The 55,866-nt window shown below is 72.1% G+C and carries 57 protein-coding genes and 3 pseudogenes (1 of these 60 only partly in view); 39 read left to right on the top strand and 21 right to left on the bottom strand.

Annotated elements, in window-relative coordinates; translation table 11 throughout:
- Window positions 1–57: 57 nt before the first annotated feature.
- Entirely contained in the window at window positions 58–939 is an 882-nt protein-coding gene (locus WA762_RS26165; protein ID WP_335938860.1) for an IS5 family transposase, read from the top strand.
- Window positions 940–971: 32 nt separating this feature from the next.
- On the opposite strand, the gene WA762_RS26170 is transcribed toward WA762_RS26165, so the two are convergent.
- Window positions 972–1,697 (bottom strand): hypothetical protein, encoded by a 726-nt coding sequence (locus tag WA762_RS26170; protein ID WP_335938861.1) that lies wholly within the window; start codon window positions 1,695–1,697, stop codon window positions 972–974.
- Window positions 1,698–1,812: 115 nt separating this feature from the next.
- Between WA762_RS26170 and WA762_RS26175 the strand changes: the two genes are divergently transcribed.
- Window positions 1,813–3,045, top strand: coding sequence for an IS4 family transposase (locus WA762_RS26175; RefSeq protein ID WP_335938862.1), 1,233 nt, complete (start codon window positions 1,813–1,815; stop codon window positions 3,043–3,045).
- Between the two features lie 322 nt (window positions 3,046–3,367).
- On the opposite strand, the gene WA762_RS26180 is transcribed toward WA762_RS26175, so the two are convergent.
- Window positions 3,368–3,988 carry a TetR/AcrR family transcriptional regulator gene (locus WA762_RS26180; RefSeq protein WP_335938863.1) on the bottom strand — a complete coding sequence of 207 codons (621 nt, stop codon included), beginning with the start codon at window positions 3,986–3,988 and terminating at the stop codon, window positions 3,368–3,370.
- Between the two features lie 48 nt (window positions 3,989–4,036).
- On the opposite strand from WA762_RS26180, the gene WA762_RS26185 reads away from it, so the two are divergent.
- Window positions 4,037–4,588 carry a GNAT family N-acetyltransferase gene (locus WA762_RS26185; RefSeq protein ID WP_335938954.1) on the top strand — a complete coding sequence of 184 codons (552 nt, stop codon included), beginning with the start codon at window positions 4,037–4,039 and terminating at the stop codon, window positions 4,586–4,588.
- Between the two features lie 171 nt (window positions 4,589–4,759).
- A complete protein-coding gene (locus tag WA762_RS35765; protein ID WP_443080678.1) occupies window positions 4,760–5,029 on the top strand; it encodes an MFS transporter in 270 nt (89 codons plus the stop codon).
- On the opposite strand, the gene WA762_RS26190 is transcribed toward WA762_RS35765, so the two are convergent.
- From WA762_RS26190 to WA762_RS26195, 3 genes and pseudogenes are all read right to left on the bottom strand, one after another.
- Window positions 4,977–5,819, bottom strand: a complete 843-nt coding sequence (locus tag WA762_RS26190) for a LysR substrate-binding domain-containing protein (RefSeq protein ID WP_335938956.1) — start codon at window positions 5,817–5,819, stop codon at window positions 4,977–4,979. The two genes, WA762_RS35765 and WA762_RS26190, sit on opposite strands and share 53 nt — an antisense overlap.
- Window position 5,820: 1 nt before the next feature.
- A pseudogene (locus WA762_RS35770) lies at window positions 5,821–6,018 on the bottom strand (LysR family transcriptional regulator); the annotation flags it as partial.
- Complete coding sequence (locus WA762_RS26195; RefSeq protein ID WP_335938864.1) at window positions 6,015–6,587, bottom strand: TetR/AcrR family transcriptional regulator; 573 nt, start codon at window positions 6,585–6,587, stop codon at window positions 6,015–6,017. The pseudogene WA762_RS35770 and the gene WA762_RS26195, both read right to left, overlap by 4 nt.
- Before the next feature lie 145 nt (window positions 6,588–6,732).
- Between WA762_RS26195 and WA762_RS26200 the strand changes: the two genes are divergently transcribed.
- The 3 genes from WA762_RS26200 (at window position 6,733) to WA762_RS26210 (ending at window position 9,125) form a co-directional block, all read left to right on the top strand.
- Window positions 6,733–7,926: an MFS transporter gene (locus WA762_RS26200; protein ID WP_335938865.1), complete on the top strand. Its 1,194-nt coding sequence runs from the start codon at window positions 6,733–6,735 to the stop codon at window positions 7,924–7,926.
- 234 nt (window positions 7,927–8,160) lie between these two features.
- Window positions 8,161–8,550, top strand: a complete 390-nt coding sequence (locus WA762_RS26205; protein ID WP_335938866.1) for a DUF8051 family protein — start codon at window positions 8,161–8,163, stop codon at window positions 8,548–8,550.
- Entirely contained in the window at window positions 8,547–9,125 is a 579-nt protein-coding gene (locus WA762_RS26210; RefSeq protein ID WP_335938867.1) for a TetR/AcrR family transcriptional regulator, read from the top strand. The genes WA762_RS26205 and WA762_RS26210 overlap by 4 nt, the downstream gene beginning before the upstream one ends.
- Window positions 9,126–9,233: 108 nt before the next feature.
- On the opposite strand, the gene WA762_RS26215 is transcribed toward WA762_RS26210, so the two are convergent.
- Together WA762_RS26215 and WA762_RS26220 are read right to left on the bottom strand one after the other, a co-directional pair.
- Window positions 9,234–10,328 (bottom strand): winged helix DNA-binding domain-containing protein, encoded by a 1,095-nt coding sequence (locus tag WA762_RS26215; RefSeq protein WP_335938868.1) that lies wholly within the window; start codon window positions 10,326–10,328, stop codon window positions 9,234–9,236.
- A gap of 322 nt (window positions 10,329–10,650) precedes the next feature.
- A complete protein-coding gene (locus WA762_RS26220) occupies window positions 10,651–11,073 on the bottom strand; it encodes a VOC family protein (protein ID WP_335938869.1) in 423 nt (140 codons plus the stop codon).
- A gap of 140 nt (window positions 11,074–11,213) precedes the next feature.
- On the opposite strand from WA762_RS26220, the gene WA762_RS26225 reads away from it, so the two are divergent.
- From WA762_RS26225 to WA762_RS26235, 3 genes are all read left to right on the top strand, one after another.
- Window positions 11,214–12,203, top strand: coding sequence for a helix-turn-helix transcriptional regulator (locus WA762_RS26225; RefSeq protein WP_335938870.1), 990 nt, complete (start codon window positions 11,214–11,216; stop codon window positions 12,201–12,203).
- A gap of 549 nt (window positions 12,204–12,752) precedes the next feature.
- A complete protein-coding gene (locus tag WA762_RS26230) occupies window positions 12,753–13,415 on the top strand; it encodes a DUF4232 domain-containing protein (RefSeq protein ID WP_335938871.1) in 663 nt (220 codons plus the stop codon).
- Between the two features lie 106 nt (window positions 13,416–13,521).
- Complete coding sequence (locus WA762_RS26235; protein ID WP_335938872.1) at window positions 13,522–13,794, top strand: hypothetical protein; 273 nt, start codon at window positions 13,522–13,524, stop codon at window positions 13,792–13,794.
- Between the two features lie 77 nt (window positions 13,795–13,871).
- Here the strand turns inward: WA762_RS26235 and WA762_RS26240 are convergent, their stop codons facing one another.
- From WA762_RS26240 to WA762_RS26255, 4 genes are all read right to left on the bottom strand, one after another.
- Window positions 13,872–14,690, bottom strand: coding sequence for an endo alpha-1,4 polygalactosaminidase (locus tag WA762_RS26240; protein WP_335938873.1), 819 nt, complete (start codon window positions 14,688–14,690; stop codon window positions 13,872–13,874).
- Window positions 14,691–15,052: 362 nt separating this feature from the next.
- Entirely contained in the window at window positions 15,053–16,051 is a 999-nt protein-coding gene (gap, locus tag WA762_RS26245) for a type I glyceraldehyde-3-phosphate dehydrogenase (protein WP_335938874.1), read from the bottom strand.
- A 104-nt stretch (window positions 16,052–16,155) separates the two neighbouring features.
- Window positions 16,156–17,112: a GlxA family transcriptional regulator gene (locus WA762_RS26250; RefSeq protein WP_335938875.1), complete on the bottom strand. Its 957-nt coding sequence runs from the start codon at window positions 17,110–17,112 to the stop codon at window positions 16,156–16,158.
- A gap of 109 nt (window positions 17,113–17,221) precedes the next feature.
- Window positions 17,222–17,668: a TIGR03618 family F420-dependent PPOX class oxidoreductase gene (locus tag WA762_RS26255; protein ID WP_335938876.1), complete on the bottom strand. Its 447-nt coding sequence runs from the start codon at window positions 17,666–17,668 to the stop codon at window positions 17,222–17,224.
- Window positions 17,669–17,785: 117 nt separating this feature from the next.
- Here WA762_RS26255 and WA762_RS26260 point away from each other — a divergent pair, with 117 nt between their 5' ends.
- A complete protein-coding gene (locus WA762_RS26260; protein WP_335938877.1) occupies window positions 17,786–18,544 on the top strand; it encodes a hypothetical protein in 759 nt (252 codons plus the stop codon).
- A gap of 14 nt (window positions 18,545–18,558) precedes the next feature.
- Here the strand turns inward: WA762_RS26260 and WA762_RS26265 are convergent, their stop codons facing one another.
- Window positions 18,559–19,245 carry an NUDIX domain-containing protein gene (locus WA762_RS26265; protein WP_335938878.1) on the bottom strand — a complete coding sequence of 229 codons (687 nt, stop codon included), beginning with the start codon at window positions 19,243–19,245 and terminating at the stop codon, window positions 18,559–18,561.
- 30 nt (window positions 19,246–19,275) lie between these two features.
- Here WA762_RS26265 and WA762_RS35775 point away from each other — a divergent pair, with 30 nt between their 5' ends.
- On the top strand, window positions 19,276–19,479 hold the full coding sequence (locus WA762_RS35775; protein ID WP_443080679.1) for a hypothetical protein: 204 nt from the start codon (window positions 19,276–19,278) through the stop codon (window positions 19,477–19,479).
- Between the two features lie 22 nt (window positions 19,480–19,501).
- On the opposite strand, the gene WA762_RS26275 is transcribed toward WA762_RS35775, so the two are convergent.
- The 5 genes and pseudogenes from WA762_RS26275 to WA762_RS26295 form a co-directional block, all read right to left on the bottom strand.
- Window positions 19,502–20,368 (bottom strand): NmrA family NAD(P)-binding protein, encoded by an 867-nt coding sequence (locus WA762_RS26275; RefSeq protein WP_335938879.1) that lies wholly within the window; start codon window positions 20,366–20,368, stop codon window positions 19,502–19,504.
- Between the two features lie 52 nt (window positions 20,369–20,420).
- Complete coding sequence (locus tag WA762_RS26280; protein WP_335938880.1) at window positions 20,421–20,897, bottom strand: hypothetical protein; 477 nt, start codon at window positions 20,895–20,897, stop codon at window positions 20,421–20,423.
- Between the two features lie 94 nt (window positions 20,898–20,991).
- On the bottom strand, window positions 20,992–21,513 hold the full coding sequence (locus WA762_RS26285; protein WP_335938881.1) for a MarR family winged helix-turn-helix transcriptional regulator: 522 nt from the start codon (window positions 21,511–21,513) through the stop codon (window positions 20,992–20,994).
- A gap of 224 nt (window positions 21,514–21,737) precedes the next feature.
- A complete protein-coding gene (locus tag WA762_RS26290) occupies window positions 21,738–22,073 on the bottom strand; it encodes a hypothetical protein (protein WP_335938882.1) in 336 nt (111 codons plus the stop codon).
- A 41-nt stretch (window positions 22,074–22,114) separates the two neighbouring features.
- A pseudogene (locus tag WA762_RS26295) lies at window positions 22,115–22,714 on the bottom strand (cytochrome c oxidase subunit I); the annotation flags it as partial.
- Between the two features lie 18 nt (window positions 22,715–22,732).
- On the opposite strand from WA762_RS26295, the gene WA762_RS26300 reads away from it, so the two are divergent.
- From WA762_RS26300 to WA762_RS26315, 4 genes are all read left to right on the top strand, one after another.
- Window positions 22,733–23,371 carry a SpoIIE family protein phosphatase gene (locus tag WA762_RS26300; RefSeq protein ID WP_335938884.1) on the top strand — a complete coding sequence of 213 codons (639 nt, stop codon included), beginning with the start codon at window positions 22,733–22,735 and terminating at the stop codon, window positions 23,369–23,371.
- Entirely contained in the window at window positions 23,368–24,384 is a 1,017-nt protein-coding gene (locus WA762_RS26305; protein ID WP_335938957.1) for a proline racemase family protein, read from the top strand. Before WA762_RS26300 ends, WA762_RS26305 begins: the two co-directional genes overlap by 4 nt.
- A 243-nt stretch (window positions 24,385–24,627) precedes the next feature.
- Window positions 24,628–25,569: an ornithine cyclodeaminase family protein gene (locus tag WA762_RS26310; RefSeq protein WP_335938885.1), complete on the top strand. Its 942-nt coding sequence runs from the start codon at window positions 24,628–24,630 to the stop codon at window positions 25,567–25,569.
- A gap of 373 nt (window positions 25,570–25,942) precedes the next feature.
- The gene (locus WA762_RS26315) at window positions 25,943–27,121 is read left to right on the top strand and encodes a DUF418 domain-containing protein (RefSeq protein WP_335938887.1); all 1,179 of its coding nucleotides are present in this window, start codon (window positions 25,943–25,945) and stop codon (window positions 27,119–27,121) included.
- Between the two features lie 86 nt (window positions 27,122–27,207).
- Here the strand turns inward: WA762_RS26315 and WA762_RS35780 are convergent.
- A pseudogene (locus tag WA762_RS35780) lies at window positions 27,208–27,423 on the bottom strand (IS1380 family transposase); the annotation flags it as partial.
- A 701-nt stretch (window positions 27,424–28,124) separates the two neighbouring features.
- Between WA762_RS35780 and WA762_RS26325 the strand changes: the two are divergent.
- The 11 genes from WA762_RS26325 to WA762_RS26375 all read left to right on the top strand — a co-directional run bounded on the left by WA762_RS26325 (window position 28,125) and on the right by WA762_RS26375 (window position 37,692).
- Window positions 28,125–28,697 carry a TetR/AcrR family transcriptional regulator gene (locus tag WA762_RS26325; protein ID WP_335938888.1) on the top strand — a complete coding sequence of 191 codons (573 nt, stop codon included), beginning with the start codon at window positions 28,125–28,127 and terminating at the stop codon, window positions 28,695–28,697.
- A gap of 78 nt (window positions 28,698–28,775) precedes the next feature.
- Complete coding sequence (locus WA762_RS26330; protein WP_335938889.1) at window positions 28,776–29,921, top strand: FAD-dependent monooxygenase; 1,146 nt, start codon at window positions 28,776–28,778, stop codon at window positions 29,919–29,921.
- Window positions 29,922–29,970: 49 nt separating this feature from the next.
- Window positions 29,971–30,864: an NAD(P)-dependent oxidoreductase gene (locus WA762_RS26335; RefSeq protein WP_335938891.1), complete on the top strand. Its 894-nt coding sequence runs from the start codon at window positions 29,971–29,973 to the stop codon at window positions 30,862–30,864.
- Window positions 30,865–31,055: 191 nt separating this feature from the next.
- Window positions 31,056–31,955: a LysR substrate-binding domain-containing protein gene (locus WA762_RS26340; RefSeq protein WP_335938893.1), complete on the top strand. Its 900-nt coding sequence runs from the start codon at window positions 31,056–31,058 to the stop codon at window positions 31,953–31,955.
- Window positions 31,952–33,055 (top strand): mandelate racemase/muconate lactonizing enzyme family protein, encoded by a 1,104-nt coding sequence (locus WA762_RS26345; protein ID WP_335938894.1) that lies wholly within the window; start codon window positions 31,952–31,954, stop codon window positions 33,053–33,055. The genes WA762_RS26340 and WA762_RS26345 overlap by 4 nt, the downstream gene beginning before the upstream one ends.
- 25 nt (window positions 33,056–33,080) lie before the next feature.
- The gene (catA, locus tag WA762_RS26350; protein ID WP_335938895.1) at window positions 33,081–33,935 is read left to right on the top strand and encodes a catechol 1,2-dioxygenase; all 855 of its coding nucleotides are present in this window, start codon (window positions 33,081–33,083) and stop codon (window positions 33,933–33,935) included.
- Window positions 33,936–33,941: 6 nt separating this feature from the next.
- Entirely contained in the window at window positions 33,942–34,238 is a 297-nt protein-coding gene (gene catC, locus WA762_RS26355) for a muconolactone Delta-isomerase (RefSeq protein ID WP_335938896.1), read from the top strand.
- Window positions 34,238–34,993, top strand: a complete 756-nt coding sequence (locus tag WA762_RS26360; RefSeq protein ID WP_335938897.1) for a CoA transferase subunit A — start codon at window positions 34,238–34,240, stop codon at window positions 34,991–34,993. The genes catC and WA762_RS26360 overlap by 1 nt, the downstream gene beginning before the upstream one ends.
- Entirely contained in the window at window positions 34,993–35,640 is a 648-nt protein-coding gene (locus WA762_RS26365) for a CoA transferase subunit B (RefSeq protein ID WP_335938898.1), read from the top strand. The genes WA762_RS26360 and WA762_RS26365 overlap by 1 nt, the downstream gene beginning before the upstream one ends.
- Entirely contained in the window at window positions 35,637–36,839 is a 1,203-nt protein-coding gene (locus WA762_RS26370; RefSeq protein ID WP_335938899.1) for a thiolase family protein, read from the top strand. The genes WA762_RS26365 and WA762_RS26370 overlap by 4 nt, the downstream gene beginning before the upstream one ends.
- Before the next feature lie 19 nt (window positions 36,840–36,858).
- Entirely contained in the window at window positions 36,859–37,692 is an 834-nt protein-coding gene (locus WA762_RS26375) for an alpha/beta fold hydrolase (protein WP_335938900.1), read from the top strand.
- Between the two features lie 102 nt (window positions 37,693–37,794).
- On the opposite strand, the gene WA762_RS26380 is transcribed toward WA762_RS26375, so the two are convergent.
- Window positions 37,795–40,158, bottom strand: a complete 2,364-nt coding sequence (locus WA762_RS26380) for an ATP-binding protein (protein ID WP_335938901.1) — start codon at window positions 40,156–40,158, stop codon at window positions 37,795–37,797.
- A 554-nt stretch (window positions 40,159–40,712) separates the two neighbouring features.
- Here WA762_RS26380 and WA762_RS26385 point away from each other — a divergent pair.
- The 7 genes from WA762_RS26385 (at window position 40,713) to WA762_RS26415 (ending at window position 46,756) form a co-directional block, all read left to right on the top strand.
- Window positions 40,713–41,285 (top strand): flavin reductase family protein, encoded by a 573-nt coding sequence (locus WA762_RS26385; RefSeq protein ID WP_335938902.1) that lies wholly within the window; start codon window positions 40,713–40,715, stop codon window positions 41,283–41,285.
- Window positions 41,286–41,332: 47 nt separating this feature from the next.
- Window positions 41,333–42,907 (top strand): 4-hydroxyphenylacetate 3-hydroxylase family protein, encoded by a 1,575-nt coding sequence (locus WA762_RS26390; protein WP_335938903.1) that lies wholly within the window; start codon window positions 41,333–41,335, stop codon window positions 42,905–42,907.
- A gap of 53 nt (window positions 42,908–42,960) precedes the next feature.
- The gene (locus tag WA762_RS26395) at window positions 42,961–43,728 is read left to right on the top strand and encodes a hypothetical protein (RefSeq protein WP_335938905.1); all 768 of its coding nucleotides are present in this window, start codon (window positions 42,961–42,963) and stop codon (window positions 43,726–43,728) included.
- 256 nt (window positions 43,729–43,984) lie between these two features.
- On the top strand, window positions 43,985–44,230 hold the full coding sequence (locus WA762_RS26400) for a hypothetical protein (protein WP_335938907.1): 246 nt from the start codon (window positions 43,985–43,987) through the stop codon (window positions 44,228–44,230).
- A 184-nt stretch (window positions 44,231–44,414) separates the two neighbouring features.
- Window positions 44,415–44,924 carry a SigE family RNA polymerase sigma factor gene (locus tag WA762_RS26405; protein ID WP_335938908.1) on the top strand — a complete coding sequence of 170 codons (510 nt, stop codon included), beginning with the start codon at window positions 44,415–44,417 and terminating at the stop codon, window positions 44,922–44,924.
- 10 nt (window positions 44,925–44,934) lie between these two features.
- Window positions 44,935–45,852, top strand: a complete 918-nt coding sequence (locus tag WA762_RS26410) for a hypothetical protein (protein ID WP_335938909.1) — start codon at window positions 44,935–44,937, stop codon at window positions 45,850–45,852.
- The gene (locus tag WA762_RS26415; protein WP_335938910.1) at window positions 45,842–46,756 is read left to right on the top strand and encodes a DUF3152 domain-containing protein; all 915 of its coding nucleotides are present in this window, start codon (window positions 45,842–45,844) and stop codon (window positions 46,754–46,756) included. Before WA762_RS26410 ends, WA762_RS26415 begins: the two co-directional genes overlap by 11 nt.
- A gap of 273 nt (window positions 46,757–47,029) precedes the next feature.
- Here the strand turns inward: WA762_RS26415 and WA762_RS26420 are convergent, their stop codons facing one another.
- Window positions 47,030–47,620, bottom strand: a complete 591-nt coding sequence (locus tag WA762_RS26420; RefSeq protein WP_335938911.1) for a helix-turn-helix domain-containing protein — start codon at window positions 47,618–47,620, stop codon at window positions 47,030–47,032.
- A 133-nt stretch (window positions 47,621–47,753) separates the two neighbouring features.
- Here WA762_RS26420 and WA762_RS26425 point away from each other — a divergent pair, with 133 nt between their 5' ends.
- From WA762_RS26425 to WA762_RS26440, 4 genes are all read left to right on the top strand, one after another.
- Window positions 47,754–48,434 (top strand): SAM-dependent methyltransferase, encoded by a 681-nt coding sequence (locus WA762_RS26425; protein WP_335938912.1) that lies wholly within the window; start codon window positions 47,754–47,756, stop codon window positions 48,432–48,434.
- A 43-nt stretch (window positions 48,435–48,477) separates the two neighbouring features.
- Complete coding sequence (locus WA762_RS26430; RefSeq protein WP_335938915.1) at window positions 48,478–48,987, top strand: DinB family protein; 510 nt, start codon at window positions 48,478–48,480, stop codon at window positions 48,985–48,987.
- A gap of 58 nt (window positions 48,988–49,045) precedes the next feature.
- Window positions 49,046–51,832 carry a SpoIIE family protein phosphatase gene (locus WA762_RS26435; RefSeq protein WP_443080680.1) on the top strand — a complete coding sequence of 929 codons (2,787 nt, stop codon included), beginning with the start codon at window positions 49,046–49,048 and terminating at the stop codon, window positions 51,830–51,832.
- Between the two features lie 387 nt (window positions 51,833–52,219).
- Complete coding sequence (locus WA762_RS26440) at window positions 52,220–53,608, top strand: hypothetical protein (protein ID WP_335938918.1); 1,389 nt, start codon at window positions 52,220–52,222, stop codon at window positions 53,606–53,608.
- 277 nt (window positions 53,609–53,885) lie between these two features.
- Here WA762_RS26440 and WA762_RS26445 read toward each other — a convergent pair whose 3' ends face one another.
- On the bottom strand, window positions 53,886–55,064 hold the full coding sequence (locus WA762_RS26445) for an MFS transporter (RefSeq protein ID WP_335938919.1): 1,179 nt from the start codon (window positions 55,062–55,064) through the stop codon (window positions 53,886–53,888).
- A 100-nt stretch (window positions 55,065–55,164) separates the two neighbouring features.
- Here WA762_RS26445 and WA762_RS26450 point away from each other — a divergent pair, with 100 nt between their 5' ends.
- Window positions 55,165–55,866, top strand: partial view of a LysR family transcriptional regulator gene (locus WA762_RS26450; RefSeq protein WP_335938921.1) — the 5' portion only. 216 nt of this gene lie beyond the right edge of the window; the window shows 702 of its 918 coding nt (coding positions 1–702); the start codon lies at window positions 55,165–55,167; its stop codon lies off the right edge, out of view.

Consider the following 55,866-nt stretch of genomic DNA (forward strand, 5'->3'; position numbering starts at 1 on the left):
CTAGGGCCTGTCCAAGGGTTTGCGTGACAAGCTGACAGGTGAATCGTTCCATCCGTTGTGGGGCGGGGTGATCTGACAGATGCGGAGTGGGCCCGGCTGGAACCGCACTTGCCGAGGAGCACAGGCCGAGGCGGGCGGTGGAAGAGCCACCGGGTGGTGATCAACGGCATTCTCTTCCGGCAACGGACCGGCATCCCGTGGCGGGACCTGCCCATGCGGTTCGGCAAGTGGAAGACGGTGCATGACAGGCATCGCAGGTGGTCGGCGGACGGCACGTGGGACAGGATCTTGCAGGCCGTCCAGGCCGACGTTGATATCGAGGACCGTCTCGACCGGACGATGGCGGGGGTGGACTCGACGGTCTGCCGGGCGCATCAGCACGCGGCCGGTGCACGCAAGCAGCCTCCGTGCGTCCCTGGCCGACGAAGTCGGCCCGCTCATCATCGGGACGACGAAGGGCTGGGCCGTTCCCGAGGAGGGCTGACCACGAAGATTCATCTGGTGGGTGAAGGCGGGCGGCGTCCGCTGGCCGTGCTGATCACACCAGGGCAGGCAGGCGACGGACCGCAGGTGATCCCCGTATTGGAGCGCGTCCGTGTGCCGCGCCCGGCCGGCGGGCGTCCTCGCACTCGGCCGGAGCATCTCGGCGGAGACAAGGCGTACAGCTCCCGCCGCAACCGCCACTATCTGCGACGCTGGCAGATCTGGCACACCATCCCCGAGCGCCGCGACCAGCAAGCCCATCGGCAAAACCGCGGTAGCAAGGGCGGGCGGCCCGCTGGCTTCGACCGGGCCCGTTATGCCCGCAGGAACGAGGTTGAGTGCACGATCAACGCCCTCAAGGGCTTTCGTGCCGTGGCCACTCGATTCGACAAACGGGCTTACGTCTTTCACGGCACGGTGACCGTCACCGCGATCCGTCTCTGGCTCCGCTCCTGAGCCCTTCTCGCCTACTTCCGACCCACCCTGGCCTACTGCACGACGGGGCGGTTGGCGGATGTGTACTCGTCTGTGATGTTGAACACGCTGGCACAGTGTGGGCATTCGGCCTTGCCGAAAAGGTGGGCGATTCCGTCGGCGAGTGCCTCGTGCCCGTCCCGGACGGCAGTTTCGTACATCCACCGGCCGGTGCCGGAGAGTGCCTCGCAGGGCGCCGGCCGTAGGCCACGGCGATCCACGTCGCCCCGGTTCCAGTCCCGGATCGTTGAATAGCGCCCGTGGTCTCCGATGGCGATCGTCACTTCCACGGCGCAGTCGGGGCAGGCCAGGTGGTAGAAGTCGTCCGTGAAGTCCCCCAGGACGGCACTCCAGTGGTACTCCTCCATGGCCGCGAGCGAATCGAGGAAGGCCGCGAGGTAGTCGACCGGCCGCGATTGCAGGTGCCGGTCGAGCAGCTTGCGGAACTCTGAAGTCTCTTCAGCGCAGTTCGCCAGCAGATCATCGCAGCCGTGGTGTCCTGCCGCGCATCGCAGGATCGTTCCCGCCAGTCCACGCGCCCGTGCACTCCTGGAGGCAAGACACATCAGGCGCGGCAGGGCGGCAAAGCTGGCAGGGAAGACGAGGTCATGTTCGAGGACCAGCCGGTATCCCAGCTCCTTCCATGTTTCGGCGTTGTCCTCGAGCTCAACCTGTTCCAGAAGCGCGGGGACTCGATCGACATCCCCGTAGCAGTCGTGCATCTGCGTCCAGTTCACCACCTGGGCATTAAAGCGCCTCATGGCAGCCGGGGTGGGCGCCCCTGTTCCTGACTCATCGGACACCCCCTAAGGGCAATACCGGTGACTTTGAGCTGGGTTGGTCGTTGGATGTGTTGTGCCAAGGCCTGGGCAGGTGAAGTCGTCGGGTGAGCGGTTGTCGGACCGGATTGCTTTGGGGGTGTTGACGCGGGTGTTTCCACCTGGGGTGGTGGATGAGGTGATCGCGGAGTGCGGGCGCCGGGAACAGCGTTCCCGGCTGCTGCCGGCCCGGGTGGTGGTGTATTTCGTGCTCGCGATGTGCCTGTTCTCCGGGCAGGGCTATGAGGAAGTCGCCCGGCTGCTGACGCAGGGCCTGGAACGGGTGCGGCAGTGGGAGAAGCCATGGCACGTGCCGACGACGGGTGCGATCGGCAGAGCCCGCAGACGGCTGGGGCCGGAGCCGTTGAAGGCACTGTTCGCGCGGGTTTGCCGACCGGTGGCCGTCCAGGACACGGCCGGCGCCTGGTATCGCGGGTGGCGGCTGGTCGCCGTGGACGGCACCGTCTTCGACGTCCCGGACACCGAGGCGAACAGCACGTACTTCGGCCGTCCCGGTTCCGGCCGGGGACAGCAGCGCAGTGCCTACCCGCAGGTGAGGGTCGCAGCCCTGGTGGAGTGCGGGACGCATGCGGTGTTCGCCGCGGCAACCGGCCCGCTGTCGGTTCATGAACAGCAGTTGATTCCCGGCCTGCTGGGCCGGCTCGAGCCGGGAATGCTGCTGATGGCCGACCGCGGCATCACCGGATTCGAGCTGTGGCGGGCCGCTTCGGGCACGGGCGCGGACCTGTTGTGGCGCGTCCGCAAGAACATCGTGCTCCCGTTCCTCGAAGCCTTCGAGGACGGCTCCTACCTGTCCGAGATCGTCGCGGCAGGCGACCGCAAGCGCCAAGATCCGGTCCGGGTCCGCGTCATCGAGTACACCCTCGGCCGTGAGGACGACGGCACCGTATACCGGCTGATCACGACCGTCTGCAACCCGCAGGAGGCCTCTGCTGCCGACCTGGCGGGCCTCTACCATCAGCGCTGGGAGATCGAGAACACCCTGGACGAGATCAAGACCCACCAAGGTGGCCGACAGCTGGTCCTGAGATCGCAATACCCCGATGGCGCCGAGCAGGAAATCTACGGCTTCCTCCTCGTCCACCACGCACTTCGGGACGTCATGCACCACACCGCTCACCAGGCCGGCCTCGCCCCCGACCGGCTGTCCTTCACCCGCACTCTTCGCATCGCCCGCCGCCACGTCACCGGCCAGGCGGCACCTTCCCCCCTCACGACTCAGCCAAGCCCTGACCCACACCATCCGTGAGCTGCTGGAACGACTCCTGCCACCCCGCGGGCAACGCTCCAACCCCCGCGTCATCAAACGCAAGATGGCCAACTGGCACCTCAAACACACCCACCACCACAACCCGCCCCGACCACCCACCAGGGCAATCACACTCGTCCCGCCCACCAAACCAACCAGCAAGCACCAAAAAAACACCTAAATCACCGGTATTGCCCCTAGGCCGGGAACCCACCGCGCCGGACACCGTCCTGCTCGCCGAACGCCTCCGCGAGCGCGGGGCGCGTCAGGACCCGCGGGAACGGGACCACGGTGACGGCGAGGGCGCGATCCGGCCCGGACGTCAGGACGAGGAAGCGCGATCGTCGCCGGACGGAGGCGGGGAGGCCAGCGCGGCCAGGTAGTCGTCGAGGAGTTCGGTCTGGCGGCGGGGCGGGAACGCCTCGGGGCTGAACAGGGCCTGCACCACCAGGCCGAGCGCGAAGGACTGGGCGCCGGCCGCGATGCGGGCCGGGTCCCCGGCGGGCAGTTCGCCCAGCCGCTGGGCCGCGGCGACCAGGTCGCGCAGCTTGTCGCGGCTTCGGGCGTACTTGCGGGCGTAGTCGTCGCTCAGCTCGGGGTCGGCGAGCGCGGCGTCCCAGGAGGACACCCAGATCCGGTTGCTGACGGTGGCCTCGCCCGTCAGCGGCAGGATGTCCAGCAGGGCGGCCCGCACGGCGGACATCCCGTCCCCGGCGGCACGCCGGGGACGGGAGGCGGTGCGCAGGTCGAGCAGGTCGAGGGCGTGGGCGACCAGGTCGCGCTTGGCGGGGAAGTAGTGGGTGAGCAGGCCGGTGGTCGCGCCGAGTTCGGCGGCGACGGCGCGCATGGTCAGCCCGCCGAAGCCGTGCGCGGCCAGCACCCGCCAGACCGCCTCGGAGACGTCGCGCCGGCGGCCCTCGTGGTCCCCCTTGGTACGTGGCATGCTGCTACCGTACATAGCCATAACGTTTGTTTTGTGAATGGGGCCATCATGTTCTCCCTCCCGCTGCGGGACGACGCCTGTCTCCGTCCGCTCGAGATATGGCACGCCGAGGAGTTCGCCGCCCACATGGACCGGGCCCGCGAACACATCCGGCCGTGGGTCGGGCCGGCGTTCGTCACCGACGATCTCGACGGCGCGCGGGCCACCTTGCGCCGGTACGCCGACCGCCAGGCCGCGGACGGCGCCCGCCTCTACGGCATCTGGCTCGACGGCACGCTGGTCGGCGGCGTGATGTTCGTGGACTTCGACGCCGCCGCCGGCTCGTGCGAGATCGGTTGCTGGCTGGAGCCCTCCGCCGAGGGGAACGGCCTGATCACAGCGGCCTGCCGCACCCTGCTGGAGTGGGCGTTCACCTCCCGGGGCGTGCACCGTGCCGAGTGGCACTGCCGAGCCGACAACGAGCGCAGCTCCGCCGTGGCCGAGCGGCTCGGCATGACACGCGAGGGCGTGCGACGCGAGTACTGGCCGTACGGCGGCACCCGTCACGACAAGGAGCTCTGGGCGATCCTGGCCCCCGAATGGCGCGCCCGTCACCGCTGATCCACACCTTCGCCGTGCCGCCCCCGGGACCTCCGCCACGACGAGCCCGGGGGCGGCGGCGAGTCGGCAACTTCGTCATCGGGACTCTGGCCGGGAACGCCGCTCGGGCCGCCGTCATGACGGCGGTCGGCGGTGTCACCGCCGCGACATTCGCTCTGGCGTCCGGCGGCGGTGTCGGCGATCCTCCTGCTCGTCGTGTGGGGGTTCGGATACGGCGGTGTCTCCGTCTCGACGCAGACCTGGACGGCCGCCGCCGACCCGGGTCGTGTCGAAGCCTCCTCGGCGCTGTGGGCCGGGGTGTTCAACGCGAGCATTGCGGTCAGTGCGGTCATCGGGGGGTCAGCGATCGACGGAGCCGGAGGGGCGGCGGTCATGTGGGTTGCGACGCTCATCGCCTCGTGCGCGCTCGTCGTCGCGATCGTGACGCGCCCTCGCCGGTGAGCGCGTCGCCGCCGGGACCTCGTCGTCGGGATCTCGTCGTCGGGATCTCGTTGCCGGGACCTCGTTGTCGGGCGGCGCGGGTCCGGAGGGCCAGTTCCTCGGAGAATCGCGCGATCAGCGGGTGCTTCGTGTCATGGCGGGTCAGCGCGACCATCGAGGCGTCGGGCAGGGACGGAACGTGGACGAAGCGCACACCCGGGCGCGAGAAACAGGCGGCAGCGGCCCGGCACAGCAGCACCCCGTGCCAGTTGCTCGCGACGAGCGGCAGCGCCTCCTGAAGCGTGGTCGCGGTGGCGCTGTAGTGCAGTTCGTATCCGTCCTCCGTGTGGTGCGGAGCGTTCGCCTCGCGCCAGTACGCCGGTGCCCGCGGCGTGGGGGCCACCATGCCCACGCCCGCGAGATCGGCCGAGGTGACACGCTCTTTCGCGGCGAGCGGGCGAGCGGGCGAGCGGGTGAGCGCGGGAGACCGCGAGACACTGCGGCTGACGCGAGAACTCGACCAGGCGCGCCGGAAGCCGTCTTCCGTGCTGGGGGCGAGGACGACGGCCACATCGATGTCGCCGGCGTCCAGCCGGGTGAACGGATCGGCCCACGGCGGTTCGACCAGATGCGTGAGTTCCGCCGGGGAGCGTCGCGATCGCTCGGCCCGACGACTCGTACACCGCGCCCTGGAAACCGATCCGCAGCGGGCGCTCCGGAGACAGGGCCCCGGCCCGGGCGTCGGCGAACCCGCGCCGCAGACGGTCGATCGCGGGCGTCGTCCCGGCGGCCAGCGCCGCTCCCACGGCAGTCAACGCGACGCGTCTGCTCGTGCGCTCGAACAGCGCCCCGCCGACCCGTCCTGCCAGCCGTTTGATCATCTGCGAGACGCGCCCCTGGGACACCCCGAGCCGCTCGGCGGTGCGACCGAAATGAAGCTCCCCGGCCAGCACCGAAAAACACTCGAACTCCCGCAGGGGCAGGTCCGGCAGCGGCCCGGAGGCCGTCATCGGCTGCCGAGACGGGCGACGATCAGACGCGCCGCCGCGATCGCTTCCGCCTGCCGGGCCGCGTGATCCTCCGAGCGACCGGCCGCGACCCAGCGTGAGGCGTCGACCAACGCGCCGTTGAGCAGCACGGCCAGGGTCGAGGCGGCTACCTGCGTGGACAGACCCCCGGCGCGCTGTGCGCGGTCGATCGCGTCGGTGATCGACCGTATGCAGGACGCGGTGGACGACTCGACCGCATCGGGCAGCACGGCCGGGGCGTCGTGGAAGACGATCTGCTGCACGTCCGGCGCCTGGGTGAGCTCGATGTAGGCGACACAACGAGCCGTCAGCGCGCCCAGCGGATCAGGGGCTTCGGCCGCCGCGGCGTCCAGGCTCGCACTGAGTTCCGCGTCCACCGTCTCCACCACGGCCGCGAGCAGACCGCTCTTGCCACCGAAATGGTGATACAGCGCGCCTCTGGTCAACGAGGCCGACGCCGTCAGATCGTCCATCGACGTCGCCGCGTAACCGGCATCGCCGAAGTGGCGCCGGCCGGCGTCGATCAGGGCCTGCCTGGTCGCATCCAGCATCTCCGCCCGGGTCCTGCGCCCCACGGCTCCTCCGTCCCTCGGTGCCGCAAACGTAATTGACATACGAAACGTATGTCAATTAGCGTCATTCGCATACGCGGCGTATGTGAATGAGGCCGTGTGCGGTCCCGCAGGCAGGAGAATCGTGTTCACTCGTTACGCAACGCTGTTCCGGCACGCCGGTGCGGCCCCGATGACCTCCGCCGGGGTGCTCGCGCGCATGCCGTTGTCGATGGTCGGCATCGGCATCATCACGATGGCCTCCCGGACCCATGACGGCTATGCCCTGGCGGGTGCGCTGGCCGCCTGTCACACTCTGGTCGCCGCTGTCGCCTCGCCGCAGGTGGCCCGCCTGATCGACCGATACGGGCAACGCCGCGTCGTCGTTCCCGTCGCCGTCTCCAGCGCCGTCTGCATCTGGGCGATGGCCGCCGTTTCGGCGTCCGGCGGACCCGACGCGCTCCTGTTCGTATTCGCCCTGCTGGCCGGCGTGACGCCGAGCGCTCCGGCGTTGGTGCGGTCCCGCTGGAGCCACATCCTTCGCGAATCGGGCGATACGCACGCCGCGTACTCCTGGGAGACCGTGCTCGACGAGGTCTGTTTCATCCTCGGGCCTCCCCTCTCCATAGGTCTCGGCGTCGCCCTGTTCCCCGAGGCGGGCCCCGTCGCCGCGAGCGTCTTCCTGCTGGCGGGAACGTCGTGGCTGACCGCGCAACGCCGCACCGAGCCCCCGATCGCGGCGCCGTCGCACGGCGAGCGACCGGGCGGGCCGGGTTTCCTCCGCGTGCTCACGGGTCCGACCGTGACCGTCGTCGTGGTCGCCATGACGGCGATGGGAGTGATCATCGGCACCGTCGATGTCGTCTCCGTCGCGTTCGCCGAGGCCGCGGGTGACACCGCGCTGGCGAGTGTCGTTCTCTCCGTCTACGCGGCGGGATCATGCCTCTCGGGCTTCGTGTTCGGCGGCAGGACGATCACGCGCCCGATCGGCGGGCTCCTGCGGGTGGGACTCGTCGCCACCGCGCTGACCACCGTGCCCATGCTGCTCGCCGGATCGATCGGCGCTCTGTCCGTCACGGTCTTCGTCGCGGGCGCCTTCTTCGCCCCCACCATGATCCTCAGCTCTCGGCTCATCGAGAAGAACGTCCCGCAGGCTTCGCTCACCGAGGCTCTCACCTGGACGACCGCGGGCCTGAGCCTCGGCGCCGCGATCGGCCCCGCGGCCGCGGGGCCCGTGATCGACGGCTTCGGCGCGAGCAACGGGTTCTGGATCGCGGTCGTCGCGGGCACGGCGCTGCTGCTCCCCGCCGCGCTCCTGAGGCGCGCCTCCGCCGCCTGACGCCGAGTCCGGCCCCGGCCCGCGCCCGGGGCCACGTACGCACACGGCGCGCTCGGCCGGGCGTGCCCCGTCTCCCCGGGGCGGACGGACTCGCTGTCCGTCACGCCATGGCGGGGCGGCGTTCGCCGAGCGCGCGCCCCTGAGCGACGCCTTCCCCTTGAGTTGATTTGGACGACCGTCCAGGACTATCGTCCAAACAGATGGCCGATTCCGGCCCGTTTATCGGAGGGCGCAATGAACCAACCCCTGCTGGCAACGGTGACGGCGGCGCTCCTGGTCTGGGAAGCGCTCCTGCTGATTCCCATGGTCCCGGGGAAGCTGATCGACACGAGGGACTTCTCCCCGCTTCCCCGGTGGCAGTTCAACAGCTTCAACGTCTATCTGACCTCTCTGGGGCTCGCCAGCTTCGTGGTGGCCGGGTTCGCCATGGCGAACCATCACTGGGCGTTCGTGGCGGCACTGGTGCTGAGCCTCGGCTACATCGCGGTCTTCGCGGCCGACCTCGGTGCGGTCTTCCCCGTCGTGCCCGACCGCCTGCCGGTACAGTTGCTCGTCCTCGAAGCGATCGCACTGGCCTCGGCCGGCGTGAACGTGGTGGTCTCGATCCAGGGGATGCGACTGTGAACAGCGAGTCCACGAAACACTCACGCCGGACGGACACACGCGAGAAGATCATCGAGGCCGCTGCCTCGCTCATTCCCGAGTTGGGCTGGGGCGATGTGAGCAGCCGACGGGTCGCGGAGCGCGCGGGCGTGAACACCGGTGTGATCCACTACCACGTGGAGAGCATCGGCGAACTCCGGCGCATCGCCGCCGTGCGGAAGATCCGGGCGTTCTTCCTCGACCGGATCGGCGAAGCCCTGGCGCAGTCGGATCCGGCCGCAGCCGTCGAAACCATGCTCCGCAAGCTGTCGGCCAACGATCCGCGCGACCCGGAACTGCTGCTGTTGTACGAGTCCCTCGTCGCAGCGAGCCGCGACGACCGGCTGCGCGCCGAGATCGCCGCCTTGCTGGCCGAGTTCCGGCAGTGGCTGTGCGACTGGTTCGCCGCCCGGGGAGTCACGCGACCGCTCGCCGTCGCGGTCACCCTCACCGCGGCGATCGACGGCTACCTGCTCCAGCGTTCGCTCGACCCATCCGTCGACCCCGGCCCCCTCATCGACGGCCTGGTCGGCCTGGTCCGGCAGTACCTCGCGTAGATCGGGTGCGGACGCGCAGGCCACCGAAACGCGCGCCGCCGCGCACCGACCCGGATGGCGGCGTCGAAAGACGCGGCGCCGCCGCCTTCGCGTCATCGATGACGCGGTTCAGCCGGGGTCGGCGATATGTGTCGTGTCGATGTTCTGGTCCAGGAAGGCGGCCATCATCCGGCCCTCCGCCTTGAGGTCCCGCCGTTCGAGCCGGGTGAGGATGCGCAGGGGAGTGATCGTGAGGCGGCGGTCGCCGGTGGTCCATGTGGCGGCGACACGGCCGTCGACGAGGACGGCGCGCTGTCCGGCGACGGAGAGACCGAGGTGCCTGTCGTCGACGATGCGGCTGCGGTCCTGGTAGCCGAGGATCGCGTTGTCGAAGGCGGGCAGGAAGCGGACCGGGGCGGGGGTGTCGGGGTGCGGGCGGGGCGCGTCGGGCAGGTCGAGGAGTCGGCGGCCGCGTTCGTCGCGGAAGGCGACGAGGCTGCCGCGGAGGGCTCTGACGGCGGCGGGCAGGCCGGCCAGGCCGCTCCAGGCGCGGATGTCCGCGGTGGTGGCAGGGCCGTAGGCGGCGAGGTAGCGCAGGACGAGTTGCTGTCCGACCGGATCGTCGGGATCAGCGGGCGCGGGTGTGACGGGGCGTCGAAGCCAGGTGGTCAGGGGGAGATTGTGGACGCCCGCGGTGTTCTTCCACAGTCCTCTGGGCGGCAGTTGGGCCATGGGGATGAGCGCGGCCACGAGGAGCTCGCCCAGTACCCGGCGGGGCGGGCCGGGCCATCGGTCGCGGAGGGCGTCGACGAGTTCGGCCATGGTGCGAGGTCGTCCGTCGGACATCACGGCCCGGCCCGCCGCGGTCAGTTCGGCCAGGTCGACGTCGGCGAGTTCGCTGCGGTACGTGGACAGGGCCCGCTGCCGCAGCATGGCGTCGTGGCGGGCGCGCCAGGCGAGTGCGTCGTCGGCGGTGACGAGGTGGACGGTGCGGCGCATGAGGTGGGTACGCACGACGCGGCGGCCGGTGACCAGGCCGTCCAGGTCGGCGGGGGCGAACGCCCTGACGCGGGACCACAGGCCGATGAACGGCTCCTGCGGGGCCTGCGCCTGGAGTCCGGCCAGGTGGGACACGGCATCAAGAGGGGTGCAGTCCTCACGGTCCAGCAGGTACTGGCGGGCGAGGGTGGCCCGGTTGAGGTCGCGCAGGGTCAGGACATCCATGGTTTCCTCGGGCTGTGGCGCGCTCCGCGGTGGGGCGACGCGGTCGGTCGGGAACGGTGAGCGGGCGGGACTGGCAGAAGGCGTCGAGCGGGCCGGCGTCGGCGCCCGGCGGGACGACTTCTTCGAACCCGTCCAGGACGCCGTCGTCGTCGACGACGACGGTCGGGGCGCCTGCCGGAAGGCCGTCGAACTGGTCTATGGGCAGGCCGAATCGACGCATCCGCGGGACGGCGTTCTCTCCGCACGCGCCGATTGCCGCCGGCCGGCCGGTTCCGGGAAACGAGCGGGGCGGACGCCCGCAGCCGCGTCCGCCCCGGGCGGGTCAGCCGTTGTGGGGAGCAGTGACGTCCAGGACCCAGGTCACACCGAAGCGGTCGGTGAGCATGCCGTACAGCGGCGCCCACGCCGCGGGCTCCAGCGGGCGCAGCACGTTCGAGCCGTCGGCCAGACGCCGCCACAGGGCGCTGATCTCATCGGCGTCCTCGCCGCGCACGGACACGAAGAACGGGTTGGCGCCCTGCTCGTAGGGCATCGCCGAGGGCACGTCGTAGGCCATGACGCGGAAGCCGTTGCCGGCGACCACCTCGCCCCACATCACCCAGTCCGCCTCGCTCTCGTCCCGGACGTTGCCGGCGTCCCCGTAGGTCACCGCGACAGCGCGCCCGCCGAAGACGGACAGGTAGAAGTCCAGCGCCTCGCGGGCCGAGCCGCGGAAGTTCAGATGCGTGGTGGTGGTGACGGACATGGTCTGCTCCTGGCCTGGTGAGTGCCGACTGAGGCGATCGCGGCGATGACGGGGCGAAACAGCCCTGATCAGCGAGCCGGGGGCTACCGTGCCACCAGTAGAGGACAGGTTGTGTCCTCTGCTCCGGTCATCATGAGGACATGCGGAAAACCTCGTCGCGGCTCCTCACACTGCTCTCCCTGCTCCAGACCCGCCGGGAATGGCGCGGAGAGGACCTGGCCGAGCGGCTGGAGGTGACCGTGCGCACCGTGCGCCGCGACGCCGACCGGCTGCGCGCGCTGGGCTACCCGGTCGCCGCGGTCAAGGGACCCGCCGGCGGATACCGCCTGCAGCCCGGGGCGCATCTGCCCCCGCTGCTCTTCGACGACGAACAGGTCATCGCTCTGGCCGTCGCCCTGCAGAGCACCGCCCACCCCGCGATCGCCGAGGACGCCGAGCGCGCGCTCGCAACGATCCGGCAGGTCCTTCCCTCGCGCCTGCGACAGCGCATCGACGCACTCCACGTCACCACCGTCCGCCCACCCGAACCGGACGCATCGACGACGCGCGTCCTCGATCTGCTCAACACCTTGAGCACCGCGATCCGGCGCCGCGAAGAACTGCGCCTGGACTACACCCCACGTCTCGACGCCGCGCCGCGGCGACGCCGGGTGCAGCCGCACCACCTCGTGGCCTGGCGCACCCACTGGTACCTGCTGGCCTGGGACCTCGATCGCGACGACTGGCGGACCTTCCGCACCGACCGCATGACCCCACGCACTCCGACCGGCCCGCGCTTCACCCCGCGCCAGGTGCCGGGCGGAGACATCTCCACGTTCGTCACCAGCCGGTTCCGCGGCTCCGACGGCACTGACACCGCCTGGCCCTGCCGAGGCGAGGTGACCCTGGACCTCCCCGCCACAGAGGTCGCCCCCTACACCACCGACGGCATGGTCGAACCTCTCGGCCCCGCACGATGCCGCCTCATCACCGGATCCTGGTCCTGGACCGCCCTCGCCGCCGGCCTCGGCCGCTTCGACGCGAACATGCGCGTCATCGGCCCGCCGGCCCTCCGCGAAGCCTGCACCGCGCTCGCCCGGCGCTACGCCGACGCCGCAGCCCCGTACCCGGAGCGAGCCCAAGGCGTCTGATCTGTGCCCGCGAGAACCCTTCACCCGGAGGACCAGCCACTTCCCTTCGTGCCGGACGAACGGCCGTTGAGCGGCCGGGGCTGCGGCCACGATCGGAGCGGATCAGCGGTCGGGCCTCTGCTCCCCCGGTTCTGCTCAGAGTCTCTCGTGAACAGAACCAGACCGCGCAGGACGACCTTTCATCTCGCCGGTCGTGGTCAAGACCCGCCGGGTTACGGGTCTGTCCCAGCGGGCGGCGGATTGCGAACAGGCGCGGAACCGCCGTCCCGGCCCGTCGGCGGCGGCGCCCCGCAGCGGGTGGCGCACCGGGTTCGGGCCTTGTTTCCCGTGCTGGACGGCGGCAGGAGAGGGGCCGGGGGAGGGGCGGTCCGGGCGGGGCGTGCCCGGCGGTGGTGCGCGTTGTGCCCGGCTGTGCGTGTAACAGGGCTGTATTGGAGGGCGGTTGGGCGGAACGGATCGCCGGGCCCGGTGGGTCCTGGTGATCAGAAACGCTCGCTCGTACCGACTCGTGCCGAGCAGCCGCCCCCCACCGACATTGAGGAAGAAACGATGCGCGTTCACAAACTCGCCTTCGCCGTCCTGGCCGTTGCCGCGAGCCTCTCGCTCACGGCCTGCCAGAACGACGACGACGGCACGGGGCAGAGCGACCCGTCGTCCGCGTCCACCGTGTCTTCCACGAGCGGCGGTTCGGGCTCGGGCGGTTCGGATCAGGGTGGCGGGAAGGCCCCCGCCGGGAACGGCGCCGACGGGCAGGGCACGGCCGCCGGAACCGGTTCCGACGAGAACGGCAAGGCCGGCAAGTGCCGCACCGACGAGCTGGAGATCACGGCGACGGACAGCACCATCGACGGCGACACCGACGGCACCGTCGCGGTGACGCTGAAGAACGGCGGCGGCCGGGACTGCACGTTGTCCGCGTACGCCGGCGTCGACCTGAAGACCAGCTCGGGGCCGCTCTCCGCGAAGCGCACCGGCGAGAAGGCCGACCCGTTCGTCCTCAAGGACGGGAAGTCGGTGTCCTTCGGCATCGACTACCCGATCAACAAGTCGGGCGGCTCCGGCGTCCGCGTCACGGGGCTGGTGGTGACCCCGCCGGACGAGACGAAGTCGGTCACCCTCGACTGGCCGGGCGCCGGCACGCTGCCCGTCACGGACGGTTCCGGCTCCCCGGTGAAGGTCGGCCCGATCGGGAGCGCCGGTCAGGGCGACTGACCCGTACGGCCGACCGCAGCGGGGCGAACGCCCGCTCCGGGTCCGCTTCCGCGGCTGACGCGAACGGACCCGTCCGGCTGTCAGTGGCGGCTGCGAGGCTGAACGGATGAACCGTTACGACGAGCAGCTGCCTCCCCGCCGGGTCTACGGCGCCGACCACGACCAGCCGGGCCCGCAGCCCGATCGGCGCTACGCGGAACTGGTCGGCGGCCCCCTGGACGGCCTGTTGTTCGACATCACCGGCCGGACGCAGGGCGAGGCCGGCACCGGCGTCGCCCTCCCCACCGAGCTGGGGCAGTTCGGCCCCGGCGGCCGGGCGGTGTACGACCCGCGCCCCGGCGACCCGGCCCGCTTCGACTGGACCGGCGACACTCCCTGACCGCCCCGGACGGTTCTTCCCAAGGGGGGCGGCGGGGAGGCCGTGCGCATCGGCGGAAGCGGAACAAGGCACACGCGTCAGCAGTGCTCGAAGACGTAGGCCTTCTTCGTCGGGGGCACCAGGTCGCGGTCGCGCAGGATCGTCATCGCCGGGCGGTTCTTCAGCGCGCAGACCGAGGACCACTTCCGCCCGGTGCCGTCCGAGTACTCGATGTCGATGACGTGCCTGCCGTACGCCTTCGTGTACGCGTCGCACTCCTGATACTCGACGCACTCCTCGGCGACGACGAAGTCGAATCCGGTGCTCTTCCGGCCGGAGGCGCCGAGCTGAGGGGTGTTCTTCTGCCCGGCGGCCAGCCCGTCGCGGTGCGCGATCCCGACGAGCGACTTCGCCAGTGCGAGGTTCCCGGACCGCGTCAACGCCCCGTGCGACCGGGTCCACGAGTCGAGATTGTCGAACTCCACGGCGTCGAACCCCCGGTCGGCGCATCGGGCGATCGACTTCGTCAACACCTTCGTGATCGTGGCCCGCTTCGCCGCGGTCGTGGTGTCGAGCAGCATCTCATCCGGCCAGCCCGGGTCGGACACGGGGCTGCCGGCGGAATCCCGCAGGATCGCGGCCGGGTACTTCGACTTCCACAGGCCGGCGTCTTCCGGCTGGGTCTGGAACCCGTTGACGTAGCAGATGTTGTACTTGTCCTTCGCCGGGTGCGCGGTGCTGTCCCGCTCCACGATGGTCACCCCGGCGGGCGGTGTGTACGACCCGCCGAGCTGGTAGTCCGGCACCCCCGATGCGGGCAGGTTTCTGTATGGGACGTCGGAATCGTCGGATCCGGACGCGGCATCCCCGGCGGCACATCCGGCGATGCCGAGCACCGCTGCGAGCGATACGGCCACGGTCGGCAAGAAGATACGGGTTCGCACGTCGGCAAGCCTCGCATGCGCGAGGACCGAGGCCGGACGCGGCCCATGGACCGCGACGTCCCGCGCACACCGGGCCCGTGGGCAGGGGCATGCCGGGCGTCTCGTCGGCCTCGGGCCGGCCGCCGAGCGAACGTCGGGGGCCGGCCCGGCACACGATCACGGGGGAGCCGTGGACACGGCCCGTCGGCGACGATTCGACAGTCCTCGACGCGGTCACGGACGTGCCGGGGGCGTTCCGGACCGGAGCAGGGCGGCCCCGCCGCTTCGCCGTCGTCCGGCGCCGCCCGTCGCCCCTGCCGGAAGCGTCGCGGAGGGCGGGGCGCCGCCCTGTCCGGTCAGCGGGCGGCGAGGAGTTCGAGCGTGTCGATCACGCGGTTCGAGAAGCCCCACTCGTTGTCGTACCAGGCGACCACCTTGATGTGGCGCCCGTCGACCCGGGTGAGGGCCGAGTCGAAGATCGACGAAGCCGGATTGCCCGTGATGTCGGACGACACGAGCGGCTCCTCCGAGTACTCCAGCACACCGGCGAGCGGCCCCTCCGCCGCGGCGCGGTACGCCTCCAGCACCTCGTCGCGCGTCACGTCCCGGGCGACGGTCGTGTTGAGTTCGACGATCGAGCCCACCGGAACCGGCACGCGGATCGAGTCGCCCGACAGCTTGCCGTCGAGGTTCGGCAGCACGAGGCCGATCGCCTTGGCGGCGCCCGTCGTGGTCGGCACGATGTTGACGGCGGCGGCGCGGGCCCGGCGGGCGTCGCGGTGCGGACCGTCGTGCAGGTTCTGCTCCTGCGTGTAGGCGTGCACGGTCGTCATGAAGCCGTGCTCGATGCCGGCGAGGTCGTCGAGCACCGCGGCCAGGGGCGCCAGCGCGTTGGTCGTGCACGAGGCGTTCGAGACGATGGTGTGCGCCTCCGGGTCGTAGGCGTCCGTGTTGACCCCGAACGCGAGCGTGACGTCGGCGCCGTCCGACGGAGCGCTGACGAGCACCTTCTTCGCGCCCGCGTCGAGGTGGCCGCGGGCGGCCGCGGCCGACGTGAAGCGGCCGGTCGCCTCGAGCACGATGTCCACGCCGAGCTCGGCCCACGGCAGCTGCGCCGGTTCGCGCTCGGCGAGCACCGCGATGCGACGGCCGTCCACAACGAGGGCGTCGCCGTCGACGGTCACCGGGCGACCGAGCCGGCCGGCCGTGGTGTCGTAGGCGAGCAGCCGCGCGAGGGAGCCGGGCTCCGTGAGGTCGTTGACGGCGACGACCTCGAGGTCGCTCTCGCGTTCGAGCAGCGCACGGAGGACGTTGCGTCCGATGCGGCCGAATCCGTTGATGGCGATGCGAGTCATGAATGGTGTCCCTTCGGTTCGCCACCAATCTCGCCTCCGCGCATCCGTCCGCGACAGCGGCCTGATCGCCACGGTTCAAAAGGATCTCGCCACGCGCCGCGAGGTCACTCGCCCTGGGTGAAGGTGCGCCGGTACTCGCTCGGCGTCGTGCCGAGGATCCGCTGAAAGTGCAACCGCAGATTGGCGCCGGTGCCGAGGCCGACGTCGGTGGCGATCTGCTCGACGCTCCGCTCCGAACATTCGAGCAGTTCGCGGGCCAGGTCGACGCGGGCGCGCATGACCCACTGCATCGGCGTGTAACCCGTGTCCTCGACGAAGCGTCGTGAGAACGTGCGCGGCGACACCGCCGCATGCCGAGCGAGCGCCTCAAGGGTGAGGGGCCGGCCGAGCCGGTGAAGCGCCCACTCGCGGGTGGCGGCGAACCGCTCGCCGAGGGGCTCGGGCACGCTCCGAGGCACGTACTGCGCCTGACCGCCGCTGCGGTAGGGGGCCGCGACGAGGCGCCGGGCCGCATGGTTCGACACGGCCACTCCGAAATCGCCGCGCAGGATGTGCAGGCACAGGTCGATGCCCGAGGCGGCGCCGGCCGACGTCAGCACGCTGCCCTCGTCGACGAACAGGACGTTCTCGTCGACCTGAACGAGCGGATGCCGTGCCGCCAGCGCCCGCGCGTAGTGCCAGTGCGTCGTGGCGCGCTTGCCGTCGAGCAGGCCCGTGGCGGCGAGCGCGAAGGCGCCCGTCGAGATCGCCGCGAGCCGCGCGCCCCTGGCATGGGCGGCGACCAGCGCGTCGAGGACGGCCTGCGGGGGGTCGTCGCGGTCCGGGAACCGGTAGCCGGGGACGAAGACGATGTCGGCCCACGCGAGCGCGTCGAGGCCGTGGGCGACGCTGTACGACAGGCCGTCGCCGCCGGTCACGGGACCGGGCGCCGCCCCGCAGACCCGCACCTCGTACGGCATGCTCGCGCGGGTCGCGAAGACCTGCGTGGGAATGCCGACGTCGAGCGGCTTCGCACCTTCGAGCACGAGGACGGCGACGCGATACAGGCGGGAGGGTGGCACGGGAGAGAGGCTACGTGGCGGGTGCCTGAACCCTCGAACCGGCGGGCGGCGCGGCCGTGCTTCCTCTGAGGCGAAGCCGCGCCGACGACGGTCGCGGCGGACGTGCCGGTCAGGGGGCGGGGACGGGGCCGCCGGGCCGGAACCGCTCCACCCCGACGATGTGCCGCACCTTGACCGGGCGCACGACCACCGTGACCCGCCGTTCCCCCGGCATGGTCCACTCGAAGCGCTCGACGCCCAGGTACTTGCGGGCCAGCCGGTCCATGCGGTCGTGTGCCTCCTCGCCCTCGATGAAGCGGGCCACCGCACCGCTGATCTGCACGCGGTCGAAGGGGTCGGCGGTGTCCGCGTGCGAGAGATAGACGCGCGGGTCGCGGCGCAGGTTCTCCTCCTTCACCCGGCCCACCGAGGTGTTGAACGTCAGCTCCCCCTCCCCCTCCAGATCCACCCACATCGGGCTGACCTGCGGCGCCCCGTCGGCGAACACGGTGCCGACGTACCAGATGTTGGGGGCTCGCAGGCGGGCGCGGACGGCTTCGTCGAAAGTCGCGGTCATCCCGGGAGGCTACCAACCGTGATGGGCCGGGGAGTTCGGGGAGACCGCGGACCGGCTGCGACCGGGGCGAGGAGGTTCCCCGGGAAGGCGCACCGGCATACCGAGTATGCTCACGGAATGAAGATCACGGTGTACGCCCTCGCGGCGGGTGCCGGGTTCGGCGCGCTCACCTCGCTCGCCAACGCGCTCTCCTCGCCGTACTCGGCACTCGGCGCCCCATGGGCGGGCACGGTCTGGGCCGGTGCGGCCAAGGTGCTCAGCCTGCTCGTGGGCCTCGGCTGGGCGTGGGCCGCGCTCGCCGTGGTGACGGGCCGACTGGCCAGGACGTGGACGCGAGGCGCCGTGGCCGCGGTGCTCGCGCTGAGCGCCGCCACAGCGGCGTACTACCCGACGGACGCGTTGCTTCGGGACGAGCCGTTCGCCCTGTACTGGCCGGAGCTGCTCACGTGGTGGACGGCGAGTGTGCTGTTCGGGTCCGTCCTGGGTGCGGTGGGCGCGGCCGTCGAGCGCCCCGGCATGTCCGGCTTGCTCGCCGGGCTGGTGGTGCCCGTGGGCGGTGCGGCGCAGATGATCGCGATGCCGCCCCGGGCGGGCGTGGGCTTCGCGCGGGAGACCGTCCTGGCCGAGGCCGTCATCTGGGCGATCTCGGTGATCGGCGCGTGCCGGGCCGTCCACCGCTTCTGGGCCGCGAGGCGCGGGCGGCCCGGCGGCCGTGCTCCGACGGCCTCGCCGGTCACCCCGTCCCACAGTCGGACCGCGCCGTCGGACGACGGCGTCGCCGCCGCGCACCCGCCGCCCGGCGGCCACGCCTCCTTCCCGTCCGCGACCGCTCACCGTCACCGAGGAACCGGAGACGCCGCGCGGGGAGCGGGGTGAGGAACGCCGGGGTGTCAGCCGGTGCCCCCGGTGCGGGCGAAGAGGCCGTTCAGGGCGGCCCACTGCAGGAGCAGGATGGTCTTGCCATCGGCGACACGGCCGTCGCGGACCATGGAGAGGGCCTCGGAGAAGGGCAGTTCGAGTACTTCGATGTCCTCGCCGTCCTCCTCCAGCCCGCCGCCTTCCCCGGTGCGGTCGGCCGGCGTGTAGGGAGCCGTGTAGAAGTGCAGGCGCTCGGTGACCGAGCCGGGACTCATGTAGGCGTCCAGGACATGAGTGAGCGGGCCGAGTACGACTCCGAGCTCCTCGGCGGCCTCACGCCGGACGGCGGCGAGCGGGGCGTCGCCGTCGAGCAGGCCGGCTGCGGCCTCGATGAGCATGCCGTCCGGGTGCCCGTTGACGTAGGCCGGGTAGCGGAACTGGCGCGTGAGCAGCACGCGGCCGCGGCCGGCGTCGTACGGCAGGACGACCGCGCCGTTGCCGCGGTCGTAGGTCTCGCGCTGCTGGGTCTCCCAGCGGCCGTCGCGGCGTCGGTAGTCGAAGGTGGTGCGGCGCAGCACGTGCCAGCCCTGGGAGGTGAGTTCCACGTCCCGGATCACGACGTCGGGGTTGCGGTCCAGGTCGCGTCCGGCGCGGTCGAGGCCGGTGCGGCCGCGGTGGTCGGGGGCGTCGATGCCGGGGCGGGGCGTCGGACTGGTCATGTGCTCTCCTGTGAGGTGAGGTGAGGTGAGGTGAGGGGGCTCGTGCGCGTGGTGGCGGCCGGGCGGGTCTCGGCGGCGGGCGACGGCGACGTCCTGACCGGCTCCAGTGGGGTCGCCGGGGAGCCGGAGCACGGCGTCGCAGTGGGCCGGCGGGCGTTCGGCGGCCGGGCGGAGGACTCGACCGGCGAGGGGTGCGGCGCGCCGGTGCGCCGCGCCCCGTGTCTCCGGCCGTGACGGACTGCGGCCGAGCTGCCGGTCAGGTGGTCGGGGCGAACGCGCCGAGATGTTCGTGGAGGAAGGCGCGGAGCGTCCTGGCGGGGCGGCCGAGGACCGTCTCGATGGTGTCGTCGGGGAACTCCGGGCGTGCCACGGCCAGTTGCTGGATCTCCACCACGTGGTCGGCGAGCCAGGACGGCATGTGTGCGGTCGACAGGAGGTGGTTCCGGAAATCGCTCGGCGACAGGTCGATGTGGCGGACGGGGCGGCCGGTCAGTTCCCCGAGCAGCCGGGCGAGTTCGGGGTGGCTGAAGGCCTGCGGACCGGTCAGGGTGTACGTGGCGCCGGCGAGTTCGGGGCGCAGGAGGGTCTCGGCGGCGACGTCGGCGATGTCCCGGACGTCTATGTAGTTGCAGGGCGCCTCGCGCATCGCCCCGATGAGCACGCCCCGGGCGATCGCCGGGGCGTTCAGGAGCAGCTTCTGCATGAACGCGTACGGTCGCAGCAGCGTAGCCGTCATGCCGGTTGCCGCGAGGTGTTCCTCGACCCGCCAGTGGCCGCGGGAGACGGCCACCGGCGAGGCGGGCTCGGCCGCGGGGGCGGAGAGCTTGACCACGTGCCGCACTCCGCACACGGCCGCGGCGTCTATCACGTTGTTCTCCAGCTCGACCTGGCGGGGGCTGTTGGCCATGGCGAGGAACAGTTGCGTGGATCCCGCGAACGCGGCGCGGAGCGTGCGGGGGTCCGCGGCGTCCGCGCCGACGGTCTCGACCGGCGTTCTCGCACCGGTGGCGACGCCCTGTTCGCCGGGGGAGCGGCTGACGGCGCGGCAGGGGACGTCGAGTTCGGTCAGCCGCCGGAGCAGCGCGCCGCCGGTGGCGCCGCTTGCGCCCACGATGGTGATCACAGTGTGCCTTTCGCAGATGAGGGGTCTCGGGAAACGGATGGGGAGGGCCGGGTCATCCCCGCCGCCGGGATGCCGTGCCGTGCCACCGCCACGTGACGATGGCGGTGGCCAGGGCGGCCGACAACGGCAGGTCGATCCGTAGCCGCTCCAGCCGTTCGGCATCCGGCACTGGTGCGTGCGACGGAAGCCAGTCGGACGCGAACCATCCGGCCGCGCCGGCGATTCCGGCCGCCGCGACGGTGAGCACGAGGGCGAGTGCCGGCCGCGGCGCCGAGGTCGTCCAGCGGCGGGGCCGGCCGCGGCGGTGCAGCCACGCGCCGACGGCGCAGGCCACCAGAGCCGATGTGAGCCCGATGGAGGTGAAGGCGGCCGCGGTCAGTTCGGACCGGCCGCTGAGGACCCCGCCGAGCCCGGCGGTGAGCGCGGGAGCCAGGTAGGCGGTCGCGACTTCCTTCCAGAGGGTGAACGGGCGCGTGGCGGAGCCGTGTGGGGCGGGGCTGTGCGGGGCGGTTCTGCGCGGGGGACTCATGGGGACTCCTGAAAAATAATTAGGAAGCTAACTATTGGGGCGTGGGGCGGTGCCGCCCGGCCGGGGCGGCCGCTCCTCGCGGAGTGTGGTGGCGCTATTCGGCGGTCAGCGCGCCGATCCGCCGGGTGATCCTCTCCAGGAGGTCCAGGAACGATCCGCGCTCTTCGACGGACAGGCCGTCGACCAGTGCCTCAAGTCGTGCGAAGTGATCCGCGGCCATGTCGCGCAGCCGCTGGGCGCCGCGCGCGGTGAGGACGATCACGGTGCCCCGCCCGTCCTCCGTCGAGGCGCGGCGAGCCACCAGGCCCTCCCGTTCGAGCCCGCCGACCAGGCCGGTCACCGTGGCGCGCGAGACATCGAGGCTCTTCGCGAGCTGCGACGGCGATTTCTCGCCGCCGCTGTCCTCGAGGTCCACCAGCAGGCGATAGCGTCCGGTCGACAGTCCGGAGCGCGAGAAGTGCACTTCGGACGCCCGGTCCAGACGGGCCCCGGCCGCCATGAGGCGCACCGCGACAAGGACCGCCTGCGGGTCGGCGCCGAGTCCGTACCGTGCGATCTGCTTCCGTGCCTGATCGAGCGTGGGTGCGGCGCCGGGGTTCGCGTCCTCATGACTCATGAGAAGTAATATGGGGGCTAATCATCTCTCCGTCAAGTCGGCGGTGCCGCCCTGCGGGAACTGCGCCGGGCCATCGAGGGCCGCGGCCGAGGAGGAACCGGCCGTGGCCGCCGGCCGAGGGACCGTCCGCAGTGGCGAACGGGCCGGGGCGGTCGGTGGGGTCCGGCGACCGCCCCGGCCCGTCGTCCGGCGCGGGAACCGGGCCGACGGGAACCGGAGTGTTGTCACTGGTGGATCAGGGCGAGGATTCCGCTCGCCGTGGCGGTGGTCGCCCCCGCGGCGCCCCAGACGAGAAGCCGCAGCCTGCGGTAACGGTCCTCGTACTCCGCGCGCAGTTCCTCCGCGCGCGCGATGACGCGCTCCAGTGTGCGGCGGGTGAGCCGGTCGCGTTCCTCCAGATAGGCCCGGCGCAGTTCCCGGTGCTGGGTCGCGGTGAGTGGGCCGAGGCCGCCCAGGAAGGCCTCCGCGTCGGCCAGGGCCCGGCTGCGTTCGGCCTCGACCAGCAGATGGCCTTCGAGCCTCCGAATCCCCGAGGACGCTTCTTCGTCAAGGGGGTGCATGGTGATGTGCCCTCCTCGGGAGGCGGATGTCAGACCCGGTCCGCGATGTGCGGGTGGTGCAGGTCGAAGGCCGGGGATTCGCTGTGGATGGGCGGAATCCGGGTGAAGTTGTGGCGCGGCGGCGGGCAGGAGGTCGCCCACTCCAGGGAACGGCCGTATCCCCACGGATCATCGACCTCGACCCGCCGCCCGTATTTGGCGGTCTTCCAGATGTTGTAGAGGAAGGGCAGCATGGACAGGCCCAGGAGGAACGAGCTGATGGTGGAGACAGTGTTCAGCAGGGTGAAGCCGTCGGCGGCCAGGTAGTCCGCGTAGCGGCGGGGCATTCCTTCGGCGCCCAGCCAGTGCTGTACGAGGAACGTGCCGTGGAATCCGGTGAACAGGGTCCAGAACGTGATCTTCCCGAGGCGCTCGTCGAGCATCTTTCCGGTGAACTTCGGCCACCAGAAATGGAATCCGGCGAACATGGCGAAGACCACCGTGCCGAAGACCACGTAGTGGAAGTGCGCGACCACGAAGTACGAGTCGTGGACGTGCGAGTCCAGCGGCGGTGACGCCAGGAGCACACCGGTCAGCCCTCCGAAGACGAAGGTGACCATGAATCCCACGGACCACAGCATCGGTGTCTCGAAATCAACTGCGGGCACATTCCACCGCAGTTGACGCACGAAGCCACCGTCACCGCACCGCCCCTGACATCCGGCGTCCCTCTCGGTCTCGCCGAACTCGCCGCCGGACCCGCGACCGTCGACCGGTTCGCCTTCCCACCCGGTGCGACCCCGCTGCTGACCACGGACGGGCTCACCGAGGCACGCGCCGCCGACGGCACGTTCTACCCCCTCGACGAACGCCTCACCAAGCGCGTACATCTCTCACCCACCGACCTGCCGCGCGCCCTCTACGACGACGCGCGCGCGTACGCCGGGGGAGGGAGACCGGCACGACGACGTGGCGGTCCTGTCCGTCCGGCGGTCACCGCACCGCTGAGCGCAGCACGGCGCACACCGCGCAATCGACCGCCACGCCCGCGACACCCGCCGCACAGCGCACGCCAGGTACGCGTCGCGTGCGCGTCGGTGCCGCCCGGAGCGCCCGCCCGGCCCGTCGGCCAGCGGACGCGCCATTGCGCTGTGCCATGTCACATGCTTCACTCACGCGCAGTGAGGCCGGTTCGGGAGGCGCGGGGTGTCCACGTGGTCGATCAGGCAGACGTGCGCCGCGCCGGCCGACCGCCCCTCTGCGCCCATGGCCTGACGGCCCGTCCCGTTCTTCCGCATCAGGATCGGACCCCACCCTGACCGACACCGACATCCGCACCGTCGACTATCACGCCGGCGGTGAGCCGTTCCGGATCGTCACCGACGTGCCCCGGATCGCGGGCGACACCGTGGCGGACAAACGCGCGAACGCGATCTCCGATCCCGGGATCGACGGGCTGCGCGCCCTGCTGTGCTTGGAGCCCCGCGGCCATGCCGACATGTACGGCGGGTTCATCGTTCCGCCCGACGACGCGGGGGCCCATTTCGGTGTGCTCTTCTGGCACAAGGACGGCTTCTCGACCGCCTGCGGTCACGGCACCATCGCTCTGGGCGCGTGGGCGGTGCGCAGCGGCCGGGTGCCGATCGATCCCAGCGGGGTCACGGAGGTGGTGATCGACGTGCCCTCGGGGCGGGTCCGCGCCCGCGTGAACACCGACGGCGACCGGGTCGTCGGCGTCGACTTCGTCAGTGTCGCCAGCTACGTCCTGCACGACGAGGTGACGGTTCCGACCTCGCGCGGGGAGGTGCGGTGCGGGATCGGCTTCGGCGGCGCGATCTACGCCCACGTCCCGGCCGCGGCGGTCGGCCTCGACACGAGTGTGGCCTCGCTCCCGGCGCTGATCGAGCTGAGCCGTGAGATCAAGGGCTTCCTCAACCCCACCGCGTTCGCCGAGCACCCGCTCGACGACAGGCTGAGCGGCATCTACGGCGTCATCTACACCGACGACCGGGGGACCGGCCTGGACGGCAGCCTGAGGCAGCGCAATGTCACCGTGTTCGCCGACGGCGAGGTCGACCGTTCGCCCTGCGGTTCGGGCACCTGCTCGCGGGTCGCCGCGCTCCATTCCACCGGCCGGCTCAAGCCCGGCCAGGTGCTCGCACACAGCTCGATCACCGGGACGACCTGGCTCGCGAGGGTGCCGGGGACCACGCACGAGGCGGGCCGGGAGGCCGTGTTGCCGGTGGTCACCGGCCGGGCCCACCAGACCGGCGAGCACCGGTTCGTCGTCGACCCCGACGACGACATGGTGCCAGGGTTCGCGCTTCGCTGAGAGGCGGTCACAACGCCGGCGCGTGCTGTGACGGTCAGGCGCCGCGGTCACCCGCGACCGCGGGCGCCGGCAGACCGCGGCGCGTGACCCGAGGCTCGACGAGCCCGCCGGCCGCACCCGCACCATCCGGGCATCGGACTCCCGGAACCGACCGGTCCTCGATCCGGACCGCGCGAGAGCGCTCCCCATAACGCAATGCCACATGACGAATGCGCGTCCCGCCGGCGCGCGGAGGAGGACGCCGTGGACGTCGTGACGATCGGACCGAGGGAGATCCGCTCGGTCGTGTCGATGCCGGACGCGATGCGGGCCGTTCGTGACGGTTTCGTGGACCTGACCCGGGGCGCATTCGAGATGCCGGCCCGGACATCGCTGCGCGACGGAGCCTTCCTGGTGATGTCCGCCCACCACCGGCCCACGGCGTCGGCCATGATCAAGACGCTCAGCCTGGACTTCGACGGCCGGGAGCCGGCGATCGTCGGCACCGTCGTGTGGAGCGAGCTGGGCCGTACCGCGCACCTGGTCGCCGACGCGGCCGAGGTCACCCGGCTCCGCACCGGGGCGGTCGTCGGTGTGGCGACCGAATTGCTGGCCCCGCCGGACGCTCGGACCTGCGCCATGATCGGGGCGGGCGGCCAGGCCGCCGACCAGATCCGCGCCGTGCACACCGCGCGCCCGCTGTCCGACGTCACGATCGTCGACACCGATCGAGGCCGGGCGGAGCGCCTGGCCGAGGTGTTGGCGCCCGAGCTGCCGGGCACGGAGATCGTCGTCGGCACGGACGTGGAGAACGCCTGCGGCGGAGCGGACGTCGTCTGCTGCGCCACCACCGCGACGGCGCCGCTGTTCCGCCCCCAGGCGCTGAGCGACACCGCGCACGTCAACGCGATCGGTGCGTTCCGTCCAACCATGCGCGAGCTGCCGGACGAACTGCTCGCCGACGCCACCGTCGTCGTCGACGAGCGCGCGGCGGTCCTCAAGGAGTCCGGCGAGGTGATCCACGCCCTGCGGACCGGCGCGATCAGCGAGGACGACCTGACCGAACTCGGCGCCGCCCTCACCGCCGGGCCGCCCGGGCCGCCCGGGCGGACCGGGCGCACCGTGTTCAAGACAGTCGGCGTCGCCGTGCAGGACTGGGCGATCGCCGCCCTGCTGGCCCGGCGCTGTCTCACCGCGGCGGGCTGACGTCCGGCCGCGCGCCGAGAGGGGAGAACGATGACTGTCGCACGGTGAGTGGTGCGTGCGGTCGGGAGCGGCTCGGACGAGGGCCCGGCCGCCGCCCGTGCGGCCGGGTCCCGCCCGGCCCCGACGAGAGCCGGATCACATGTGTTCTGGCTCGCTGCGTTTCTGGCGGTCGGCTGTACATTCGAAGTACACGCGCCGATGGCTGTCCACGCCTGATGCACCGCTGCGCCGAGCCCGACGCCCCCGGACGACCGGGGCGGCTCCGCGAGCGGCGGCTCCCGACACCCGGCAGATCTGCCTCCGCCCGAGGGCGGGGGCGGCCCGTAAATCCGCCGGACACCCGGCGGTCAGCCCACTCCCAAACCTGGAAGGCATGACACAGCACTCAGAGATCGCAGCTCCTGTGACAGACGCCCCGGCCCCCGTGCGCGACAGCGGAAAGGCGCCGACGGGCCGGCTGATCGGGCTGGACCTGGCCCGCGGACTCGCGGTATTCGGCATGTACGCGGCTCATGTGGGGCCCGACCCCGACCGGGGCGGTGTGATCGGCTTCCTGATGGAGCTGGCCCACGGCCGGTCCTCCGCGCTCTTCGCCTTCCTGGCGGGCTTCGCGGTCGTCCTCATCACCGGCCGCGTGACGCCCAGGACGGGGCTCGCCGGAAGCCAGGCAGTGGCCAAGGTGGTGATCCGGGCCGTGATCCTTCTGGTCCTGGGCACCGCGCTGACCATGAGCGGCATCCCGGTCGATGTGATCCTCGCCTTCTACGGCCTGTACTTCCTGCTCGTACTGCCGCTCTACCGGCTCGGCGCCGCCCCCCTGGCGGCGATCGCCGCGGGAACGGCCCTCGTGCTGCCCCAGGTGCTCTACGTGGTGCAGCAGGTGATCGGTGACGGCGGCGACCGCGCGCCCGGCGAGCCCGACGGCATCGTCTCGCTGCTCTTCACCGGCTCCTACCCGGCCCTGACCTGGATCCCGTTCGTGATCGCCGGCATGGCCGTGGCCCGTCTGGACCTGGCGTCCTCCGCGGTCCGGGCACGTCTGGCCCTCACGGGCGCCGCCCTCATGATCGTCGGCTACGGGGGCTCCTGGCTGGCGCTGCACGTCGTTCCCGGCACCGCCGACGCCATCGGCGCGGGTGGGGCGAGCGCGTGGTGGTCCGACAGCGCGGGTTATCCGTCCGGTGACACCCCCGCCTGGCTGCTGGCCGCCTCCCCGCACAGTGAGACCACCCTGTCGATCCTGGGCAACACCGGCGTGGCGATCATGGTCGTGGCCGCGTGCCTGGCCGCGACGGACGCCCTCCCGCGGCTCCGGTCCCTGGCCCGGCCGGTCATCGCGGTCGGTTCCATGTCGCTGACCGCGTATGTCTTCCACCTCATCGGCATCCGGTTCCTGGGCATCGAGGAGCTGCCCGGATCGCCCCTGTACGTCCTGCTCGGCTTCATCGCGGCCGCCACGGTGTTCGCGACCGTCTGGTCGCGCTTCCAGCAGCGCGGCCCACTGGAGTGGCTGATGACCAGGGCGACGGGCATGGCCCGGCACATCCGCTGAGCACAGAACCGGCCGGGTCGTCGACGTCGGCTGCGTGATGCACGCTGCTCTCCCGGCCGGCCCCCGCTCGCCGAGGCCCGCCGCCGCCTCGCCCACGCCCCGCGAGGCGGTCGTTCCTTCCGAACGATCAGCTGCATTCCCTTCGGCCAGCCGTTCAGGACGTCACCGGCGAGCTCGGCGACCCAGGCCCCTCGCGGATCTCGCCGTCCGTTTCGACGGGCCGGGGCCCAGGCCGATGCCGGGACCTTGAGGACGTGGCTGCGGATGGCCTCGTTGATCACCATGCCGACCGAGTAGGACAGCGAGATCCGCCAGCTCGGCCGCCAGGGGGCACATCGCGGAGGCGGTGGAGCGGCAGACCGCCGCGGTGCGGGAGCTGTCGCGCCGTGCGTTTCCCGGGTCCGACGTCGTCGCGGACGACGCGCCGGCCCCGGTCGAGCAGGCCCGCGCCCAACGCCGCCATCAGGCCGCAGCGACCCAGGCCGCAGCGACCCAGGCCGCAGCGGCCGAGGCCGCCGCACTCCGCCGCGCCCGCGCCGAACGTACCGCCCCGGCCGGTTCCCCCGACCGTGTGGCGCGGCAGGGGCCCGGCCCCGCAGGTCGGGATCAAGCCCCGGCCTCGTCGGTGCGGAGCCTCCGGGCGCCCCGCCGCGCGAGGCTCGGCTTCCGAAGCCGGGGCGCGGAGTCACCCGATCGCTTCGCCCGCGCCGCGTACTGCTCCGCGCGGCTTCGTGGGCGTACCGCATCATCCGTGTGCCAAGGCGCGGCAGTTGCTCGCTGAGTTCCATGGTTCCCGAGACCGCCCATCCGGATATGCCGGCGACGTTGGATTCCACGGCGCCGGGTCCGGCCACGCCCACCTTCGGTCCGCGCTTGCGGTGGAACCCGAACCGACCGGTGGTTTCACCGCACCCGACCTTCCCTCCATCCCGCCCTCTACAGGTGTAGTAACACTGGTACTCTACTTCTGTAGAGGAATTGAGCGTGTGAAGAGGAAACGACTGTGGCGGAGAGCTCGACACGACGGAAGCGGCTGGCCGACGCGGCGATCGAGACGCTGGCCGCGGAGGGTATGAGGGGGCTGACCCACCGGGCCGTCGACCAGCGGGCGGGACTGGCGGAAGGTTGCTGCTCCTACTACTTCAGGACTCGGCAGGCGCTGCTGCAGGCGGCCGTGGAGCGGCTCGCCGAGGCGGACATCGCGGACGCCGCCGCGCTGCCGACGACGGGCGCTACTTCGGCAGAGAAGCTCGCCGATGCAGCGGTGGTCTTCCTGGAGCACTGGGGAACCCAGGGGCGCGTGCGCACGCTCGCCCGCCATGAACTCGCCCTGGAGGCCACGCGCAGGCCCGAACTGCGGGCGGTACTGAAGACCGCGGCCTGGCACGTGCGACGTCCGGTCGTCGACCTGCTCGCGGCGGCCGGTGTCCCCGAACCGGAGCAGCGCGCGAAAGCACTCATTGCCTCCATCGACGGTCTGCTCTTCGAGCGTCTGGCCGGCCCGGACGGACTCGACCTCGACCCGGCCGAACTCCGTGCCACCTTGCTGAGCCTGTTGCGTACCTTCACCGACTGACCTCCGTACCGCCGGCTACGGGCCGGAATCTGCCGCAAGACGCCTCCAGAACCTGGAACCCGAAAAGGAAAGCACCCTATGGACCCCGTACTCATCGCCGGAGCAGGCATCGGCGGACTCACCCTCGCGGCGGGACTCGCCGGCCGCGGCATTCCCGCCATCGTGCTGGAGCAGGCCGAACGGCTCGCCCCTGTCGGAGCCGGCCTGACCGTGCAGCCCAACGCGCTGATCGCGCTGCGCCGTCTAGGCCTGGCCGCGCCCTTCGAAGCCGCTGGCGCACGGCTCTCCATGGCCGCCGTCTATGACGCTCGCGGCCGCGTGCTGCTGCGGCCCAGCCCTGCCCAGGCCAGCGCCCTGCTGGCGGAGGTCGGCGCCCCCACCCTGGGCCTGCACCGCGCCACCATCCACCAAGCACTGGTCAGTCAGCTCGGCACCAGCGAACTGCGGCTCGCCTCGACCGTCACTGCCGTCGACCCCGATCAGGCCACCGTCACCCTCGCCGGCGGACAGGAAGTACGCGGCTCCGTGCTGGTCGGTGCGGACGGCCTGCGCTCCACGGTCCGAACCGCGCTGCTCGGCGCCCAGGCCCCCAGCTACAGCGGCTACTACTGCTGGCGCGGCGTCACCGACGCCAACCCCCTGCCCAGCGACTGGATCGGAGAGATATGGGGAGCGGGCCGCCGCTTCGGCGGATGCGTCATCGACGGTGGCCGCCTGTACTGGTTCCTGTGCGCCAACGGCCCCGCCGGCGGCAAGGACAGCGACACCCGTGCCGCGCTCACCCGGGCCACCGCCGAGTTCCCCGATTACGTCCGCCAAGCCGTCAAAGACACCCCTCTCAGTGCCATCCGCCGCGACGACATCCGCGACCGCCCGCCGGTCACGCTGTGGGGCCGGGGCCGCACCACCCTGCTCGGCGACGCCGCCCACCCCATGACCCCCAACCTGGGCCAGGGCGCGTGCCAGGCCATCGAGGACGCGCTCGCCCTCACCGACCTGATCACCGAGCACGGCCCCATCCCCGACGCCCTGCGCCGCTACGAACGCTTCCGCCAGCCCAGGGCCAACGCCGTCGTCAAGGCCGCCCACCAGATCGGACGCATCGCCCACTGGAGCACCCCCACACGCACCCGGGTACGCAACACCCTCGTCCGCCTTACCCCCGCCTCCGCCCTGGTACGCCAGCTGCGCACCTCCTGGCGGCTGCCCAGCACCACGAGCTGACCGCCATGCGCCCCTCCGCCCACACCCATTCACCGGAAGCGAGCACAAGATGCACGACCTCGACACCGGCACCGGCCGTAGCCCTCTCTCGGTCCTCGGCCTGGGCCTGATGGGCCAGGCCCTCGCCCAGGCCTTCCTGGACCAAGGCCACCCCACCACCGTGTGGAACCGCACCCGCGCCAAGGCCGACCCCCTCACCGCGCAGGGCGCGCAGCTCGCCTGGACCGCCCGCGACGCCGTCACGGCCGGCCCGCTCGTGGTCATTTGTGTCTCCGACTATGACAACGTGCGTGACATCCTCGAACCCGTGAGCCGGGACCTGGCCGGCCGCACCCTGGTCAACCTGACCTCGGGCACCGCGCAAGCGGCCCGCGAAACGGCCGAGTGGGCGATGCACCAGGGTGCCGACTACCTCGACGGTGCGATCATGGCCGTGCCCCCGGCCATCGGCACTGCGCACGCCGCCATCCTCTACGGCGGTCCGACCACCGCATTCGACCGGCACCGGCAGGCACTCGGCAGTCTCGGCGACCCCGTGTACGTCGGCGCAGACCACGGCCTGCCGTCCCTGTTCGACGCGGCCGCGCTGAGTCTGGTGTGGAGCACCCTCAACGGCTTCCTGCACGGCGCTGCCCTGCTCAGCAAAGCGGGAATCCCCGCAACCGCATTCGCCCGCCTCGCCAGGACGGGCATCGAAACCGTAGCCGACTGGGTGCCCGGCTACGCGCAGCAGATCGACGACGGCGCCTACCCCGCCACCGACTCCACCGTCAACACGAACCTGACCGGAATGAAACACCTTCTCCACGAAAGCCACGCCGCCGGCATCAACACCGAACTGCCCGAGCTCCTCGCGACGCTGGCGGAACGAGCAGTAGCCGAGGGACGCGGCAGCAACAGCTACACAGCGATCATCGAACAACTCCGCCACCCCGCACCGTAGCTGACAGCCATCAGCTGCTCCCACCGCCGCCGTCCGCCCTTCGAGGACCGCTCCCGGCCCGGGGCCCAGCCCATGGGGCATTGATATCTGGTGCGTCTCAATAGCCTGTAACTAGGTATTTGTGTCGTATGGGGGCCGCTCCTACGCTGAGGCGTATTCGAGGGCCCCGGCAACAGGAAAGGGGCTGTCCGATGGAGCTCAGGCACCTCCGGTATTTCGTGGCCGTCGCCGAGACACGTCATTTCGGCAAAGCCGCGGAACAACTGCACATGGCCCAGCCTCCGCTCTCCCAGGCGATCCGTCGCCTGGAGAACGAGCTGGGAGTGGAACTGCTGCGCCGGACGACCCGGCAGGTCTCCCTGACAGGGGCCGGCGAGGTCTTCCGTACCGATGCGGAGCGCATCCTCAAGGCCGTCGACGAGGCGGTCGAGCGGGTGGGGCGCTTCGCCTCGGGGGCGGAGGGGGTGCTGCGGATCGGTCTGACCGGATCCGCTTCGTACCGACAACTTCCGGCTCTCGCGCGGCTGGTGAAGCGCGAGATGCCTCAAGTGATACTGGAGGTGCACACCGAGATGCTCACGCCCGCTCAGGAGGCCGGGCTGATCGAGCGCCGCCTCGACATCGGCGTCCTCAGGCCGCCGGTCCGCCAGGAGGGCATCGCCCACCGCTCCTTGGCGGCCGAGACCCTGGTCGTCGCGGTTCCCGAACGCCACCGGCTGGCCAGGGCGGACACCGTCCGGGTCGAGCAGCTCCGGCACGAGGACTTCGTCATGTACGGCGCCACACTCGGCTCCGTCGTCGACGACGCCGTCGTCCGCAGCTGCCTGGCCGCCGGGTTCTATCCGAACCGCGCCTACGAGGTCACCGAGACCTCCGCCGCACTGGCGCTGGTCGCCGCCGGGCTCGGCATCGCCGTCCTGCCCGACTCGATCCGCTCCGCGCCCCGTGAGGGCGTGCTGTGCAAGGACATCGAGGACGCCCTGTCCGTCCCCCTCTCCCTGGCCTGGCGCGAGGACGACGAATCCCCTCTGCTGCGCAACCTCCTCGAAGTGCTGGAGCAGAACGACATGTTTCTCGAAGGACCGGCATGAAGATCGTCCAGGTGGAGGCAATCCCCTTCGCCATTCCCTACGCGAAGCCGCTGAAGTTCGCGAGCGGCGAGGTGCACACCGCCGACCACGTCCTGGTCCGGGTGCACACCGACGAGGGACTGACCGGCACCGCCGAGGCGCCGCCGCGGCCGTACACCTACGGCGAGACGCAGGAGTCGATCGTCGCGGTGATCGAGAAGATCTTCACCCCGCAGATCCTCGGGCTGACGGCCCTGGAACGCGAGACGGTGCACGAGCGCCTCGACCGGACCGTCGGCAACCCGGCCGCCAAGGCCGCCATCGACATGGCGCTGTGGGACATCCTCGGCCGGGCCGCCGGCCTGCCGGTCTCCGGACTGCTCGGCGGCTACACCGACCGCATGCGGGTCAGCCACATGGTCGGCTTCGCACCGGCCCGGGAGATGGTCGCCGAGGCCGAACGCATCCGGTCGGTCCACGGCATCACCACGTTCAAGGTGAAGGTTGGACGCCGTCCGTACCGCGACGACGTCGCCGCCGTCCGGGCCCTGCGCGAGGCGCTCGGCCCGGACGTCGAGCTCTACGTCGACGGCAACCGCGGCTGGACGGTGTCCGAGTCGGCCCGCGCCCTGCACGAGATGGCCGACCTCGGCCTGACCTTCGCCGAGGAGCTCTGCCCCGCCGACGACGTGCTGGGCCGCCGCTGGCTGGTCGCGCGGAGCCCGGTGCCGTTCATCGCCGACGAGAGCGCCACCCGCACCGGCGAGGTGACCCGCGAACTCCTCGGCGGCTCGGCCACCGCCATCAGCGTCAAGACCGCCCGCACGGGCTTCACCGCCTCCCAACGCATCCTGCACGAGTGCGAGGGCCTGGGAGTCGAGGTGGTGATGGGCAATCAGGTCGACGGCCAGATCGGCACGGTGTGCTCGGCCGCCTTCGGCGCCGCCCACCGCTCCAGCTCACGCCACGCCGGCGAACTGTCCAACTTCCTCGACATGACGGACGACCTCCTCACCGAGCCGCTGACCATCGAGAACGGCGCCCTGCGCGTGCGCGAGGGCGCCGGACTCGGCATCGACATCGACCCCGACAAGCTGGCGCGCTACCGCCAGGACCGCTGACCCACTCTCAGAAGACGGGACGATCATGACCGACATCATCACCGAGCAGGCCACGGCCGCCGCCTCCGGAGCCGCCGCCACCGAGCAGTTCCGCAGCAAGCAGCGCCGGGAAGCGGCCGCCGTCGACACCGAGCGCGTCGACGACCTGGTCACCGAACTGCTGACCGCCGCCCACGCCGTCATCCGCCGCCACAAGATGACCTACGCCGAGTACGACGCCCTCAAGGCGTGGCTCATCCGGGTCGGCGAGGACGGCGAGTGGCCGCTCTTCCTCGACGTGTGGGTCGAACACGTCGTCGAGGAGGTCGCCAACGAGAGCCGCGAGGGGACCAAGGGCACCATCGAGGGCCCGTACTACGTGCCGGACGCGCCCGCGCTGCCCGCCGAGGCGACCCTGCCGATGCGGGAGGACGAGGCCGGGGCCCCGCTGCTCTTCCAGGGCCAGGTCACCGGCGTGGACGGAACGCCGCTGCCGGACGCCACGGTGGAGATCTGGCAGGCGGACGCCGAGGGCTACTACTCCCAGTTCGCGCCGAACCTGCCCGAGTGGAACCTGCGCGGAACCGTGACCGCCGACGAGACGGGCCGCTTCAGGATCCACACGATCGAGCCCGCGCCGTACCAGATCCCCACCGACGGCGCCTGCGGCAGCCTCATCCGGGCGGCGGGCTGGCACCCCTGGCGCCCGGCCCACCTGCACCTCAAGGTCTCCGCGCCCGGGCACCGGCTCATCACCACCCAGCTCTACTTCCGGGGCGGCGAGTACGTCGCCGACGACATCGCCTCCGCCGTCAAGCCCGAGCTGATCCTCGATCCCACCCCGGTCGCCGGCGGCACGGGCCGCGAGGTCACCTACGACTTCGTTCTCGACAAGGCGTGATCGGCCGTGCTCTTCGCCGTGCGCATGGACGTCGACATCCCGCGTGACCTCGACCCCGGGGTCCGCGGGGACCTGGTGGCCCGCGAGAAGGCGTACTGCCGGGAACTGCAGAAGTCGGGGGAGTGGGTGCACATCTGGCGCTGTGTCGGGCAGTACGCCAACATCAGCGTCTTCGACGTCGCCGACAACGAGGCGCTGCACCGCATCCTGTGGGGCCTGCCCCTCTTCCCCTACATGACGATCGAGGTCACCCCCCTGGCCCAGCACCCGTCCGACCTGGCCGCCGACGAGGTCGTGGCGTGATGGACAAGGTGGTCGCCACCGCCGCGGAAGCGGTCGCCGATGTGCCGGACGGCGCGTCCCTCGCCGTCGGCGGGTTCGGGCTCAGCGGTGTGCCGAACGCACTGATCCAGGCGCTGTACGAACGGGCGGTCAGCGGTCTGAGCGTGGTCTCCAACAACTGCGGGGCGATGGACTCCGGCCTCGCGGTCCTGCTGGCGGCCGGGCGGATCGCCCGGGTGACGGGCTCCTACATCGGCGCCAACAAGGAGTTCGCGCGCCAGTACCTGGCCGGGGAACTGGAGGTGGAACTGATCCCGCAGGGCACCCTCGCCGAGCGGCTGCGCGCCGGCGGCTGCGGGATCCCCGCCTTCTACACCCCGGCCGGGGTCGGCACCCAGGTCGCCGACGGCGGGCTGCCCTGGCGCTACGACGGCACCGGCGGGGTGGCGCTGGCCTCGCCCCCGAAGGAGGTGCGCGAGTTCGACGGCACGGAGTACGTGCTGGAGCGCGGCATCCGCACCGACTACGCCCTGGTCCGCGCGGCCCGGGGCGACCGGCACGGCAACCTCGTGTTCAACAAGTCCTCCCGCAACTTCAACCCGCTCGCCGCCATGGCCGGCCGGGTCACCATCGCCGAAGTGGAGGAACTGGTGGAGCCCGGTGACATCGAGCCGGACGCGGTCCACCTGCCGGGCATCTTCGTGCGGCGGGTGGTGGCGCTCACCCCGGAGCAGGCCGCGGACAAGAGGATCGAGCAGCGGACGGTGAGCGACTGATGGCCTGGACGCGTCAGGAAATGGCCGCCCGCGCGGCACGTGAGCTGGAGGACGGGCAGTACGTCAACCTCGGCATCGGCCTGCCCACCCTCATTCCCAACCATCTGCCGCCGGGGATCGAGGTCGTCCTCGAATCGGAGAACGGAATCCTGGGCACCGGCCCCTACCCTGCCGAGGACCGGGTCGACCCGGACCTGATCAACGCCGGAAAGGAGACGGTCACGGTTCTGCCGGGCGCGTCCTTCTTCGACTCCGCCCTGTCCTTCGGCATGATCCGCGGCGGGCACATCGACGTCGCCGTGCTGGGCGCCATGCAGGTCTCCGCGAAGGGAGACCTGGCCAACTGGGCCGTTCCGGGCAAGCTGGTGACCGGGATCGGCGGTGCCATGGACCTCGTCCACGGAGCCCGGCGGGTGATCGCGGTGATGACCCACACCGCGAAGGACGGCTCGGCGAAGATCGTCCCGGAATGCACGCTGCCGCTCACCGGAAAGGCGTGCGTGGACCGGATCATCACCGACCTGGGCGTCCTCGACGTCGCCGACGACGGCCTGGTCCTGGTGGAAACCGCCCCCGGCGTCACCACCGCGCAGATCACCGGGCGGACAGCCGCCGGGCTCCGCATCCCCGAAGGAATTCCGTCATGAGAGACGTCTACCTCGTCGACGCGGTGCGCACCCCGATCGGCCGCTACAACGGCGCCCTCGCGGGCGTGCGCCCGGACGACCTGGCCGCCCACACGATCCGCGAACTCCTCGCCCGAACAGCCGAGTTGGACCCGTCCCGCATCGACGACATCTACTTCGGCAACGCCAACGGCGCCGGCGAGGAGAACCGCAACGTCGCCCGCATGGCCGCCCTGCTGGCCGGCCTGCCCACCAGCGTGCCCGGCGTGACGGTCAACCGGCTGTGCGCCTCCGGCCTCGAAGCGGTCGTCCAGGCCGCCCGCGCCATCGCCGTCGGCGACGCCTCCGTCGCCGTGGCCGGCGGCGTGGAGTCGATGACCCGCGCGCCGTATGTGCTGCCCAAGAGCGACAGGCCGTTCCCGGCCGGTCACGCCGAGCTGTACTCCACCACCCTCGGCTGGCGCATGGTCAATCCGGGGATGAACCCCGAGTGGACCATCCCGCTGGGCGAGTCCGCGGAACTCATCGCCGAGAAGCACCGGATCAGCCGGGAGCGACAGGACGAATTCGCCCTGCACAGCCATCGGAAGGCCGCCAGGGCCCAGGCCGAGGGGCGCTTCGACGCCGAACTCGTGCCGGTGGACCTCCCGCGGCCCAGAGGCGGGGCGGTCGCTCTCGCCGCCGACGAGTCCGTCCGTCCGGACGCCTCCCTGGAGGCGATGGCGAAGCTGAAGCCGTCCTTCCGCACCGAGAACGGGACGGTGACCGCGGGCAACGCCTCCCCGCTCAACGACGGCGCCGCCGCGGTGCTCCTCACCGACGAGGAGGGCCTGAAGGCCACCGGCCGGGAGCCGCTCGCCCGCATCCGGGCCGGCGGAGTGTCCGCCCTCGACCCCCGGTACTTCGGCCTCGCCCCGGTCGAGGCGGTGAACCGGGCACTCGCCAGGGCCGGCCGGTCCTTCGCCGATCTGGACGTGCTCGAACTGAACGAGGCGTTCGCCGCGCAGGTCCTCGGCTGCCTCGCCGAATGGCCCGAGCTCGACCCCGCCGTCCTCAACCCCCAGGGCGGGGCCATCGCTCTCGGCCACCCCCTGGGCGCCTCCGGCGCCCGCCTCGCCGGCACCGTCGCCCACCAGCTCGCCCGCAGAGGCGGCGGTCTCGGCGTGGCCACCCTCTGCATCGGCGTGGGCCAGGGACTGGCCCTCGTCCTCGAACGCTGACCCCGCCCAAGGAGGCACGGTGTCCACGCCCCACCTGCTGCACCACCACCTGGCCGGTGCGGCCGACGCGCCGCCCCTGATCCTCGGCCCGTCCCTGGGCACCTCCCGGGCGGTCTGGGAACCCCACCTGCCCTCCCTGACCCGCCGTTTCCGGGTACTGCGTTTCGACCTGCCCGGACACGGCGGCTCACCCACCGCGCTGCTGCGCGATCCCGCACCCGGCCGTACCACGGTGGAGGACCTGGCGTCCCTGGTCCTCGGCCTCGCGGACCACCACGGCTGGGACGGCTTCCACTACGCGGGCATCTCCCTCGGCGGAGCCATCGGGACCCACCTCGCGGCCTTTCACCCCGAGCGGGTCGCCTCCCTGGCCGCGGTCTGCTCCTCCGCGCACTTCGGGGCGGCCGATCCCTGGCGCCGGCGGGCGGAACTCGTCCGGCGAGAGGGCACCGCCCCCCTTCTTCCGAACGTCCCGGACCGCTGGTTCGCCACCGCGGCCACCGCGAACACCCCTCTCGGCCGCAGGCTGCTCGGCAACCTCGCCGAAGCCGACCCGGCAGGGTACGCGGCCTGCTGCGACGCCCTCGCCGCGTGGGATGCGCGTTCCGCCCTGGCCCGGATCACCGCGCCCACCCTCGTGATCGGCGGCTCCCACGACACGGCGACTCCTTCGGAGCACGCCGAGGAACTCGCCGGGGGCATCCCGCGGGCCGCCCTGGAGGTCATCGGCTGCGGGCACCTGGCCGTCGAGGAGCCCCGCGCGTTGCGGGCCGCTCTGACCGCCCACCTGTCCGCCTGCCTCGCCGGGGGCGGGACCCGGCTGCCGCGGTCCGACCGGGCCGCCGGTCACTGACGGTCCCGCCCGCGATCGGCGGCGGATGCCGAAGTGGCCCGCAGGCGCGCCGGCCTGCGGGCCACTTCGGCGTCTCCGTCCGTCGCGGGCGGCGCCGCGGGTTCAGGACGTCGCGGCCCGGGAGGCGCGGGCCCCGTCGCCCGATTCGTCGAGGGACACGATCCAGGAGGCGACTCGGGTGCGGGAGGCGAAGCCGAGCTTGCCCAGGATGCGCTCGACGTGGCCGTCCACGGTGCGGGGCGAGATCACCAGGATCTCGGCGATGGCGCGATTGCTCAGCCCCTCGGCGATCAGGCGGGCCACCTCCAGTTCCCGGTCCGTGAGCGGGCAGCTGCGGAGGACACGCGTCGCGGTTGCGGGCTTGACGGCCGCGGCGATCTCCAGCGCGAGTTCGATCGCCTCGGCCTTGGTCAGCCGGGCCAGGCGCTGGGTGACCCTCTCCACCCGTTCCGTGCCCAGCGTTTCGGCGACCTGCCGGGCCATGCGCCGGGAGTCGGCGGTGATGTGGGGTCCGAACGCGTCGACGGAGGTGCCGAGCCGGTGCCACACCGCCCGGGCGGCGGCCCCCAGCATGGCGGCGTTGTCCGCGTGCCGGCCGGACATGGCGATCCAGGACATCAGCTCCAGCACCAGGGCCGTGCAGACGCCGTCCGTGAAGTCGCGCTGGATCTCCAGGGCCGCCACCGCGGCCTGCTTGGCCGCGGGCACGTCGCCCGCGCGCCAGTGCTGCAGACCGCTGATCCACAGGGCGTAGGCGTGGTTCCAGCGCTCTCCGTGCCGGGCGCTCACGGCGAGCACCTCCCGGCAGGTCTCCAGAGCGTCGCCCACGGGCTCCTGGAAGTTCCTCGCCATGGCCAGTTGGAACTGCGCGGTGAGCACCGCGCCCGTGTTGCCGAGCGCCCGGTGTCCCCGCACGGCCCGGTGGTACAGGCCGATCGCCGCGGGCAGGTCGCCGCTGAAGAGGTGGTGGAGGGCCCGCCAGTTCGCGGCGTGCGCGGCCAGCTCGGCATCGTCCAGCGCCGTCGCCACGTGCTCCAGTTCCGTCAGACGGACGTCGGCGGCCTCGCGGTCGCCCTGCAGAAGGGTCGCCCAGGCCGCGACCCACAGCACCGATCCCCGTTCGGGGGTGTCGCCGTCCAGCACGCCGAGGATGCGGTCCAGCCACCGTCTTCCCTCGCTGAGCGAGCCGCCGGCGATCCAGTGGTAGCACAGGAGGGACGCGAGCCGACCGCCCGCGGGACGTTCGCCGGGCGTGGTGAGGGACCATTCCAGGGCCGCGAGCAGGTTGGTGTGGTCGCGCCGCATGGCGGCGAGCATCTCGTGCTGCCCGGGCCCGCACCAGCGCTCCACCATGGAACGGGCCCGGCACAGATAGTGGTCGCGCATGCGGCGCCGCAGCACCGGCGGCTCCCCGAGTCCGTCGAGCCGCTCGGCGCCGTATTCGCGCACGGTCATCAGCTGCCGGTAACGGACCAGTTCACCCGTGTGCTCGGCTATCACGATCGACTTGGCGACGAGCCGGTCGAGGACGTCGACGACGCGCTCGGGGGCGAGATCGCCGAACCCGCAGACCTCCTCGACCGCCCTCAGATCGCATCCGCCCGGGAAGACCGACAGCCGTGCCCACAACAGGCGTTCGTCGTCGGAGCACAGTTCGTGGCTCCAGTCGATCAGTGCGCGGAGCGTCTGCTGCCGCGGGCGGGCCGCCCGGCTGCCGCCGGTGAGCAGTTCGAAGCGATGGTCCAGACGCTCGACGACCTGCCCCACGGACAACGTGCGCAGCCGGATGGCGGCGAGTTCGATGGCGAGCGGCATCCCGTCGAGCCGTTCGCACAGCTGCTGGACGGCGGGGCGGTTGGCATCGGTGACGGCGAAGTCGGGGGCGACGCTCCGCGCCCGGTCGACCAGCAGCTGGACGGCCTCGCTGTGGTCGACGCTCGCGGCGTCGTGCGACTGCTCGGCCGCCGGCACCGACAGCGGCGGGATCACCGTGACCAGCTCGCCCGCGATGCCGAGCGGTTCGCGACTGGTGGCGAGGACGCGCAGGCCCGGCGCCGCTTCGAGGAGTTCGGCCAGCAGCTCGGCGGTGGCCGTCAGCACGTGCTCGCAGTTGTCCACGACCAGCAGCACCTGCTGGGTCCCCAGGTGATCGACCAGTTGCTGGGTCGCCGAGCGGTTCGACTGGTCCAGGACGGCGAGCGCCGAGGTGAACGCGGAGGCCACCTCGCGTACGTCGTGGAGGCTGGCCAGTTGGACGACCTGAGTGCCGTCCCGGAACGCCCTGCGGACCCGGTCCGCGACCACCAGGGCGAGCCGCGTCTTGCCGATGCCGCCGGGGCCGGTCAGCGTGACCAGCCGGGAGGCCGACAGGTTCCTGCGTACGTCGGCGATCTCCTGCCGGCGCCCCACGAAACTGGTGAGGCCGCCGGAGCCGACCAGACAACCGCGTCCACTGTCGTCGTACATGGTCCTCGATGTCCTCGCCTTGGCCGTTCCGCTGCCCCGACGCTATGCCGAAGGACCCGCCGTGCCAAGGACACGCGCACGAAGAGGGAGGCGTCTTCCCCGGTCAGGGCCCTGATCCAGAGTCCCGCGGGCAGGGCTCATATCGCCCGCGACTCAATCCGATCGCAGGTTCGAAGCGAGGGGTACCCGCAGGGACGGAGGGGGTACCGAAGGGGGTCGTCCCACCCGAGACCGCGGCCGTGTCCGCGCCGAGTCTTCTGTCACCACGGACGAGGACCGGGGCTGTGGCGGGCACGGCGTCGGCCGCGTGCCACACCTCCGACAGGCAGGAGCGGGGCAATGTCACCCACGAGTACGAGCCGCCCGGCGAGGGATCCCGGAAGGACGCCCGGCACGACGACCGCCGGCGCGGGTTCCGCCGGACTCCACACGGCGCCCACGACGCGCGCCGGGACGCCCCCACCGGGGCGCGCCCGGGACCGGACGGCCGGCGGCGGCGCCGGGCGCGGGAAGAGCGAGCGCCCCGCGTCCGCGGGCTCTCCGGGGCGGGCCGCATGAATCAGCGCCACCTCAGGAACGCCTTCGGCCGCTTCGCCACCGGTGTCACGGTCGTCACCTGCGCCACCTCCGACGGCGGACGCCACGGCGCCACGGTCAACGCGTTCACCGCCGTCTCCCTGGAACCGGCCCTCTGCCAGGTGACCCTCACCCGCCAGTCCAAGGCGTGCCGGTATCTGAAGGACACACCCTTCGCGGTCAACATCCTGGCGGCCGACCAGACCGACACCGCCTGGCACTTCGCCGGCCGGCCCGTGGAACCGGAACCCCGGTGGTCCGACGGTCCGCTCGGCCCCGTGCTCACGGGAGCGGCCGCCACGATCTCGTGCCGCCCGTGGCGCACCTACGACGGCGGCGACCACCTGATCGTCGTCGGCGAGGTGGTCGAGGCCGACATCACCGATCTGGAACCGCTGCTGTTCCACGCCGGAACCTTCCGCCACCTGGGCCGACGCGACGCGGGCGTGCACTGGGGCGCCTGCCTGGACAGCCCCGAGAGCGGATGGTTCACCGGCGCGTCGGCCTTCACCGCGATGCACGCGGAGCGCGCCGCGCGCCACGCCTCGTGATTTCCGATCAATTCCCGATCACACCTTCGAGACCAGTTGGGGCAGACATGACTCTGGAAGACACCGGTTCTCCGGCCGCCTCGCCCGCGGAGGGCGTCCGCAGGACCCGCCCGCTGACGGGCGACGAGTACATCGAGTCCATTCGCGACGGACGGGAGGTGTGGGTCTACGGCGAGAAGGTCGAGGACGTCACCGAGCACCCCGCCTTCCGCAACTCGGTGCGCATGACCGCGCGGCTGTACGATGCCCTGCACGACCCGGACAAGCAGTCGGTGCTCACCGTGCCGACCGACACCGGGAGCGACGGTCTCACCCACCCGTTCTTCCGCACGCCGCGCAGCCGCGAGGACCTGGTCGCCGACCGCGACGCGATCGCCGAGTGGGCGCGGATGACCTACGGCTGGATGGGCCGCAGCCCCGACTACAAGGCGGCCTTCCTCGGCACCCTCGGCGCCAACAGTGACTTCTACCAGCCCTTCGGCGACAACGCCCGGCGCTGGTACACCGAGTCCCAGGAGAAGGTCCTCTACTGGAACCACGCCATCATCAACCCGCCGGTCGACCGCGACCGCAACCCCGACGAGGTCAAGGACATCTTCGTCCACGTCGACGAGGAGCGCGACGACGGCCTGGTCATCAGCGGCGCCAAGGTGGTGGCCACCGGCTCGGCCATCACCCACTACAACTTCATCGCCCACTACGGCCTGCCGATCAAGAAGAAGGAGTTCGCGCTGGTCTGCACCGTCCCGATGGGCACGCCCGGCATGAAGCTGATCAGCCGGCACTCCTACGCGATGAACGCCGACGTCATGGGCAGCCCCTTCGACTACCCGCTGTCCAGCCGCTTCGACGAGAACGACACCATCTTCATCCTCGACAAGGTGAAGATCCCCTGGGAGAACGTCTTCATCTACGGCGACGCCGAGAAGGCCAGCACGTTCTTCCCCGGCTCGGGCTTCCTGCACCGCTTCACCTTCCACGGCTGCACGCGCCTCGCCGTCAAGCTCGACTTCATCGCCGGTCTGCTGATGAAGGGCGTGGAGGTCACCGGCACCAAGGACTTCCGCGGCATCCAGACCCGCGTGGGCGAGGTCATCGCCTGGCGCAACCTGTTCTGGGGCCTGACCGACGCCATGGCGAACAACCCGGACTCCTGGAAGGACGACGCCCTCCTGCCGAAGCTCGACTACGGCCTGGCCTACCGCTGGTTCATGACCCTGGGCTACCCGCGGATCAAGGAGATCATCATGCAGGACCTGGGCAGCGGGCTGATCTACCTCAACTCCAACGCCAAGGACTTCTCCGTGCCGGAGATCCGCCCCTACCTGGACAAGTACGTGCGCGGGTCCAACGGGTACGACTCCGTCGAGCGGGTCAAGCTGATGAAGCTGATCTGGGACTCCATCGGCAGCGAGTTCGGCGGCCGGCACGAGCTGTACGAACGCAACTACTCCGGAAACCACGAGCAGGTGCGCGCGGAGATGCTCTTCACCGCTCAGGCCTCAGGCGCCGCCGACGCCATGAAGGGCTTCGCGGAGCAGTGCATGGCCGAGTACGACCTGAACGGCTGGACCGTGCCGGACCTGATCAACCCGGACGACGTGAGCATCCACCGCCGCTGACCCCTCCCGCCGGGGCGGCCCGCCGCCGCCCCGGCCCACCCTGGAGCCGCACCATGAGCGACACCCGTACGTCGACACCTCCCACCGGCGCGGGCTCCGGCGCGTCGGCCGGCACCGTGTGGACGGGGCTGCACGAGGTGCCCCCCGACTGGCGTGGCTGCGCCGTGACCATGGGCGTCTTCGACGGGTTCCACCGCGGACACGCCGCACTGGTCCGGCGGGTGCGCGAGCGGGCGGCTCGGCACGGGCTGCCGTCCGTGCTGCTGACCTTCGACCCGCATCCCCTCACGGTGACCTTCCCGGAGCGCGCGCCCAGGCGCCTGACGTCCCTCGAAGAACGCGTCCGCCTCGCCCACGGCCTCGGCATCGACGCCGTCCTCGTGCTGCCGTTCACTCCGGTGCTGGCCGGCATGGCGGCCGACGAGTTCGCCGACCGGGTCCTCGGCCGCACGCTCGGGGCCCGTGCCGTGGTGGTGGGCGAGAACTTCCGCTTCGGCCGGGGAGGCGGTGGCGACCCCACCCTGCTCCGCCGCGCGGGAAAGCGGCTCGGATTCACCGTGGACGCCGTGCCCCTCGTCGCCCACGACGGCCGGACCTGCTCCTCCACCCTGATTCGCAGCCGTCTGGCGGCCGGTGACCTCAAGGGCGTCGAAGAACTGCTGGGACGCCCGTGGCGTACGACGATCTCCGTGCCGCCCGTGCCGCCCGTGCCGTCGGTGCCGCCCGGCGGCGCCGCGTCCCGTGCTCCGGCGACCGGCGGCGTCGCGCGGCCGGCCCCGGCGCCCCCGTCCCCCCGCCGAATCCGGCCTGAAGGGCGCTGAGCGCTCGGCTCTGCCGAAAGGCGGAGTCCGGATCGGCCCTGAGGCCCACGCCCGCGCGCCCGTGGCGGCCAATACTGGACCGCATGCCCCTCGTCAGCTGTTTCCGTCGTGTCGGCCGCCTCTGCCCGGACGCTCCAGCGCGTCCGGGCAGAGGCGGCCGGGGCGTCGTGGAGACGGCCGCCGCGGCCCTCGCCGCCTCGTGTCCGTTCGCGGTCTCCCAGCGGCTGCCGAATCTGCCGCACGCCGCTTTCCAGCCGTGCGTGATCGCGGCCGTCGTCGTGCTCTTCCCGTCGCGGCGGCGCCGGACCGGGGCCGTGCTCCTGGTCCGTTCTCGCTGAGCGACGCGACGAGCGCCGCCGACGACGACCTGCGGACCGCGCTGTTCGGGTGCGGCATCCTGATGACCGGTCTGATCGCGTCGGCCCCGCTGCCCGCCGGACCGGTCATCCGCCTGTTGCCCGGCGTGCGGACCGCCTCCGCCGTGGCGGACTCCACCGTCTGAGCCGGCACCGCGTCGAGACGATCTCCGGGGCCGTACCCGCGGACCGTCGACGACGTGCTGAAGCTCCGCTTCCCCAGCCTGTGCGGCCGCGCCGGAAAATTCCCGAACTCGTCTTCAACCTTTTGGCCGCGCCGCCACTCAGTACAGGGGTGATAGACCACCGAGACCCCGGAGAGGGGGACAGATGACCGCAGACGGCAGTCGGGACTCCACCGGATTCGAGGAGTTCGCCCGGGCGTACCAACGGCGTCTGTACCGGACCGCATACCTGCTGTGCGGCGATGCGGAGAGCGCCCGCGACCTGGCCCAGACGACGCTGGCCAAGCTCTTCCAGTACTGGCACCGGGCGAGCAAGGCCGACGATCCCGCCGCCTATGCGCGCACCGTCCTCACCCGGACGTATCTCGCCGAGCGCCGACGCCGGCTCCGCGACTTCCTGGCCCACAGCCGTGTCGACGCCCCCCGCCCCTCGGTGGGCCCCGAGCTGACGGTGACGCTGCTGACCGCGCTCGCCGAACTGCCGCCCCGTGCCCGGGCGATGGTCGTCCTGCGCTACTGGGAGGACCTGGACGTGCGGACGGTCGCCGAGCTGCTGCGCTGCAGCGAGTCCACCGTCAAGAGCCAGTGCTCGCGCTCGCTCGCCACGCTGCGTACGCGGCTGGGCGACCCGTGCCTCTACACCACCCGCAGCTGAGGAGAACGTCATGGACATGTTTCCGGAAGGCGCGCCGCAGGAGAGCGAGGACCGGCTGATCAGGGAGGCCATGGCGGAGGCGGCCGAGGGGGCGCCTCCGCTGCCGGACCTGGTGCCGGTCGCCCTGGCCGTGGGCCGCCGACGCCGCACCAGGGCGCGGGCGGCGATCAGTGGCGGGGTGGTGGGAGTGGTGGCGCTCGGGGTGTTCGGCGCGATGCTGCCGTCCTGGGGCACGGGGGAGGACGCCGCGCAGGTCGGGGCGCCCTCGCCCGTACCGAGCATGAGCGACGGGCCCCCGTCCCCCGTGTCCACCAGGCCCACGCCCGGATTCCCGACGCCGAACCCCTCGTACACCGGGCCGACACGTGTGCCCGTCCACATCCAGCCCAGTCCGGGGGAGTCGTCCATGGCCGACCTGCCCGCGGCCGAGCGCGGGCGGCAGGAGGAGTTCCAGCAGCAGGCGGCGGCCATGCTGGACGAACTGCTGCCCGCGGCGTTCGGCACGGTACGCCCGGTCGACCTGGCCGTCAGCCAGTACCAGGGCGGTTCCGGGGGCCATGTCTTCCCCGTCGTCTTCTCCGTACGCCCCACCGGCGGCCAGACGCAGGAGCCGCCCTGCCAGGAGGCCCCGGAGATGAAGTACGAGTGCGAGCAGGTCACCCTGGTGGACGGGATCGTGGCCCGCGCGTTCACCATGACCGGGACCTCGAAGGACGGGAAGGAGGTCGTCGGCGTCGGCGTCCGCTTCACCTACAAGGACAGCGCCGTCGTCCTCTCGGCCGACGGCGACGACTCCGCCGGGGTCTCGGCGCCGGTCACCGCCGGCCGACTGCTCCACGTCGCCCGGGACGAACGCTTCCTGCGTCTGGTGCGTTACGCCGAAGCGTTCCCCATGGAGCCGAGGCAGGAGTCCGGCCATGGCGGGTGAGGAGCGGGGACGGCGGACGCGTGGTCGTGGTGCGATTCGGCGGGCCCGCCGCCGGAAGACCCGGATACGGGTGATGGGCGCCGTGCTGGTGCCGGGTGCGCTGCTGCTCTGCGGGGCGTTGGCGTGGAGTGGCGGCGAAGGGGCGTCGGCACGGGCGGGCGCCCCGTCGGACCGGGTGGAGGCGTCGTCCTCCCCGGGCCCGGGCGTCGGTCCCGGCGCCCCTTCGAAGGCCGGCGGTCCTCGCTCCGCCGCGTCGGCCGACGACGGCGATACCGGGGCGGGGGAGGAGCGTGCGAGGGAGGGGACGCCCGGGCCGGGCAAGAACGCGGACGAACTGCCCGTGCACGGCTCCGGCGAGTTCGTCACCGCTGCCCCGGCGCACACCGGCAGCCATGGCACCGGCACCGTTCACCGCTACCGCGTCGAGGTGGAGCGGGGCGCCGGTCTGGCCACGGGTCCCGCCGCGGCCGCGGTCTCCGAGGTGTTCGCCGACCCGCGCGGCTGGACCCGCACGGGGCACGACGCGTTCCAGCAGGTCGGCTCGGGCCCGGTCGGTCTGGTGATCCGGATCGCGACACCGGACACCGTCGACCGGCTCTGCGGGGCGTACGGGCTGAACACCCACGGCGAGGTCAACTGCCGCGTCGGCACCACGGTCGTCGTGAACCTGAAGCGGTGGATGCGGGGGTCGCCGCAGTTCGACGGCCCGCTGGCCGAGTACCGGGCGCTGATCATCAACCATGAGGTCGGCCACTGGCTGGGCCACGGCCATGAGACCTGCCCGGGGCCGGGACGCCGTGCGCCCGCGATGATGCAGCAGATCGACGGGCTGAAGGGGTGCGTCGCCAACGCGTGGCCGTACACGTCCGAAGGCACGTACCTGCGCGGCCCGTCCGTCCCGTGACGGCGCGGACGCCCCGGCACGGACGGAACCTTCGAGAACGACGTCACCGTGGCGGGCCGCCACCGGAGCACGGCGGAGACGGAACGCGCTCCTGACCACCGGTCGCGGGACTCCGGAGGAGAGCGCCCGGCGCCCGCGCCGCCACCCGCGAGGACCTGCCAGGGGCCGTGGAGCAGCAGCGCGGGAGATCCGCTGCCGCCGTGGTCGGAGCGGCCCGCTCCCGGTCCTCGCGCCCGTCGATCACCCGTCGACTGCCCGTAGATCACCCGTCGATCAGTCGCGGGTCCTTCGCCGCCGCGGCGCCAGATGCGCGTGCTCTCCCTGCGGCCCGAACAGGGCGAGCAGTTCCGCGGGCCGGCCGTCGGCGCTGCCGATCCAGTGCGGGATGCGGGTGTCGAACTCGGCGGCCTCGCCGGCGCCGAGCCGGAACTCCTGCTCGCCGAGCACGAACCTGACGTGTCCGTCGAGGACGTAGAACCACTCGTATCCCTCGTGGGTCCGCGGGTTCATCGCGGGTGCGCGGCCGGCGGGCGGATAGACCACCTTGTAGGCCTGGATGCCGCCGGCCCGCCTGGTCAGCGGTACCAGTACCAGACCGGACCGCCGCACCGGCCGCAGGTGGACACGCGGGTCGCCGGTGGGCGGCGCCGCGACGAGATCATCGAGCGGGACGCCGTGCGCCCGGGCCAGGGGCAGCAACTGCTCCAGCGTGGGGCGGAGTCTGCCGTTCTCCAGGCGCGACAGGGTGCTGGCCGTGAGGCCGGTCTCGTCCGCCAGCGCCGCCAGCGTGGCGCTCCGCGCCCGGCGCAGGGCACGCAGCCGCGGCCCGACCCCGGCCAGCACGTCCTCGGTGGGGTTGTCCATGCCCCGATGATGCGGATCCGCAACTTTCCTTGCAAGGGCGAAGCGGCGGTGGTGATGCTGTCCGTACCTCACCGGCGCCGAGGACGCCCATCCGGAGCGCGCGGCACGCCGGCCGACCGAAGGGCCAACTCGCATGGATTCCACCCGGCATCGCCGATCCACCGCCGACGCCGCGAACGACGAGGGCACGGCGGACCAGCACGCCGAGCTGTTCTGGGAGCGGCACTACCGCGCCCGGCGCGCCCCGAGCGCACGCGTCAACCCGCTGCTCGCCGAGACCGCCGCACCGCTGCGCCCCGGCGCCGCCCTGGATCTGGGCTGCGGCGCCGGCGGCGACACCCTCTGGCTCGCCCGGCGGGGCTGGCACGTCACGGCCGTGGACATCTCCACCACCGCCGTCGAACGGGTACGGGAACGCGCCCGCGACCTGGGCGTCGCGGACCGGGTCACCCCCGAACAGCACGATCTGGCCGCAGGCTTCCCGGCCGGCCGGTTCGATCTCGTCTCCGCCCAGTACTTCCACACCCCGCTTCCCCTGCCCCGCGGCCGCATCCTGCGCACCGCCGCGCGGGCCCTGCGAGCCGGCGGTCTCCTGCTGGTCGTCGACCACGGTTCCACCGCGCCCTGGTCCTGGAACCAGGACCCCGACCGCCACTGCCCCGCGCCCGCCGAGATCGCGGCCGAACTCGATCTCGACCCCGCGCGCTGGTCCGTCCTGCGCGCCGACACGCCCCGCCGCCGGGCCACCGGGCCCGCCGGCGAGACCGCCACCGTCACCGACAACGTCCTGCTCGTCCGGCGGACCGCCGAATGACCGCCCGAACCGGACGACGCCGTGCGGCGACAGGAGCGACGTGATGCCGGGAAACCGTGCGCGGCGATCCCGGACCGGGGCGAAGGACACCGGACCGCCGCGGACCGGCGCCGACGAGAAGGCCACCCTGCGGGGCTTCCTGGACCAGCTGCGCGATGCGGTCGCGGACAAGGTCGCGGGCGCGCCGGAACCGCAGGTGCGGACGGGCGGAGTGCCCTCGGGCACCAGCCTTCTCGGGCTGCTGAGGCATCTGGCGTTCGTCGAACGGTTCTACTTCCTCGGCGAGGAGGCCGAGGACTGGCCGGCGACCATGCGGCCGTCCTCCCAGGACACCGTCGAGGACGTGCTCGCCGACTACCGGGCGGCCGTCGAGCGGGCGAACCAGGTCATCGAGGCCTGCCCGGATCTGGCTCTTCCCGCCCCTCGCCCCCCGCGCCGAGGGCCGGCGCCGTCGATGCGATGGGTCCTGGTGCACATGATCGAGGAGACCGGCCGGCACGCCGGCCACGCCGACATCCTCCGCGAGCAGATCGACGGATCCACCGGCCGCTGACACCCGGCTCCGGGCTGTACAGCGTGCCAGCTGCCACCCATCAATAGAGCATTGAAATATGGGTATATTGTCTCATTTTTGGCAGGAGCATACGCGGGGCGCTCGGGCCGGAGATGAACGGGAAGTCCCGCGCCGTTCGCGGGAGCGGCCCCTGCGCTCACTACTGCGCGTGCGGAGCGTCGCGGGCCAGGTGTTCCTCCTGCAGCTGGTGGTGGTGGGGATCATGGTCGCCGCGGCGCTGGGGGCGCTGGTGTTCCAGGCCCGGCGCCAAGGCACGGAGGCGGCCCGCAGCGAGGTGCTTGCCGCCGGTGAGGCGTTCGCCAACTCTCCGGGGATCGTGAAGGCACTGGACGGCCCCAATCCCACCGCGGTGCTTCAGCCGCTCGCCCAGAAGGCCGAGAAACGGTCCAACCTCGACAACCTGGTCGTGGCTACGACAAGCGGCATCCGTCTCACCCACCGTGACCCGCATCTGATCGGGAAGCGCTATGTCGGCCCGTACAAGGAGGCCGTGCACGGCAAGGCCTTCACGCATATCGTCGAGGACCCTCTGGGGCTGTCCGTGTACGCGGCGGTTCCCGTGTTCCGGCCCGACGGCTCGGTGGCCGGCATCGTGACTCCCGAGATCACGGTCAAGAACGTGCACAAGACGGTGGGGCGGCAGCTGCCGATGCTCTTCGGCGGCGCCGGAGGCGCGCTCGTGCTGGCCGGCGGCGGCTCCGCGCTGGTGAGCGCGCGGCTGCGGCGGCAGACCCGGGGACTCGACCCGACCGAGATGACCCGCATGTACGAGCACCATGACGCGGTGCTGCACGCGGTTCGCGAGGGTGTGCTGATCATCGCGGGGGACGGGCGGCTGCTGCTGGCCAACGACGAGGCGCGGCGGCTGCTGGACCTGCCGGCGGACGCGGAGCGGCGCCACGTCACCGACCTCGGCCTGCCGCCGGACATCGCCGGGCTGCTGGCCTCCGGGCGGACGGCCACCGACGAGGTCCATCTCGCGGAGGACCGGCTGCTGGCCGTCAACCTGCGGCCCGTCGGCGACGGCGGCCAGGCGGGCAGCGTGGCTACGCTGCGTGACACCACCGAACTGCGCGCCGTGACGAGCCGGGCGAAGGTGGCGCGGGCGCGCCTGAGGCTGCTGTACGACGCCGGGGTCCGGATCGGCACCACGCTGGACGTGGTGCGAACCGCCGAGGAACTGGCCGAAGTGGCCGTCCCCCGGTTCGCCGACTTCGTCACCGTCGAGCTTCGGGACCCCGTCCTGCGAGGCGAGGAACCGGTCGGCCCGAGCACCGAAGTGCGCCGCACCGCCGTCCGCGGCATCCGCGACGACCAGCCCCTCTTCCCGGTCGGCGAGCTGATCCGGTTCGTCCCCGCGAACCCCATAGCCGCTGGTCTGGCAACGGGCCGTGCGACGCTCGCGCCCGACCTGGCGGCATCCGACAGCTGGCGTGCCCAGGACCCGGAACGCTCTCGGAGAATCCTGGACTACGGCATCCACTCCCTGATCTCGGTACCGCTGCAGGCGCGCGGGATCGTGCTGGGGACGGCCGACTTCTGGCGTTCGGAGAACCAGCCCTTCGACGAGGACGACCTGTCCTTCGCCGAGGAGCTGACCGCCCGCGCGGCCATCTGCGTCGACAACGCCCGCCGTTACACACGTGAGCACGCGATGGCCGTCACCCTGCAGCGCAGCCTGCTGCCCCGCGAGCTGCCCGAGCAGTCCGCCGTCGAGGTCGCGTACCGCTATCTGCCGGCCCAGGCCGGGGTGGGCGGCGACTGGTTCGACGTCATCCCGCTGCCCGGCGCCCGGGTGGCCCTGGTGGTCGGCGACGTCGTCGGCCACGGCCTGCACGCCGCCGCCACCATGGGCCGCCTGCGCACCGCCATCCACAGCTTCTCCGCGCTCGACCTGTCACCCGACGAACTTCTCGGGCACCTCGACGAGCTCGTCGCCCGCATCGACCAGGAACACACCGCCGAGGGCAACGGCACGGCCATCACCGGCACCACCTGCCTGTACGCGATCTACGACCCGGTCTCCGGCCGGTGCGCCGTGGCCCGGGCCGGGCACCTGGGCCCCGCCGTCGTCCACCCCGACGGCACCGTCTCCTTCCCCGACATCCCCGTCTCCCCGCCCCTCGGCCTCAGCGCCGGCCTGCCGATCGAGAGCGCGGAGCTGCACCTGCCCGCCGGTACCCGGCTCGCCCTCTTCACCGACGGACTCGTCGAAAACCGCGACCGCGACCTCGACACCGGCCTCGAACTTCTGCGAGAGGCCCTCGCCCATCGGGACCACACTCCGGAACAGACCTGCCGGACGGTGATCGACGCCCTGCTGCCCGCCCGCCCCGGCGACGACATCGCCCTTCTGGTGGCTCGCACCCGGATGCTGGATCCCGAGCAGGTCGCCGAGTGGGACGTGACGGGCGGCCCCACAGCCGTAGCCCCTCTCCGCTCCGCCTGCGCCCGCCGGCTGGAGACCTGGGGCCTGGACCAGGCCGCCTTCACCACCGAGCTGATCGTCAGCGAGCTGGTCACCAACGCCATTCGCTACGGCGCCGCCCCCGTCCGGCTTCGCCTGCTGTACGACCGCAACATTCTCATCTGCGAGGTCTCCGACGGCAGCAGCACCTCTCCGCATCTGCGCCGGGCGGCCACCACGGACGAGGGCGGGCGCGGCCTGTTCCTCATCGCCCAGTTCGCCCAATGCTGGGGCACCCGGTACACCGACCACGGCAAGGTCATCTGGGCCGAGCAATCGCTGCGCGACGGTGCGGCCGAGCCCGGTCACGCCACGGGCGACGATCTCCTGAGCCAATGGGACGACCAGGTGCTGTGACGGTCCCGCCCTCGCGGTGGGGCCAGTCGCGTGATGGATGGGCCGCGCGGACGGCGGCCTCCGCCTCGCTGCCCCGAAGTGATCGGATCAGGGTATCTAATTCTGATTTGTCGTGATTTCCCATCAGATGTCCCGTCATGCCTGCGTCTTGTCGCGCGAGGGGTGCGGGGCGCTTCGCTGTGAGGAGAGGTGAACCCGCGGATGAGAGCTCGTACTCGCGGACAAGGCGTTCTGCCGTGGCATAGGGTCGGCCGGCAGTGGCCCGTGTCCGTGTTCAGGGACCCGGCCGGTGGGACGGCCCCAGTGCGTGACGTCGGCGCGTCCGGTCCGGTCGGCCCGGGCGGACGGCGTGGCGAGCGCGGTGCGGGGGCGGTATCGGCAGGGTGCGTGCTGCTGTCCGGCATGGCGCTGCTGGCGGCCACGGCTCCGCCGGTGACCGCCGCGCCGGCGGGGGCCGTGCCGACGCGGGAACAGAGGGCTGATCCGTCGCAGACCTTTGCCTTCACCGGCGCTCCGCAGACCTTGACGGTTCCGGCGGGGGCGGTGGTGACGATCACCGCGGACGGCGCCGGCGGCGCCGACAACGCCGGCACGCCCTGTTCCGTCACGGGGACCGGTGGGTCGGGGGCGCGGGTCGTCACCACCCTCCCGCAGACCACCGCACCGACGACCTTCACCGTCGACGTCGGCGGCACCGGCGGCAAAGGCTGCAACGGCACCGGGACGCCGGGCGCCGGCGGCTTCAACGGCGGCGCCCCGGGCGGGAGTTTCCCGCTCAGCGGTTTTCATTTCGAAGGTCCGGGCGGAGGCGGGGCCTCCAGCGTCAGCACGGGCGGCTCCCTGCTGGTGGTCGCCGGGGGCGGCGGCGCCGCGGGCGGCACCGGAGCGGGCTCGCCGGGAGGGAACGGGGGCCACGGCGGGACGACACCTGATGCCACCGGCGGCACCGCGGGAAGCGCCACCGGGCCCGGGGCCGCGCCGGGGCAGGGCGGAGGCGGCGGCAGCACCAGCACGAGCACCGGGGGCGCCGGCGGGGCCGCCGGCTCCGTTCCCTCCTGCGTGGCCATGAACGGCGGGCCGGGGAGCGGGTTCTCGGGCGCCGCGGTCGGGACCGGTGGCACCGGGGGCAGCTTCGACGGCGGCTGCGCCGCCACCGCCATCGCCGGCGGCGGGGGCGGCGGGGGCGGGTACTTCGCCGGCGGGGGCGGCGGCAGCGGCGCCGTCAACAACAGAGGCACCTCGGCGGGCGGTGGCGGCGGTGGCGGCGGCAGCAGCTTCGCCACCCCCACGGGCACCGGCACGAGCTACGCGCTCTCGACCACGGGAACGGCGAACCACAACGGCCAGGTGACCATCTCCTACACGGTCCCGTCCCTGACCATCGCCAAGACCCACGCCAGGCACTTCACCCAGGGGCGGGACGGCGCCTACACCATCACCGTGGGCAACGCCGCCGGGGCCGCCCCGACCGACGGCACCGCGGTCACCGTGCACGACACCCTCCCCGCCGGGCTCAGCGCCGACAGCATCCGCGGCACGGGATGGAACTGCACCCTGAACACCCTCACCTGCACCCGCAGCGACGTCCTCCCCGCCGGGAGCAGCTACCCTCCCATCACCCTGAAGGTCGACGTCTCCTGCAAGGCACATGCCCAGGTGACGAACACCGTCACCGTCACCGGGGGCGGCGACACCACGACCCACACCGCCAACGACCCCACCAGGATCAAGCGCCACGAGCACGACGAGCGCTGCGAGCACCACGACCACTGGTGATCCGACCGGCCGGCGCCGACGGCGGGGCGCGTCCATGAGGACGGCCCCGCCGTCAGGCTCCTCCACGCCTTCGCCGCGCTCGCCGAGCCCGTCCGCGAGCTGATCGGCTCCGGCGCCCGCGAGGGCCTGGACACGGTCCGCGGCCGGGCAGGCGTCCGGCCCGCCCCGCCGACCGCGGCCCGCCCCGCCGGCCGTCCCACGGTTCTCCGGGAAGCGGGACGGATGTCCGGGACGGTCCGCATCGGGTGCGGCTCCTTTGCGGGACCGCGGGAACGCGTCACGGCGTACGGCGTCGCGCCGGCCGTTCGACCTGGTACGAACCGAATCCGGCGTGGGCGAGGGCGAGCAGCGTGACGGCCGCCAGCAGCACCGGCGTCGTCGTGAGGTGGCCGAGGAGCGTGAGGACGTACGGGGTGAACATGCCGAGGTACGCCGCCGTCCAGAACCGGGCCGTCCAGCGGGCGAGTTGGTCGGGCGGGGCGAGGGCCGCGGTCCGGGTGAGCCCGTGGGCGAGGGCCAGTCCGTAGCCCGCGCCGAGAACGATCGCGGCGAGGAGGGCGAGGGGCTGGTTCCCCGTCGCGGCGGCGACGGCGGCGGTCACCGTGCCCGCCGCGACGACCAGGAGGCCCGTGGTGGGCGTGGACCGGGCCCGCCGCGCGGTGAGCAGGCCGGTTCCGGGGACGACGGCCGTCGCGACGCCCGTGAGGATCAGGCCGGTGTGGAGGGTGCTCGGCAATGTGACGAAGCCGATGGTGGGGGCCGTGAAGACCCAGGGGGCCAGGGGCAGCACCGTACGCCGGAAGCGGCGGCCGGTGTGTTCGCGGGCGGCCTCGGAGCTGTGGACCGGGACCCGCCCGCCCGTCTCCGGGGCGGCCAGTGCGAGCCACCCCGCCGCCGCCCCGAGGACGACGTGCGGGACGTACGCCGTCACCATCGGCCAGGGAGCCCACTGAGCGATGAGCGCCGCCACGAGGCCGCCCGTCGCGAAGCCCGCGGAGACGAACAGGCCGGGGCGGCGCGGCGAGTCGGAGAGTTCCTTGATCCAGGCGCTGCCTGCGGCCAGCAGCGCGCCCGCGCTGACACCGGTCAGGAAGCGGCCGGACAGCAGCAGCCAGATACCGCCCCACGCGCCGCCCGCCATGAGGAGCAGGGTGGACAGGACGTTGAGGGCGAGGGCCGCGAGCGCCACCCGGCGCCGTCCCCTGCGGTCCGCGAGCGGGCCCGCGATCAGGAGCGCCGGTATCAGACCGACGACGTACACCGCGAACAGGCCGGTCACCGTGGACTCGGTGAGGCCGAGACGGCTGCGGTAGGCGCCCAGCAGGGCCGAGAACTGGTTGGCGCTCCAGCCGGAGGCCAGCATGATCCACGCGGCGCGGGCGCCCCGGGGGCCGGCGGCCGCGGGGACGGCGGTGACAGACGCGGTGGCAGTGATGGTGACAGGGGGTGCGGTCATGCCCCCATTCGTACGTGCCCGACCGTTCGGCCCGCGCCGTACGTTCACGATTCGTGAACGGCCCGCGCCGCCTGCCCGGCTCCCCGTCTACGCTGGTCGAATGACGCTTGACCTGCGGCTGCTGTCGTCGTTCCTGGCGGTCGTCGAGGAGGGGCACTTCGGACGGGCCGCGGCGCGGCTCTTCCTGTCGCCGCCCGCCGTCACCCAGCACGTACGCCGCCTGGAGAGCCAGGTCGGCGCGCGGCTCCTCGACCGGTCCGGCTCCCCCGTCGTGCCGACGGCCGCCGGGGTGCGGCTCGCCGGACACGCGCGCACCCTTCTCGACGCCGCGAACGCCGCACTCGACGACCTGGCGGACGTCACACACGAGGCCGACGGAGGGCGGCCGCTGCGGGTGGGGATCATGGGACACGGTTCGGCGGAGCTGACGCCCGCGGCCATCAACGCCTACCGGCGGGCCCGGCCCGAGGTGCGGGTCGAGATCCGGCAGCTGGACTTCACGGAGCATGTGACCGCGCTGGTGGAGGACCGGGTGGACGTGGCCTTCGTGCGGCCGGGCCCGGACGACGAGCGGCTCGTCGCGGACGTCCTCACCACCGAGCAGCGGATCGTCGTCGTGCACGAGCGGTCACCCCTGGCCGACGCCCGGACGTCCGGGGTCGGCGTCGCGGACCTCACCGAGCTGCCGCTGTTCCGCGTCCCGGGACACACCCCGCACTCCTTCACCGACTATCTGTACTTCGACGACCGCGCCCAGCGCCGCAGCTCCGAGTTCGCCGTCACCCCGCAGGAGGTGCTGACC

This window comes from Streptomyces tyrfis (assembly GCF_037034285.1).
In the GTDB taxonomy this organism is placed as follows: domain Bacteria; phylum Actinomycetota; class Actinomycetes; order Streptomycetales; family Streptomycetaceae; genus Streptomyces.

Bases quoted from the DNA above. Each gene is read 5' to 3' on its own strand.
- WA762_RS26180 (WP_335938863.1), bottom strand. From the start codon at position 3,988: ATGCCACGTACCAAGGGGGACCACGAGGGCCGCCGGCGCGACGTCTCC.
- WA762_RS26185 (WP_335938954.1), top strand. From the start codon at position 4,037: ATGTTCTCCCTCCCGCTGCGGGACGACGCCTGTCTCCGTCCGCTCGAG.
- WA762_RS26195 (WP_335938864.1), bottom strand. From the start codon at position 6,587: ATGCTGGATGCGACCAGGCAGGCCCTGATCGACGCCGGCCGGCGCCAC.
- WA762_RS26205 (WP_335938866.1), top strand. From the start codon at position 8,161: ATGAACCAACCCCTGCTGGCAACGGTGACGGCGGCGCTCCTGGTCTGG.
- WA762_RS26215 (WP_335938868.1), bottom strand. From the start codon at position 10,328: ATGGATGTCCTGACCCTGCGCGACCTCAACCGGGCCACCCTCGCCCGC.
- WA762_RS26220 (WP_335938869.1), bottom strand. From the start codon at position 11,073: ATGTCCGTCACCACCACCACGCATCTGAACTTCCGCGGCTCGGCCCGC.
- WA762_RS26225 (WP_335938870.1), top strand. From the start codon at position 11,214: ATGCGGAAAACCTCGTCGCGGCTCCTCACACTGCTCTCCCTGCTCCAG.
- WA762_RS26230 (WP_335938871.1), top strand. From the start codon at position 12,753: ATGCGCGTTCACAAACTCGCCTTCGCCGTCCTGGCCGTTGCCGCGAGC.
- WA762_RS26235 (WP_335938872.1), top strand. From the start codon at position 13,522: ATGAACCGTTACGACGAGCAGCTGCCTCCCCGCCGGGTCTACGGCGCC.
- gap (WP_335938874.1), bottom strand. From the start codon at position 16,051: ATGACTCGCATCGCCATCAACGGATTCGGCCGCATCGGACGCAACGTC.
- WA762_RS26255 (WP_335938876.1), bottom strand. From the start codon at position 17,668: ATGACCGCGACTTTCGACGAAGCCGTCCGCGCCCGCCTGCGAGCCCCC.
- WA762_RS26260 (WP_335938877.1), top strand. From the start codon at position 17,786: ATGAAGATCACGGTGTACGCCCTCGCGGCGGGTGCCGGGTTCGGCGCG.
- WA762_RS26265 (WP_335938878.1), bottom strand. From the start codon at position 19,245: ATGACCAGTCCGACGCCCCGCCCCGGCATCGACGCCCCCGACCACCGC.
- WA762_RS26280 (WP_335938880.1), bottom strand. From the start codon at position 20,897: ATGAGTCCCCCGCGCAGAACCGCCCCGCACAGCCCCGCCCCACACGGC.
- WA762_RS26285 (WP_335938881.1), bottom strand. From the start codon at position 21,513: ATGAGTCATGAGGACGCGAACCCCGGCGCCGCACCCACGCTCGATCAG.
- WA762_RS26290 (WP_335938882.1), bottom strand. From the start codon at position 22,073: ATGCACCCCCTTGACGAAGAAGCGTCCTCGGGGATTCGGAGGCTCGAA.
- WA762_RS26315 (WP_335938887.1), top strand. From the start codon at position 25,943: ATGACACAGCACTCAGAGATCGCAGCTCCTGTGACAGACGCCCCGGCC.
- WA762_RS26330 (WP_335938889.1), top strand. From the start codon at position 28,776: ATGGACCCCGTACTCATCGCCGGAGCAGGCATCGGCGGACTCACCCTC.
- WA762_RS26335 (WP_335938891.1), top strand. From the start codon at position 29,971: ATGCACGACCTCGACACCGGCACCGGCCGTAGCCCTCTCTCGGTCCTC.
- WA762_RS26340 (WP_335938893.1), top strand. From the start codon at position 31,056: ATGGAGCTCAGGCACCTCCGGTATTTCGTGGCCGTCGCCGAGACACGT.
- WA762_RS26345 (WP_335938894.1), top strand. From the start codon at position 31,952: ATGAAGATCGTCCAGGTGGAGGCAATCCCCTTCGCCATTCCCTACGCG.
- catA (WP_335938895.1), top strand. From the start codon at position 33,081: ATGACCGACATCATCACCGAGCAGGCCACGGCCGCCGCCTCCGGAGCC.
- WA762_RS26360 (WP_335938897.1), top strand. From the start codon at position 34,238: ATGGACAAGGTGGTCGCCACCGCCGCGGAAGCGGTCGCCGATGTGCCG.
- WA762_RS26365 (WP_335938898.1), top strand. From the start codon at position 34,993: ATGGCCTGGACGCGTCAGGAAATGGCCGCCCGCGCGGCACGTGAGCTG.
- WA762_RS26370 (WP_335938899.1), top strand. From the start codon at position 35,637: ATGAGAGACGTCTACCTCGTCGACGCGGTGCGCACCCCGATCGGCCGC.
- WA762_RS26380 (WP_335938901.1), bottom strand. From the start codon at position 40,158: ATGTACGACGACAGTGGACGCGGTTGTCTGGTCGGCTCCGGCGGCCTC.
- WA762_RS26385 (WP_335938902.1), top strand. From the start codon at position 40,713: ATGAATCAGCGCCACCTCAGGAACGCCTTCGGCCGCTTCGCCACCGGT.
- WA762_RS26390 (WP_335938903.1), top strand. From the start codon at position 41,333: ATGACTCTGGAAGACACCGGTTCTCCGGCCGCCTCGCCCGCGGAGGGC.
- WA762_RS26395 (WP_335938905.1), top strand. From the start codon at position 42,961: ATGAGCGACACCCGTACGTCGACACCTCCCACCGGCGCGGGCTCCGGC.
- WA762_RS26405 (WP_335938908.1), top strand. From the start codon at position 44,415: ATGACCGCAGACGGCAGTCGGGACTCCACCGGATTCGAGGAGTTCGCC.
- WA762_RS26410 (WP_335938909.1), top strand. From the start codon at position 44,935: ATGGACATGTTTCCGGAAGGCGCGCCGCAGGAGAGCGAGGACCGGCTG.
- WA762_RS26415 (WP_335938910.1), top strand. From the start codon at position 45,842: ATGGCGGGTGAGGAGCGGGGACGGCGGACGCGTGGTCGTGGTGCGATT.
- WA762_RS26420 (WP_335938911.1), bottom strand. From the start codon at position 47,620: ATGGACAACCCCACCGAGGACGTGCTGGCCGGGGTCGGGCCGCGGCTG.
- WA762_RS26425 (WP_335938912.1), top strand. From the start codon at position 47,754: ATGGATTCCACCCGGCATCGCCGATCCACCGCCGACGCCGCGAACGAC.
- WA762_RS26430 (WP_335938915.1), top strand. From the start codon at position 48,478: ATGCCGGGAAACCGTGCGCGGCGATCCCGGACCGGGGCGAAGGACACC.
- WA762_RS26435 (WP_443080680.1), top strand. From the start codon at position 49,046: ATGGGTATATTGTCTCATTTTTGGCAGGAGCATACGCGGGGCGCTCGG.
- WA762_RS26445 (WP_335938919.1), bottom strand. From the start codon at position 55,064: ATGACCGCACCCCCTGTCACCATCACTGCCACCGCGTCTGTCACCGCC.